52 protein-coding genes, 1 pseudogene and 1 riboswitch (2 of these 54 cut by a window edge) are annotated in these 57,671 nt (G+C 57.2%); of the genes and pseudogenes, 17 read left to right on the plus strand and 36 right to left on the minus strand.

Going from position 1 to position 57,671, the window contains the following annotated elements; all coding sequences use genetic code 11:
• The 8 genes from BLW66_RS09815 to BLW66_RS09850 all read right to left on the minus strand — a co-directional run.
• Positions 1 to 592, minus strand: partial view of an ABC transporter permease gene (locus tag BLW66_RS09815; protein WP_089946968.1) — the 5' portion only. The gene continues 668 nt to the left of window position 1, outside the view; the window shows 592 of its 1,260 coding nt (coding positions 1-592); its start codon is at positions 590 to 592; its stop codon lies off the left edge, out of view.
• Positions 589 to 1,518, minus strand: a complete 930-nt coding sequence (locus BLW66_RS09820; protein WP_244508609.1) for an ABC transporter permease — start codon at positions 1,516 to 1,518, stop codon at positions 589 to 591. Before BLW66_RS09820 ends, BLW66_RS09815 begins: the two co-directional genes overlap by 4 nt.
• Before the next feature lie 4 nt (positions 1,519 to 1,522).
• Positions 1,523 to 2,635 carry an ABC transporter ATP-binding protein gene (locus tag BLW66_RS09825; RefSeq protein ID WP_089946969.1) on the minus strand — a complete coding sequence of 371 codons (1,113 nt, stop codon included), beginning with the start codon at positions 2,633 to 2,635 and terminating at the stop codon, positions 1,523 to 1,525.
• 93 nt (positions 2,636 to 2,728) lie between these two features.
• On the minus strand, positions 2,729 to 3,871 hold the full coding sequence (locus BLW66_RS09830; protein WP_089946970.1) for an extracellular solute-binding protein: 1,143 nt from the start codon (positions 3,869 to 3,871) through the stop codon (positions 2,729 to 2,731).
• Between the two features lie 301 nt (positions 3,872 to 4,172).
• Positions 4,173 to 4,955 carry an FAD binding domain-containing protein gene (locus tag BLW66_RS09835; protein WP_089946971.1) on the minus strand — a complete coding sequence of 261 codons (783 nt, stop codon included), beginning with the start codon at positions 4,953 to 4,955 and terminating at the stop codon, positions 4,173 to 4,175.
• Positions 4,956 to 4,968: 13 nt separating this feature from the next.
• Positions 4,969 to 7,338, minus strand: coding sequence for a xanthine dehydrogenase family protein molybdopterin-binding subunit (locus tag BLW66_RS09840; protein ID WP_089946972.1), 2,370 nt, complete (start codon positions 7,336 to 7,338; stop codon positions 4,969 to 4,971).
• A 24-nt stretch (positions 7,339 to 7,362) separates the two neighbouring features.
• Positions 7,363 to 7,848: a (2Fe-2S)-binding protein gene (locus BLW66_RS09845; protein ID WP_089946973.1), complete on the minus strand. Its 486-nt coding sequence runs from the start codon at positions 7,846 to 7,848 to the stop codon at positions 7,363 to 7,365.
• 43 nt (positions 7,849 to 7,891) lie between these two features.
• Positions 7,892 to 8,413, minus strand: a complete 522-nt coding sequence (locus BLW66_RS09850; RefSeq protein ID WP_089946974.1) for an SRPBCC family protein — start codon at positions 8,411 to 8,413, stop codon at positions 7,892 to 7,894.
• Positions 8,414 to 8,653: 240 nt separating this feature from the next.
• Here BLW66_RS09850 and BLW66_RS09855 point away from each other — a divergent pair, with 240 nt between their 5' ends.
• Genes BLW66_RS09855 through BLW66_RS09865 form a run of 3 tightly spaced genes read left to right on the plus strand, consistent with a single transcriptional unit; the run spans position 8,654 to position 12,799 of the window.
• Positions 8,654 to 9,346: a response regulator gene (locus tag BLW66_RS09855; protein WP_089946975.1), complete on the plus strand. Its 693-nt coding sequence runs from the start codon at positions 8,654 to 8,656 to the stop codon at positions 9,344 to 9,346.
• Between the two features lie 36 nt (positions 9,347 to 9,382).
• Complete coding sequence (locus BLW66_RS09860; protein ID WP_089946976.1) at positions 9,383 to 10,570, plus strand: FIST N-terminal domain-containing protein; 1,188 nt, start codon at positions 9,383 to 9,385, stop codon at positions 10,568 to 10,570.
• 9 nt (positions 10,571 to 10,579) lie between these two features.
• Positions 10,580 to 12,799 (plus strand): hybrid sensor histidine kinase/response regulator, encoded by a 2,220-nt coding sequence (locus BLW66_RS09865; protein ID WP_089946977.1) that lies wholly within the window; start codon positions 10,580 to 10,582, stop codon positions 12,797 to 12,799.
• Here BLW66_RS09865 and BLW66_RS09870 read toward each other — a convergent pair.
• The 4 genes from BLW66_RS09870 to BLW66_RS09885 form a co-directional block, all read right to left on the minus strand.
• Entirely contained in the window at positions 12,796 to 15,849 is a 3,054-nt protein-coding gene (locus BLW66_RS09870) for an efflux RND transporter permease subunit (RefSeq protein WP_089946978.1), read from the minus strand. The two genes, BLW66_RS09865 and BLW66_RS09870, sit on opposite strands and share 4 nt — an antisense overlap.
• The gene (locus tag BLW66_RS09875) at positions 15,846 to 16,907 is read right to left on the minus strand and encodes an efflux RND transporter periplasmic adaptor subunit (protein ID WP_089946979.1); all 1,062 of its coding nucleotides are present in this window, start codon (positions 16,905 to 16,907) and stop codon (positions 15,846 to 15,848) included. Before BLW66_RS09875 ends, BLW66_RS09870 begins: the two co-directional genes overlap by 4 nt.
• Positions 16,904 to 18,007 (minus strand): efflux RND transporter periplasmic adaptor subunit, encoded by a 1,104-nt coding sequence (locus BLW66_RS09880; RefSeq protein ID WP_089946980.1) that lies wholly within the window; start codon positions 18,005 to 18,007, stop codon positions 16,904 to 16,906. The genes BLW66_RS09875 and BLW66_RS09880 overlap by 4 nt, the downstream gene beginning before the upstream one ends.
• A 123-nt stretch (positions 18,008 to 18,130) precedes the next feature.
• Positions 18,131 to 18,850 (minus strand): DUF4123 domain-containing protein, encoded by a 720-nt coding sequence (locus tag BLW66_RS09885; protein WP_089946981.1) that lies wholly within the window; start codon positions 18,848 to 18,850, stop codon positions 18,131 to 18,133.
• 329 nt (positions 18,851 to 19,179) lie between these two features.
• Between BLW66_RS09885 and BLW66_RS09890 the strand changes: the two genes are divergently transcribed.
• The 8 genes from BLW66_RS09890 to BLW66_RS09925 all read left to right on the plus strand — a co-directional run bounded on the left by BLW66_RS09890 (position 19,180) and on the right by BLW66_RS09925 (position 25,748).
• Positions 19,180 to 19,827, plus strand: a complete 648-nt coding sequence (locus BLW66_RS09890; RefSeq protein WP_139254557.1) for a hypothetical protein — start codon at positions 19,180 to 19,182, stop codon at positions 19,825 to 19,827.
• On the plus strand, positions 19,818 to 20,711 hold the full coding sequence (locus tag BLW66_RS09895) for a hypothetical protein (protein WP_089946983.1): 894 nt from the start codon (positions 19,818 to 19,820) through the stop codon (positions 20,709 to 20,711). Before BLW66_RS09890 ends, BLW66_RS09895 begins: the two co-directional genes overlap by 10 nt.
• A gap of 12 nt (positions 20,712 to 20,723) precedes the next feature.
• Positions 20,724 to 21,416 (plus strand): hypothetical protein, encoded by a 693-nt coding sequence (locus tag BLW66_RS09900; protein WP_089946984.1) that lies wholly within the window; start codon positions 20,724 to 20,726, stop codon positions 21,414 to 21,416.
• A 72-nt stretch (positions 21,417 to 21,488) separates the two neighbouring features.
• Positions 21,489 to 22,124, plus strand: coding sequence for a paraquat-inducible protein A (locus BLW66_RS09905; RefSeq protein ID WP_089946985.1), 636 nt, complete (start codon positions 21,489 to 21,491; stop codon positions 22,122 to 22,124).
• Positions 22,082 to 22,741, plus strand: coding sequence for a paraquat-inducible protein A (locus BLW66_RS09910; protein WP_425283331.1), 660 nt, complete (start codon positions 22,082 to 22,084; stop codon positions 22,739 to 22,741). Before BLW66_RS09905 ends, BLW66_RS09910 begins: the two co-directional genes overlap by 43 nt.
• Complete coding sequence (locus tag BLW66_RS09915) at positions 22,734 to 24,818, plus strand: PqiB family protein (RefSeq protein ID WP_089946987.1); 2,085 nt, start codon at positions 22,734 to 22,736, stop codon at positions 24,816 to 24,818. The genes BLW66_RS09910 and BLW66_RS09915 overlap by 8 nt, the downstream gene beginning before the upstream one ends.
• 2 nt (positions 24,819 to 24,820) lie before the next feature.
• Positions 24,821 to 25,384, plus strand: a complete 564-nt coding sequence (locus BLW66_RS09920) for a PqiC family protein (protein ID WP_089946988.1) — start codon at positions 24,821 to 24,823, stop codon at positions 25,382 to 25,384.
• Positions 25,385 to 25,388: 4 nt separating this feature from the next.
• Positions 25,389 to 25,748, plus strand: coding sequence for a hypothetical protein (locus tag BLW66_RS09925; RefSeq protein ID WP_244508610.1), 360 nt, complete (start codon positions 25,389 to 25,391; stop codon positions 25,746 to 25,748).
• Here the strand turns inward: BLW66_RS09925 and BLW66_RS09930 are convergent.
• The 12 genes from BLW66_RS09930 to BLW66_RS09985 all read right to left on the minus strand — a co-directional run bounded on the left by BLW66_RS09930 (position 25,745) and on the right by BLW66_RS09985 (position 40,669).
• Complete coding sequence (locus tag BLW66_RS09930) at positions 25,745 to 26,023, minus strand: hypothetical protein (protein WP_089946990.1); 279 nt, start codon at positions 26,021 to 26,023, stop codon at positions 25,745 to 25,747. The two genes, BLW66_RS09925 and BLW66_RS09930, sit on opposite strands and share 4 nt — an antisense overlap.
• Before the next feature lie 57 nt (positions 26,024 to 26,080).
• The gene (locus BLW66_RS09935) at positions 26,081 to 28,183 is read right to left on the minus strand and encodes an ATP-binding protein (RefSeq protein WP_170833448.1); all 2,103 of its coding nucleotides are present in this window, start codon (positions 28,181 to 28,183) and stop codon (positions 26,081 to 26,083) included.
• A gap of 173 nt (positions 28,184 to 28,356) precedes the next feature.
• Positions 28,357 to 29,352 (minus strand): HesA/MoeB/ThiF family protein, encoded by a 996-nt coding sequence (locus BLW66_RS09940; protein ID WP_089946992.1) that lies wholly within the window; start codon positions 29,350 to 29,352, stop codon positions 28,357 to 28,359.
• On the minus strand, positions 29,331 to 29,927 hold the full coding sequence (locus BLW66_RS09945; RefSeq protein ID WP_089946993.1) for a thiamine phosphate synthase: 597 nt from the start codon (positions 29,925 to 29,927) through the stop codon (positions 29,331 to 29,333). Before BLW66_RS09945 ends, BLW66_RS09940 begins: the two co-directional genes overlap by 22 nt.
• Positions 29,924 to 30,697 (minus strand): thiazole synthase, encoded by a 774-nt coding sequence (locus BLW66_RS09950; protein WP_089946994.1) that lies wholly within the window; start codon positions 30,695 to 30,697, stop codon positions 29,924 to 29,926. Before BLW66_RS09950 ends, BLW66_RS09945 begins: the two co-directional genes overlap by 4 nt.
• Before the next feature lie 3 nt (positions 30,698 to 30,700).
• Positions 30,701 to 30,898: a sulfur carrier protein ThiS gene (gene thiS / locus BLW66_RS09955; RefSeq protein ID WP_089946995.1), complete on the minus strand. Its 198-nt coding sequence runs from the start codon at positions 30,896 to 30,898 to the stop codon at positions 30,701 to 30,703.
• Positions 30,882 to 31,877, minus strand: a complete 996-nt coding sequence (locus BLW66_RS09960; RefSeq protein ID WP_089946996.1) for an FAD-dependent oxidoreductase — start codon at positions 31,875 to 31,877, stop codon at positions 30,882 to 30,884. Before BLW66_RS09960 ends, thiS begins: the two co-directional genes overlap by 17 nt.
• Complete coding sequence (thiD, locus tag BLW66_RS09965; protein WP_089946997.1) at positions 31,874 to 32,683, minus strand: bifunctional hydroxymethylpyrimidine kinase/phosphomethylpyrimidine kinase; 810 nt, start codon at positions 32,681 to 32,683, stop codon at positions 31,874 to 31,876. The genes BLW66_RS09960 and thiD overlap by 4 nt, the downstream gene beginning before the upstream one ends.
• A 58-nt stretch (positions 32,684 to 32,741) precedes the next feature.
• Positions 32,742 to 32,843, minus strand: a riboswitch (TPP riboswitch).
• Positions 32,844 to 32,952: 109 nt separating this feature from the next.
• Positions 32,953 to 35,466: a cation:proton antiporter gene (locus BLW66_RS09970; protein WP_089946998.1), complete on the minus strand. Its 2,514-nt coding sequence runs from the start codon at positions 35,464 to 35,466 to the stop codon at positions 32,953 to 32,955.
• Positions 35,467 to 35,881: 415 nt separating this feature from the next.
• Positions 35,882 to 37,591: a hydantoinase B/oxoprolinase family protein gene (locus BLW66_RS09975; RefSeq protein ID WP_089946999.1), complete on the minus strand. Its 1,710-nt coding sequence runs from the start codon at positions 37,589 to 37,591 to the stop codon at positions 35,882 to 35,884.
• A 4-nt stretch (positions 37,592 to 37,595) separates the two neighbouring features.
• Complete coding sequence (locus tag BLW66_RS09980; RefSeq protein WP_089947000.1) at positions 37,596 to 39,674, minus strand: hydantoinase/oxoprolinase family protein; 2,079 nt, start codon at positions 39,672 to 39,674, stop codon at positions 37,596 to 37,598.
• Between the two features lie 95 nt (positions 39,675 to 39,769).
• Positions 39,770 to 40,669, minus strand: coding sequence for a LysR family transcriptional regulator (locus tag BLW66_RS09985; RefSeq protein ID WP_089947001.1), 900 nt, complete (start codon positions 40,667 to 40,669; stop codon positions 39,770 to 39,772).
• 490 nt (positions 40,670 to 41,159) lie between these two features.
• Here BLW66_RS09985 and BLW66_RS09990 point away from each other — a divergent pair, with 490 nt between their 5' ends.
• Both BLW66_RS09990 and BLW66_RS18110 read left to right on the plus strand, forming a co-directional pair.
• Positions 41,160 to 42,026, plus strand: coding sequence for a recombinase family protein (locus BLW66_RS09990; protein WP_244508611.1), 867 nt, complete (start codon positions 41,160 to 41,162; stop codon positions 42,024 to 42,026).
• The gene (locus BLW66_RS18110) at positions 42,023 to 42,370 is read left to right on the plus strand and encodes a hypothetical protein (RefSeq protein WP_244508612.1); all 348 of its coding nucleotides are present in this window, start codon (positions 42,023 to 42,025) and stop codon (positions 42,368 to 42,370) included. The genes BLW66_RS09990 and BLW66_RS18110 overlap by 4 nt, the downstream gene beginning before the upstream one ends.
• Here the strand turns inward: BLW66_RS18110 and BLW66_RS09995 are convergent.
• From BLW66_RS09995 to BLW66_RS18120, 6 genes are all read right to left on the minus strand, one after another.
• On the minus strand, positions 42,286 to 42,492 hold the full coding sequence (locus BLW66_RS09995) for a helix-turn-helix transcriptional regulator (protein WP_089947002.1): 207 nt from the start codon (positions 42,490 to 42,492) through the stop codon (positions 42,286 to 42,288). The genes BLW66_RS18110 and BLW66_RS09995 overlap by 85 nt on opposite strands.
• A gap of 102 nt (positions 42,493 to 42,594) precedes the next feature.
• Positions 42,595 to 42,738 carry a hypothetical protein gene (locus BLW66_RS17910; protein ID WP_170833450.1) on the minus strand — a complete coding sequence of 48 codons (144 nt, stop codon included), beginning with the start codon at positions 42,736 to 42,738 and terminating at the stop codon, positions 42,595 to 42,597.
• Between the two features lie 38 nt (positions 42,739 to 42,776).
• On the minus strand, positions 42,777 to 43,133 hold the full coding sequence (locus BLW66_RS10000) for a hypothetical protein (protein WP_089947003.1): 357 nt from the start codon (positions 43,131 to 43,133) through the stop codon (positions 42,777 to 42,779).
• A gap of 41 nt (positions 43,134 to 43,174) precedes the next feature.
• The gene (locus BLW66_RS10005; RefSeq protein ID WP_089947004.1) at positions 43,175 to 43,528 is read right to left on the minus strand and encodes a hypothetical protein; all 354 of its coding nucleotides are present in this window, start codon (positions 43,526 to 43,528) and stop codon (positions 43,175 to 43,177) included.
• A gap of 19 nt (positions 43,529 to 43,547) precedes the next feature.
• Positions 43,548 to 44,093 carry a tyrosine-type recombinase/integrase gene (locus tag BLW66_RS18115; RefSeq protein WP_244508613.1) on the minus strand — a complete coding sequence of 182 codons (546 nt, stop codon included), beginning with the start codon at positions 44,091 to 44,093 and terminating at the stop codon, positions 43,548 to 43,550.
• The gene (locus tag BLW66_RS18120) at positions 44,002 to 44,751 is read right to left on the minus strand and encodes a tyrosine-type recombinase/integrase (protein WP_244508614.1); all 750 of its coding nucleotides are present in this window, start codon (positions 44,749 to 44,751) and stop codon (positions 44,002 to 44,004) included. Before BLW66_RS18120 ends, BLW66_RS18115 begins: the two co-directional genes overlap by 92 nt.
• 369 nt (positions 44,752 to 45,120) lie before the next feature.
• On the opposite strand from BLW66_RS18120, the gene BLW66_RS10015 reads away from it, so the two are divergent.
• Positions 45,121 to 46,296 carry a site-specific integrase gene (locus tag BLW66_RS10015; RefSeq protein ID WP_089947005.1) on the plus strand — a complete coding sequence of 392 codons (1,176 nt, stop codon included), beginning with the start codon at positions 45,121 to 45,123 and terminating at the stop codon, positions 46,294 to 46,296.
• 203 nt (positions 46,297 to 46,499) lie between these two features.
• Here the strand turns inward: BLW66_RS10015 and BLW66_RS10020 are convergent, their stop codons facing one another.
• On the minus strand, positions 46,500 to 47,783 hold the full coding sequence (locus BLW66_RS10020; RefSeq protein ID WP_089947006.1) for a hypothetical protein: 1,284 nt from the start codon (positions 47,781 to 47,783) through the stop codon (positions 46,500 to 46,502).
• 333 nt (positions 47,784 to 48,116) lie between these two features.
• The gene (locus tag BLW66_RS17915; RefSeq protein WP_170833451.1) at positions 48,117 to 48,293 is read right to left on the minus strand and encodes a hypothetical protein; all 177 of its coding nucleotides are present in this window, start codon (positions 48,291 to 48,293) and stop codon (positions 48,117 to 48,119) included.
• Between the two features lie 147 nt (positions 48,294 to 48,440).
• On the opposite strand from BLW66_RS17915, the gene BLW66_RS10025 reads away from it, so the two are divergent.
• A complete protein-coding gene (locus tag BLW66_RS10025; RefSeq protein WP_089947007.1) occupies positions 48,441 to 52,535 on the plus strand; it encodes a helix-turn-helix transcriptional regulator in 4,095 nt (1,364 codons plus the stop codon).
• Positions 52,536 to 52,544: 9 nt separating this feature from the next.
• Here the strand turns inward: BLW66_RS10025 and BLW66_RS10030 are convergent.
• A pseudogene (locus tag BLW66_RS10030) lies at positions 52,545 to 52,814 on the minus strand (transposase); the annotation flags it as partial.
• 397 nt (positions 52,815 to 53,211) lie between these two features.
• Between BLW66_RS10030 and BLW66_RS18205 the strand changes: the two are divergent.
• Positions 53,212 to 53,334: a hypothetical protein gene (locus BLW66_RS18205; RefSeq protein WP_280140677.1), complete on the plus strand. Its 123-nt coding sequence runs from the start codon at positions 53,212 to 53,214 to the stop codon at positions 53,332 to 53,334.
• 118 nt (positions 53,335 to 53,452) lie between these two features.
• Here the strand turns inward: BLW66_RS18205 and BLW66_RS10035 are convergent, their stop codons facing one another.
• From BLW66_RS10035 to BLW66_RS10045, 3 genes are all read right to left on the minus strand, one after another.
• The gene (locus BLW66_RS10035; protein WP_139254558.1) at positions 53,453 to 54,319 is read right to left on the minus strand and encodes a hypothetical protein; all 867 of its coding nucleotides are present in this window, start codon (positions 54,317 to 54,319) and stop codon (positions 53,453 to 53,455) included.
• A 786-nt stretch (positions 54,320 to 55,105) separates the two neighbouring features.
• Complete coding sequence (locus BLW66_RS10040) at positions 55,106 to 56,260, minus strand: hypothetical protein (protein ID WP_089947010.1); 1,155 nt, start codon at positions 56,258 to 56,260, stop codon at positions 55,106 to 55,108.
• A gap of 200 nt (positions 56,261 to 56,460) precedes the next feature.
• Entirely contained in the window at positions 56,461 to 56,754 is a 294-nt protein-coding gene (locus BLW66_RS10045) for a helix-turn-helix domain-containing protein (protein WP_089947011.1), read from the minus strand.
• A 314-nt stretch (positions 56,755 to 57,068) separates the two neighbouring features.
• Between BLW66_RS10045 and BLW66_RS10050 the strand changes: the two genes are divergently transcribed.
• On the plus strand, positions 57,069 to 57,671 hold the 5' portion of the coding sequence (locus BLW66_RS10050) for a hypothetical protein (RefSeq protein WP_089947012.1). Its footprint extends 33 nt past the window's final position; the window shows 603 of its 636 coding nt (coding positions 1-603); its start codon is at positions 57,069 to 57,071; its stop codon lies beyond the right edge, outside the window.

Consider the following 57,671-nt stretch of genomic DNA (forward strand, 5'->3'; position numbering starts at 1 on the left):
GCAACACCTTACGGAACGCTTGCGTGTGCGTAGCGCCCAAATCCAATGCCGCCTCTGTCAGGTCCGTGTCAAAGCGTTGTAGCCGTGCGACGAAAACCAACATGGTGTAGGATGCGATGAACGTCGATTGCCCAAGGATCGTCAGGAAAATCCCGTTGTGAAACAGCCCGTGCAGCAAAGAGCCGTCGCTGACCCCCAGAAACGCCCCAACCCTGTCCCAAAACACCAATGTGGAGATGCCGAGCACCACGCCCGGAATTAAGATCGGCGCGATGATCATCGTGTAATAGGTAGACCGCAGCTTGGGCCACACCTGCGTCAGCACGATTGACGCCGCCAGCCCCATCGACACCGACAAGATCACCGTCCCGATCCCGATAACGACGCTGTAGTAGATGCCGTCGCGGATGTGCTTATCGTTGAACAGCACCTCGAACCATTCGTAGGAGAAGCACGCCCAAGGGGACACCGCCGGAAAGCTGGCAGAGTTGAACGCGGTGAGGCTCATCACAACCAACGGGCCGAGCAGGTAGCTAAAAAAGATCAGCAGGTAAGCGCCAAGTGCGACACGGATCAAGTTGGCGGAGCTCATTTGCCGATGTCCCCCATGTTGACCTTGAACACCCGCATCACGGTCAGCACGATCACAATGGTAGAGACCAGCAGAACAATCGCGTAGGCCGCCCCCTGCTGCCAATTTAACGAGTCGTTAAACCATTGGTACACCAGCTGCGTGAACCAAAGGCTGCTTGGTCCACCCAGAATTTGTGGGGCCGCCAACGCGCCAGCGGACAGCATAAACACCATCGTCGCGCCGCTCACGATGCCCGGTTTGGCGTACGGGATCACGATGCGGCGGTGAATGTGAAGCCAACTGGCCCCCATGTCGCGCGCCGCCTCGATCTGGTTGCGGTCCAGACTTTCGATCACGTTATACATAGGGAACAGCATCAGCAGAATGTAGGCATACCCTAGCCCCGCGTAGAGCGCGATATCTTGGCGGATGAAGTCAATCGGCGCGCTGGTTAGATGCAGGAACATCAGCGCCTCGTTCAGCAATCCGCTGTCGCCGAAAATAATGCGAAGCGCGAAGGCGCGTAAGATTTCGTTGATCCAATACGGAATGATAAGCAGCACCACCAACAACCGCACAAAGCCGGAGCCTTTGGACTGCCCCAGAAAATACGCCAGCGGGTAACACAGGAAAATGTTGAAGATAGTGACCAGCATGGCGGCCAAAATAGTGCGCATGAAAACCTTGAGGTCGACGGTGTTGTAGGTTTGGTGCGAGCTGTCGGAGCCGTAAATCAGATGCTCGTAGTTGCTCAGGGTATAAACGTCTTTCGGGCCACCCACCTCGGCAGGCGGCAGGTTGTAGCGGAACGAATAGTCCAGCATCGACAGTTGCGGCAGGATGATCAGAAAGATCAGCCAAAACGCGACCAAGCCGATCAATGCGCTGCCCATCACGGCGCCGTTGTTCTTGAAAAACTGCGAGAAGATCATCGGTTTCTTCATCCCATTACTCCGACGCCAGTTCGCCCGCAGGCATCGCAACGGCATTCGAAGCGTCGTAGCGCAGCGACAAATTTTCACCCCGCGCGGAAATATGGTCCTGCCCCAGATTTGGCACAGACATCTTGATCATCTTGCCGCCGTCGCCCTCCAAGAAGACGCTGAATGAATTGCCCTCAAATTCCTCGTTCATCACGTTGGCGGTGATTGTCGTCTCACTGGCGGCATCGGTCGGGGCAAGTTCCAGCGCTTCGGGGCGAATGAACATCATCGCGTCATCCCCCACCTGCATTTTACCGACCTGCGCCGGAGTTATCCGCGACAGAAGATCACCGGATCGGTTGGTGCTGATGACCGCATTCGCGCCGTTAATGGATTTAACTTTACCACGGAACACGTTGTTTTCACCAACAAAAGATGCCACGAAAGGCGTCGACGGATCGTCGTATATGTGATGGCCCGTGTCTATTTGCTCAATCACGCCAGCCTTCATGACGGCGACATTGTCAGACATCGTCAGGGCCTCCCCCTGATCGTGGGTGATGTAGATAAAGGTGATGCCGACGCGTTTTTGTATCTCACGAAGCTCCGTCCGCATGTGTTGGCGCAGCTTCAAGTCAAGCGCCGAGAGCGGCTCGTCCAGCAGCAAAACATCAGGGTTCGCGCAGAGAGCGCGGGCGATGGCGACACGTTGCTTTTGCCCACCGGACAACTCGCTTGGAAGTTTGTCCCCCTGCCCGCCAAGAGCAATCATATCAAGCAACTCGTCGGCGCGTTTTCGCCGTTCGCCCGCGCTGGCACCTGCAACCTCCATGGAGAAAGCAATGTTCTCCCAGACCTTCATAAGCGGAAACAGTGCAAGGTTCTGGAAGATCAGCGCAGTGGGGCGTTTGTTCGGGCCGATGCCCGCCATATCCTTACCGCCGATGAGCACGCGACCCTCGCTTGGGTCCAGAAAGCCGGACACCGCGCGCAGGATCGTTGTCTTTCCGCAGCCTGACGGACCCAAGAAGGAAAAGAAGTCGCCGCCGTTGATATTTACATTGGCGTCTTTGACCGCCGTGAAGTCACCGAACCTGATCGTGATGTTCTCAAGATCAACCGCTACACCAGAACTCATGTAGTCATCCCTGTCTTTTATATGTCGCGGACCCTGTGCCGAGCCCTTGCGTGTCCGGCCACGCCTGATGTGGCCGGACAATGGTGCAACCGCTTAGGCGCTTTGGAATTTGTTCACAAATTCAGTGCGCACGTCAGCGTACCACGGGGCTTCTGCGGGCCACGCGTTGAGGTTGGCCAAGGCGTCGCCTGGATACGCTTCGGAGAAGTTCTTGGCGTAAGCCTCGCCCGCCAGCTTGTCCGCACCAAGGATTGGCGAGTTGTAGCCGTGCTTGTCGATCGCGGGGCCTGCGTTTTTCGGGTCGAACGCGTATTTAATCAGCTCGTAGGCTTGGTCGACGTTTTTGGCGCCCTTCGGCATTGCCAAGCCATCCACCCACGCCATCGCGCCCTCTTTCGGGGCTTGGTAGGTCACGGGCTCGCCCGCGGTTTTCAGCGCCAATGGTGGGCCGTCCCATGTTTGACCGACGACCACGCCGTCGTTCAACAACCCGTTCTTTTGGGTATCGGCGTCGTTCCAGATCAGCTTGAGGTTCTTTTTGCGCGCGATGCACCAGTCGGCGATCATACCCCACGTCTTGCGCATGTTTTCCTCGGACTCGTATGCCGCCCAGACAGACCCCGGGTCCATCGCGCCGGATGCTTCCATGTAAAGCCCCGCACAGAGCATGCCCGAATGGGCACGGATCATGGTTTTTCCTGCGTTTTCCTCGGACCAGATTTCGCCGTAGCTTGGCACGCCGGACCCGTCTGCCGGTGACCATTTGTCGATCCGCCACGACATGCCTTCCGTGCCCCAGATGTGCGGGATCCATGTGTTGCCAGCGCCGCCGAAGTCCCACGCATCAGGGCCGATCTTGGCCATCGCGGGGTTCGCCGCGTCGATAGGGATACGTGTCATGTCAAATGGTTGCAGCAGTTCCAGCGGCCCCCATTGAAGCGAACGGTTGTTGGTTGGTCCGATCAGGTCGGCGCCCGACCCTTGGGAGGCTTTCATCTTATTGATCAGCTCCTCATTGGAGCCAATGCCGATGTAATTCACCTTGATACCCGTATCAGCGGTGAAGTTGGCCAACATGTCTTCGGGCCAGTAGTCGGACCAATCCATCAACGTCATCTCGCCAGAGCTGGCGAAGGCCTTGGACACAAGTGCTGGGGACGCCAGTGCCGCAACACCCGCGACCGCACCTGACTTCAACATCGCACGGCGGCTAAGGTTGTGTTTGCTGTGTTTCATAATAGTTCCCTCTTGGAAATTTGTCCGCGCAACGTGAAGCTACGCCTTCTACAAAAGTCGCCCTCTTATGATCGGGGCTTTCTATGTCAGTTTTACGAGCGCGCGCAAAACTGGCGCGCGTATACCGCACGGCTTATCCTCGGATGATCATCCGCATCCATTTCACAGTCAACAAACCATTGAGGCCGCTACACCATCTGCCAGAAAATCAGGCGGAAACATTTGAAAACGTTTATGTTTTGACAAACGAAAAAAGGCCCCGCCGGTGTGGCAGGGCCTTCACAACAAGTCTGTAGGCCTTTTAGGCGGCGGCTTCGACGGCCCGTTTGGTCATAACCGCGACCAGATGCGCACGGTATTCGGCGGAGCCATGCAAGTCCGCGATCAGATCATCGGCGCTGACGCTCAACCCGTCCAATGCTTTGGCGGAGAAGTCTTTCGACAGCGCCTCCTCCGCAGCACTCCAGCGGTGAACGCCCTCATTTGACGCGCCCGTAACCGCCACGCGCACACCGTCCGCAGTCTTGGCCACAAACACCCCTACAAGCGCGAAGCGCGAGGCGGGTTGCACGAACTTTTGGTAGTTGGCCTTCTCGGGGATCGGGAACTTTACGGCCGTGACGATCTCCCCCTCGTCCAGCGCGGTCTCGAACATGCCGACGAAAAAATCATCCGCTGCAATCTCGCGGGCGTTGGTCACGATTGTCGCGCCCGATGCCAATGCAGCGGCAGGATAGCAGGCCGACGGGTCGTTGTTGGCCACGGAGCCACCGATGGTGCCGCGATTGCGCACCGCCGGATCACCGATGTTTGACGCCAAATCAGAGAGCGCCTTATAGCTGCCGTCACTCGCCACCTCGCCGTGGGTCACCCCACCGCCGATGGTCAGCACGCCCCCAGAGGAGGAAATGCCTTTCATTTCTGCCACTCCGGTCAAGGAGATCAGCTTCTCAGGGCTAGCCAAACGTTGCTTCAGCGTCGGGATCAGGGTTTGCCCGCCCCCCAGCGCTTGGGCGTCTTCATTGCTGAGTGCTGCAACGGCCTCGGCCAGTGTTGCAGGGCGCTCTATGTCAAATGCATACATGTGCGTTCTCCTCTCAAACGTTCTGCATGGCCGACCACACACGGTGTGGGGTCATTGGCATGTCGATATGGGTGACGTTTTTGCCGCCCGATTGCAACGCATCAATCACAGCGTTTACGACCGTGGGTGGTGACCCGATTGCACCTGCCTCACCGCAGCCTTTCACGCCTAGCGGGTTGTGCGTACAGGCCGTACCCTTGGAGTGATCGACCCCGTAGAACGGAACGTCATCCGCGCGCGGCATCACGTAATCCATGTAGGACGCGCTGAGCAATTGGCCGTTCTCGTCGTAGGTGGTGTTCTCCAGCAGCGCCTGACCGATACCTTGGCCCAAACCGCCATGCACCTGCCCTGTCACGATCATTGGGTTGATCACGTTGCCGAAGTCATCCACGGCTGTCATGCTTTCCACCGTAACCTTACCCGTGTCTGGGTCCACTTCGACCTCGCAGCAATACGCGCCCGATGGGTAGGTGAAGTTCGCCGGATCGTAGAACGCGGTCTCCTCCAAGCCCGGCTCGATGTCTTCCAGCGGGAACTCGTGCGGGATGTAGGCTTTCAGCGCCACCTCCCCGAAGGTCACCGATTTATCCGTGCCAGCAACCGAGAACACACCGTCCTTCAACTCGATGTCGCCGTCGGATGCCTCCAGCATGTGGGCCGCGATTTTCTTGGCTTTGTTGATGATCTTCTCCGTGGCGCGTACCACGGCGGAGCCGCAAACTGCCAAAGAGCGAGAGCCATATGTCCCCATCCCGAACGGGATCTTGGACGTATCGCCATGCACGATGTCGATGCTTTGCGGATCAATGCCCAGCATTTCTGCCACGACTTGCGGGAATGCGGTCTCGTGGCCCTGGCCATGAGAATGCGCCCCCACCATAACAGAGAGGTTCCCCGTCGCGTTCACTCGGACAGTTGCGGCGTCATAGAGACCGACCCGAGAGCCAAGCACACCTACAAGGTTCGACGGCGCAATGCCGCAAGCCTCAATATAGGCGTTCACCCCGAAACCGCGCAGTTTGCCCTTCTTCTCGCTTTCCTTGCGACGGGCCTCAAACCCAGCGACATCCGCGACCTTTTCCATCTGGTCCATCAGCGCGTCGTAGTTGCCGCTGTCGTATTCCAGCCCCGCAGCACTCGCGAAGGGGTATTGATCGGGCTTGATGAAGTTCTTGCGGCGCAGCGCAATAGGATCCATGCCGATTTCACGGGCGGCTTTGTCGATGACACGCTCCAACGAGAACGTAGCTTCCGGACGCCCTGCGCCCCGATAAGCATCCACGGGCGCGGTGTTGGTGAAGACCGCCTTCACGTTCACATAGACATTGGGAACAGTGTAGTTCCCCGCCATCAATGTGCCGTGCAGGAATGTCGGTGTCGCGGTTGCGAAGTTCGACAGGTAAGCGCCGACGTTGGCCAAAGTCTCTGTGCGGAAGGCCAGAAAATTGCCCTCCTCATCGAGTGCCAGTTCGATCTTGGTGACGTGGTCACGCCCGTGCGCATCGGTCAGGAAAGCCTCAGTGCGGTCGGCGGTCCATTTCACAGGACGCCCCAGCTTCTTGGCCGCAGCAAGCACCAATGCCTCCTCACCGTAGTGATAGATCTTGGAGCCGAAGCCGCCGCCCACATCTGGGGCGATCACGGTCAGCTTGTTCTCTGGAATGCCCAGCACGAAAGCCGAAATCAATAGCCGCGTCAGGTGCGGGTTCTGCGATGTTGTGTGCAGGGTGTATTCGTCATTGGCGCGGTTGTATTGCGCCATGGAGCAACGCGGCTCCATCGCGTTTGGCACCAGACGGTTGTTCACCAGCTCCAGCGTTGTGACATGATGCGCGCCCTTGATGGCGGCGTCAGTCGCGGCGCGGTTGTCTTCAATCCAACCCCAGTCAAAACACTGGTTGGTGCCGATTTCATCATGCACGTAATTGGTAGAAGACAACGCGTCCTTCATGTTGACGATGGCGGGCAGCTCTTCGATGTCGACCTCGATGGCTTCAACCGCGTCCTTCGCCTGCTCCACTGTTTCCGCAATGACGGCTGCGTAAGCGTCACCGACGTGGCGCACCTTGCCATGTGCCAGCACGGGGCGTTTGGGTTCCTTCATCGGCTCCCCATCGCGCGAGTTGATGAGCCAGCCAGCAGGGTTGCCGCCGACGTCAACAAAATCCTCACCTGTAAAGATCGCCAAGACACCGGGCATAGCGGCGGCGGCCGTTGTGTCGATGCTTTTGATCACACCGTTGGCCACAGTCGAGCGCGCAAACACCGCTGCCGTTTGGCCGAACATATTCATATCGTCGCAGTACTGACCGGTTCCTGTCAGGAAGCGGACGTCCTCGCGGCGGCGCGTTGGTGCGCCAATTCCACCGTCTTTGGGCATGAAAATTCCTCCCTTAATCTATTATTATTCGGCAGCGATGGCGCTGACGTCCTGTCCGGACGCCGCCATGATCGCCTTAACGATGTTGTGGTATCCCGTGCAGCGACAGATGTTACCCTCAAGATACTCGCGGACCTCGCTCACGCTTGGCTTCGGGTTGTCCTTCAGCAGCGCCGCAGCCGACATCACCATCCCGGGGGTGCAGAAGCCGCATTGCAGGCCGTGGTGCTCTTGAAACGCCGCTTGGATTACGTTGAGCGAACCATCTTCGTTGGCCTGCCCCTCAATGGTGGCCACTGTCGCGCCATTCGCCTCCGCGGCGAACATGGTGCAGGATTTCACCGCTTTGCCGTCCACATGAACCACACAAGCACCGCACTGCGAGGTGTCGCAGCCGATGTGCGTGCCCGTCAGGTGCAAGTCTTCGCGCAGGAAGGAGGACAGCAGCGTGCGCCCCTCCACCTCGCCCGAGACGGCTTTGCCGTTGATGGTCATCGTTACTTTGGTCATCCTATCCTCCCTTGGATATCTTTGTCTTGGGTGGGTGTGCTCGTCAGCTTACCAGCCGTTTGAACCAACCCTTTTTCTTGGTGTCGTCATTACCACCGGCCACGGCATCTTCCTCATCCGCGGTGGGGGCGCCGACGGCGTCCTGAAAGTTGTTGAAGAACTGATCGGCCATTTTCTTGGCAAACCCGTCGATAATGCGCGATCCCAGCTGCGCCAGTTTGCCGCCGACTTTGGCCTCCACATCGTAATGCAAAACCGTCATGTCGCCTTGGGCCTCCAAGCGCACATCCGCGCCGCCCTTGGCAAAGCCAGCAGCGCCGCCCTTGCCCTCACCGGAGATGGTCATGCTGGTCGGCGCAACCACATCCGTCATCTGAACCGCGCCCTTAAAGGTCGCCTTCACAGGCCCAACTTTCTGGACGACAGTGGCCTCGAATCCCTCCTCCGGCGAGCCCGCCATTTCCTGGCATCCCGGCACGCAGGCTTTCAATACTTCTGGGTCCAGCAAGGCGGCCCAGACAGTGGCTACATCGGCGTTGATTTCCCGGCTGTCACTCAAATTCATCGTAGATTCCGTTTCGTTGTTTTCACTAGCCTACGGTCGCGCCCTCCGTTTCGCTATGAGACTAAAGGCATAGACGCGGGCGCGGCATTCGCTGGGCGTGACGTCTTATGCAGACCGCCCTGACCAATTGATGGCGTCATCCCCGCATCATGGCAAGGGTGTAACCCCGTGTAGCACCTTTGGCGGCCTAAGACCTTTTGACAGGTGACCAACCACCCCGACCCGCGCTAGGGTCGTTTCATGAACGCACCTAGATCAGCCCCCCCTCCTCCAAGATTGCCGCAAGGTTGGGCTTTGATCATCGACGACCACCCCCTGTTTTGCGACGCGCTGGAGCTAACGTTGAAGTCCGTCGCCGACTTCAAAGAGGTCGCGACCACCGATTGCTTGGAAAGCGCATTGGCGCGGCTGGAAGGGCACCCGCCACCTGCGCTGATCCTGCTAGATCTGAACCTGCCCGATGTAAGCGGCTTGGACGGCCTCATGCGCTTGAAACGCCGCGCGGAGAAGTCGCCTATCGTTATCGTGTCATCTATGACCGACAATTCAATCATCAACGGCGCCATCGTTGCAGGTGCGTCCGGCTTCGTGCCTAAGCACAGCCGCCGTTCGGTATTTCGGGACGCGATTACCCACATAGCTGCGGGCGGGGTCTACAAACCGTCAGGATATGTGGAAGGCGCGGCATCCGATCAATCTGACGAAACGCTGTCGCGCTTGTCGTCTTTGACCAACCAGCAAGCTCGCATTCTGGAGCTGATCTGTGAGGGCAAGCTTAACAAACAAATCGCCTATGACCTGACGATCGCGGAAACCACCGTGAAGGCACATGTCACCGCGATCATGCGCAAGCTCGGCGTGCAAAGCCGGACGCAGGCCGTGCTCGTGGCGCAAGACGCCAAGTTCGCAAGTGTCTTGCCAAGCTCCGACTGAGCGCCCTATCCTCGCGCCTAGGGAGAACAATCTGACATGTTGGCTGACGCTGGGACAGAGTACGCACGCGCACGCAATGGGCACGCCCAATGCGAGATACTGCGCACGGCGCAGGTGCCATGGACCAACACTGCGCCCGCACGTCACCTGAAATCGGAACTGGGCTCGACGCCGTTCAGCTTGGTTGCACTATTCGTGACCCCGAATGCAGATTTCGCCAAGGTTGTCGCGGAGGCAGAGCAGTGCTTTCCGGATACCGACGTGGTGGCCTGCACCACCGCCGGTGAAATCGGAAACAGCGGCTACGACGACGGGTTGATCGTGGCTATTGGCTTCCCCGACACGGGGTTTTCGACCACGCCAGTGTTGATTGAGGACATTCAGCAGTTGCATGCCCAGCCCGTCATAGACCGCATCGCATTGGAGCGTTTGGCCCTGCAAGAGGGCAACCCCGACATGGCGCATGGCTTCGCTTTCTTGGTTGTCGACGGCTTGTCACTGAGCGAGGACACCTTGGCTGCCACCATCTCCCCCGCGCTGCGCGACATGCCTATATTTGGCGGCTCCGCCGGAGACGGCATTGATTTCAGCGAAACGCTGGTGGCACTGAACGGCAAGATCGCCCGCAACGCGGCTGTGCTGACGCTGATGCGCAGCAAGCACCGCGCGCAGGTGTTCAGCTTGGATCACCTTGTACCGACGGAGCAGCAAATGGTCGTGACCGAAGCCGACCCAGACCGGCGCATCGTAAAGTCCATAAACGCAGAACCAGCCGCCCGCGAATATGCGCGCATCGTCGGCAAGGATCCCGAGCAACTGGACCGCTTCACCTTCGCGTCGCACCCCGTTGTGGTCCGCATCGGCGGGTCACACCACGTGCGCGCGATCCAGCAGGTCAACGACGCGGGCGAGTTAGTGTTCTTCTCTGCCATTGATGAGGGCATGGTGCTGACCGTGGCGACACCGTCCAACATGGTCGAGCATCTCAGACGCAAAATGGAAGAGTTATCGCAAGACGGCGCGCCTGCGAATATTATCGGGTGTGATTGCATCCTGCGCCGGATCGAGGCGGAGCAGACCCAGATGAGCCGCGAATTGTCCGACATCCTGTCGACGCACCGCGTCACCGGATTTTCAACCTACGGGGAGCAAATCGGCCCCCTTCACGTCAACCACACCATGAGCGGCGTGGCCTTCTATCATGCCGACCCCACGCAGAAGTAGCCGCCTCAGATGTCCCTGATTAACCCCGCTGATACGCTGGAGCGCCAGAACGAAAAACTGCTGCAAATCGCGCAGTCGCTGATGCGCCGCGTGGAGCAAAAGAACGAACAGTCCGGCCTAGCCTACCAACAGTTCGAGCGGGCCGCGTTGCTGGAAACCCAAGTGCGCGAACGCACCCGCGATCTGGAACTCACGCTAGACCTGCTGCAAGATTCCAACGCACGGCTGGAAGTTGCAAACACAGAGACCGAAACTGCACGCGCCAACCTGACGGAAGCTATCGAGACCATCAACGAGGGCTTTGCCCTCTTCGACACCAACGACCGCCTGGTGCTGTCGAACAGCCGCTTTTGCCGCGATTTTCTGGACATCGAAGAACGTCTGGTCGCGGGCTTACCGTTTCATGACTACGTTTCCCTGATTTCCGGCAGCCGCTTCCTTGCCCTGCCCGATGGCACCACCGCGCCGGGATGGGCCACCCAGCGGATGCAGCGGCACGGTGACGAGCATGTGGTGTTCAACGTGCAACTGCTTTGGGACCGTTGGCTGCAAGTGAGTGAGCACCGCACGACCCGTGGCGGCACCGTGATTTTGCAAACCGACGTGACCGATATTATCCGCATGGAGCGCCAAGAGCGCGACAAGATGCGGGACCAGCAGGCCAAGATGTTGCAGGCGACACTGGATCACTTGAACCAAGGCGTGTGCATCTTCGACCACAATCAAACGCTTGTCGGCTGGAACAAGAAGATGGACGGGATGTTTGCACCGACGCGACGCCGCGCCGCCATCGGTATGGAATTTGCAACGTTACTGGACCGGCTCCGCGATGACCTTCAGTTTCATGATGGGTTTGACGCGGAACACCTGAGCAAATGGGCTGACCACTCGATCAGACGCCGCCCGATGGCCTTCGAAGTCAGCCGAAGCGACGGGCAGGTTTTCAATGTCTTTGCACAAGAAATGCCCGATGGGGGCTTCGTGATCAGCTTCACCGACGTCACGGCGGAGCGCGAGGCCGCGCGGGCGCTTTACGAGATGAACGAATTTCTCGAACGTCGCGTGAAGGACCGTACGCAGGAATTGGGCGTGGCCTTGGCAGAAGCGGAACGCGCCAACGCCTCCAAAAGTCGCTTCGTGGCCGCCGCAAGCCATGACCTGCTGCAACCGTTGTCTGCGGCCAAATTGTTTATGTCGTCCCTGCCCGACACCGTCGACAACCCTGACGCGCTACACATCATCGCCAAGACCGAAACTGCCCTGCAAAGCGCGGAGCAGATCATCGAGGCCCTGCTCGACATTTCCAAACTGGACGCGGGCAAGGCGGTGTTCAAAGAGCAGACATTCGGGCTATCGAAAATTTTCGACCCGCTGCGCGACGAGCTGTCCCCGCTCGCTGCGGCTAAAGGGATCCAGTTGCGGATCGTTGACAGCAACCTGACAGTCAAAAGCGACCCCGGCTATCTGCGGCGCATCGTGCAGAACCTTGTGTCGAACGCTATCCGCTATACGACGCATGGCCGCGTTTTACTGGGCGTCCGGCGGTGCGGGACGCATTTAAAGATCGAGACGTGGGACACGGGGCGCGGCATCGCGGAAAGCCAGCAGCGCACTATCTTTGAGGAATTTCAGCGGCTGGACGTGAACACCTCTGAGGCAGGTTTGGGCCTTGGGCTCGCCATTGTGGAGCGGGCGTGCAAGGGTTTGGGTCACGAGTTGAGCCTGTGGTCCGAACCCGATGTCGGCTCCTGCTTTTCAGTGACGGTTCCGATTGACGGCAGCACCCGGAAAACCGTGAGTGCGGGCGCTACAGACGCCCCTGCCAACCCCACAGATTTGACGGGGCTCTTGCTGATGTTGGTGGAAAATGACCCCCAATTGGCCAAAGCCATGTCGATGATGATCGAGCGGATGGGCGCGTCTGTAATCCACGCCTACAGCGCAGAAGAGGCCTTGAGCCTCTTGCACGAGATCGAGCTCATCCCCGACGCCATGCTTCTGGACTACCACCTTGGGTCGGGCCAAACGGGCACCCGTTTCTATGAGGAGGTGTCGAAGATACATCCTCATGTGCCCACCGCAATCGTCTCCGCCAACCGCTCTAGGGAGCTGAAGGACACCTGCAAACGCCTTTCGCTGCGGTTGATAGAGAAACCCATCAACCACGAACATTTGCGCGGTTTTTTGGATGAAATCCCCAAAGCCCGCTACAGCCAGCCGCAGCGCTAGGCGTTGGCTTCGCCCTCTTCACGCTTTACTTTGAACACCGCGAGGTAGAGCGCCGGCACAAAGACCAACGTGATCACGGTGCCCACGATAATTCCGCCCATCATGGCGAAGGCCATCGGCCCCCAGAATATTTGACGCGAGATCGGGATCAACGCGAGGCTGGCAGCCGCAGCGGTCAACAAGATCGGCCGCGCGCGGCTGTCACTGGCCTCAAACACCGCGTCCCATGCGCTGCGGCCCCTGCTGCGCAGCACCTCGATCTCGGACACCAAGATGATCGAATTGCGGATCAGGATGCCCATTAACGCAAGCACGCCCAAAATTGCCACGAAGCCAAGCGGCGCGCCGGATAGCCCCAATGCCACGACCACGCCGATAAGCCCCAAGGGGGCGACGCAGAGCACGACGAATGCCAACCGGAAGCTTTGCATCTGGATCATCACCAAGGTCACCATCACCAGCAGCATCATCGGCACCACTGCCGCGATGGGGGCTTGGCTTTCCTCACTGGATTCCACCGCACCACCGACCTCAACCTTGTAGCCCAGAGGCAAAGCGTCGCTGAATTCGGCGATCTGGTCCGTCAGGCCGGTGACAACCGTCGCGGGCTGGTCCTTGGTGGAAATACTCGCTTTCACTGTGATCGTTGGCATCCGCGTGCGTTGGTGAATGATCGGCTGCTCTGTCCCATACTCAAACGTCGCGACCGAGCGCAGCGGAATGGTTTTCCCGCTGGAAAGCGCCAACTGCAATCCGGCCAGTGCTTCCACCGAATGGCGCGAGGCCTCGTCGCCGCGTGCGATGATGTCGACCAGATAAGCCTCGTCGCGCAGCTGTGTCAGCTTCGTCCCGTCGTAGATTGCGTTCAGCCCCGCCGCGATATCACGCTGCGACACCCCTAGTTGGCGAGCCTTGTCCTGCAGGATGTTCACACGAACCACCCGTGCTGGTTCGTTCCAATCCATAACAGTGTTTGCCGTGCGGGCATCCGACGACACCAAAGCCGCGAGCTCACGCGCATGATCCCGTAGTATCCCGATATCCGGCCCGCTGATGCGGTACTGCACGGGGCGGCCAACAGGCGGGCCAACTTCCAATAGCTTCACGAAAACATCCGTCCCCGGAAACTTGTTTTCCGCGATGCCGGTGATCTGCGCACGCAGGGCGTCGCGATCCTTAACGGAGGGCGTTTGAATCACGATCTGCCCCAGATTTGGCGCAGATGTCAGCGTGTCAAACGTAAGGATAAAGCGCGGCGCCACGCGGCCCACGTAGGACGTGTAGAACTTGACATGATCGCTGCCGTCCAGATGCTGCTCCATCTGGGCCACCTGCGCCTGCGTTTCCGCGATGGAGGCGTTTTGGGGCAGGTTCAAGTCTACAACCAGTTCAGGACGGTCAGAGTTCGGGAAGAATTGCTGCTCCACAAAGCGCATGCCCCAGATAGACAGGGCGAAGGCCGCAACCGTCAGCCCGATGGTCAGCCAGCGAAAGCGCATGGCCCCGCGCAACACCTTGTGAAAAGCCCGCGTGGGGCGGCTGGGGCCTTTGTCCTCATGCTTCCATTTGGCGGGTAGCAAGGTCACGCCAAGCAGCGGCGCAAACAGAACCGCGACGACCCAGCTAACCAGCAAGGACACGCCAATCACCACGAACAGGGAAAACGTGTATTCCCCCGCAGAGGAGGTGTTCAGGCCAATCGGGATAAACCCTGCGACGGTCACCAAAGTCCCCGACAGCATCGGGAACGCGATAGATGTCCACGCGTAGGAGGCCGCTTTCGTCAGGCTTTCGCCGCGTTCCAATCGGGTGATCATGGTTTCGATCGCGATCATCGCGTCGTCTACCAGCAAGCCCAAGGCAATGATCAGCGCCCCAAGCGAGATACGTTGCAGCGTCACGCCCGTGTAGTCCATCACCACGAAGGTCACAGCCAACACCAGCGGGATGGTCAGCGCCACCACAAGCCCCGCCCGCATGCCGAGACTTACAAAACTCACGGCCAGAACGATTAGCACGGCCTCAACCAATGCTTGGATGAAATGCCCCACGGACTCGTCCACCACATGCGGCTGGTCAGCCACTTGGTAAATGTCCACGCCGATGGGCAGCGCATCTTGCGCCTGCGCCATGACGTCCGCCAGATCAGCGCCAAACGTCAGGATATTCGCCCCTTGGCGCATCCCGACGGCCAGCCCGATGGCCTCTTGACCGTTGTAGCGAAACAGCTCTGACGGCGGGTCTTGGTATCCGCGCCGGATATCTGCCACATCCGTCAGCCGGAAGAAGCGGCCGTCCACGCGCAGATTGATATCCGCAAGGCTATCGGCATCAGTAAACTGCCCGCCAATCCGGACCAAAACCCGCTCCGCCCCCGCGTCGATCACGCCCGACGGCAAGATCGCGTTCTGTGCGGCCAATGTCGCTTGCACCGCCTGTTGGTTCAGCCCAAGCGCCGCAAGGCGCTCCGTCGAAAACTCGAGATAGATCGCCTCGTCGCGGGTGCCGAATATCTCGATCTTGCCAGCATCGTCCAAGGCCTGAATATCACGCCGGATGTTTTCGACATAATCGCGCACTTCGCGTGGGGAGTAGCCATCTGACGTGAACGCATAAAGGTTGCCGAACACATCGCCGAAGTTGTCGTTAAAGGTGAAGCCCGCGAATTCTTCCGGCAGTTCCCCGCGAATATCGCCCATCATATTGCGCACGCGCTGCCAGATACGCGGCAATTCAGGCGCCTTGGTGGATGCCAACAGGTTCACATAAACAACGACCTGTCCGGGCTTGGTTTCAGACCGTGTGTAGTCCAGCTCCGGCAAGTCTTCCAACTTCTTCTCAATCCGGTCAGTGACTTGCGTACTGGTTTCCCGCACATCTGCACCGGGCAAAGCGGCGGCGATGACCATCGTTTTAATGGCAAAATTCGGGTCTTCCTCGCGGCCGATGTTCATATAGGACAACGCACCTGCGATGACCGAAACGATCATCAAGAACCACACGAAGGACCGATGGTTGAGCGCCCAATCGGACAGGTTGAACGACTTCATTGCGTCACGCGTGGGCCAACGATTTGCCCATCCTCTAGTGAATTTATGCCCTTGGTGATCACCTCGTCACCGGCTTTGAGCCCGTCTGTGATCTGAACCCGCGAGCCTATGGATGTCCCTAAAGCAACAGGCACGCGGCGCACGGCGTTGGTGGTGCGATCGACGACCCAGACGAAAGGTGATGTGTCAAAATCGCGGATCGCCGAACGGGCAAGGCTCACCCCAAGCTGCGCATTTGCCGACGGCACCACGCGCACCAATGCGCCCAGCCGGAACCCTGTGGGGGGCTCCGTGAGTGTCAGATGAACCTGCCGCGTGCGTGTGGAGGCTGCGGCGACCGGATCAATCCGCGTCAGGGTGGCTTTCGCTGTGATATCCGCGTTGGCGGTCAGGCTGGCATCAAAGACTGTGCCGACGGTTAATCCTGCAACGTCTTGCTCTGTCAGGTCGATTGTAATCTCGCGCCCCTCAGCGCCTGCAAGGCGCAGGACGGACTGCCCAGCCACCAAAGAGGCCCCTGCCTCCTCATAGACCAGCGTGATGACGCCATCCTGAGGTGCCGTCATCGTGGCGAAGCTGCGCATGTCGTTGGCTTGCTCCAAAGTGGCCTGCGCTTGCTCGAACCGTGCCTCGGCTGCCGTTAGCGCGCGTTGCGCGTCCTCGAGGCTGGTTTCGCTATCAACCCCGCGCCCGAGCAGTGCGCGCGCACGGGTGGCGGCATCTTGCGCGGAGCGCAGCTGCGCGCGGACAACCGTGACGCCCGCTTGCGCCGTTCTCACGTCGGCATCTAGGTCTTCAGGGTCAAGCTGGGCGAGGATGTGACCCTTTTTGACCAAATCGCCGACGCCCACGGGGCGCTCAACGATGGTCCCGCTGAGCGGAAACCCTAAATCAATCTCCGCCTTCGCCGAGACAACACCCACGAAGCTGGATTTGAGCCCCGCCCGCATATCCACCAGTTCCGACACCACCGGACGCGCGGCAGACGCGCGCGTGTTGTCTGATTGGTCCGCAAAAGCGGGAAGCGCCATCAGGCACAGGGCCAGAGCAAATCTCATTGCGTGATCTCCGCTTGGCGCACGATGCGCCCAGAATACAAAAGCTGCGCGCCGCGCGCGACGACCAGTGTGCCGTCCTCCAGCCCATCCGCGACAATGATGCGGCCCGTCTCGAAGCGGTCGATGGTGATCTGCCTGACGGACACTGCCATCGTGTCAGGATCGACAACCCAGACGGCTGGGCCATCCGCAGTTGCCGACATCGCGGTGTGGGGCAGCGTTATATGCGGGGGGCCTTCCGTCGTTGCCGTGCCCAGTACCGCGTCGCCGTAGTTAACGCTGCTTGGCGGATCAATGATCGACACGGTTATGGCGACGGTGCCCTTCGTCGGATCGACCAAGGGCGAGATTTCACGGGTACGCCCCTCAAATGTCGGGCCAGTGCTGTCGATCAGCTCCAGACTAACAGTCTCGATAGGATACCCTTGCGTCATCAATACTTCGGGGACATCAAAAATGGCGTCGATCCCCTCCCCCAACGCCAGCTCCAACACCGGTTGTGCGGAGCCCACGACTTGCCCCGGCTCTACCGCGCGCTTGATAACGGTAGCGGCCATCGGTGCCAGCAGCACCGTTTCACTCAGCGCTTTCTCGGCACGCTCCAAGTCGGAGCGTGCTTGTGCCAAAGTTGCCTCCGCAATTCGCAAAGCGTCTTGCGCGCTATCGCGCCGGATGCGCGTGGTGGCCCCGCGCTCCAGCAGCGCCGTTTGGCGGTCTAGGTCTTCTATAGCTTGGGCGTGGTCGGCTTTGGCCGTCGACAAGCCCGCCTCCGCGGCGCGCAACGCCTGCTGCTGCTGCACGGCTTCCATGCGCACCAACGGGGCGCCTTTGTCCACCACATCGCCCTCTTCCACCAACACCTGCGAGATACGACCACCTTGAGGGAAAGACGCATTCAACTGATCGCGCGCTACTATTTCGCCGGTCAAGGTCTGGCTTCGGGTGTCAGCGACAGTGGCGGTTGTGACAATTTCCACCGCCAGCGGCGCGTCTGCAGCCACAGGCGCGGTGCAAAGGGTCAAAGCAAGAAGCGCGCGAAACAACATAGGCATGGCCACCTGATCCTGTGAAAACCTGTCGGTCACTGTCGCATATCGCATGCGGCAGAGTCCTGCGAAAATAGAGAATTCACGTCTATACGCACCGTTTACACGGGCGCAAGCAAATAAGTGTACCGATCAGTTTAGTTGCGTGGGGCGTATTAGCCGCTAGCTTTGTGCTGCTTACGCCTCTTCCAGCGAATAGACTTCGGCCTTCCAAGCCGCCGCACCGCGGTAAACTGCGACGATGCTGGCGATACCGCGGAAGAACTGGGTAAGCTGGTTTTGTGACATAGCCTCCAGCACACCCGATAGGTTGCGCCCTTCCCAGAAACGGAAATAGTACCACTTCCCAGCGTCGTCGCTGACGCGGGTATATTTACGCAAGTGGCCCCAAAGCGTGTCCATATCCGCGCGGGAGCGAATGAATATCCCCGGCTCCTTGTGGCAAAGGTGCATGGTCGCCATCTCCTGCGCTACGTCAGGCAGGTGGGTTAATAGCACCCGCGTGAACCGCGCGTCTTGATCCAACTCGACCAGATACGGCAGCACGTCGCCCAACTCCTCCGCGACCTCCCCCTTTAAAAGGCACCGCCACGGCAGGTCACATGCCTCCACCACGCTGCGCCCCTGCACCAGCTTTGCCGTGTCTATAACGACATAGGTTTTCATCGGTGGCACGGCGATCTTGTCGCCGTATTCCGCGATCTCTGCCGCCGTCGGCTCTGGCTGAGCGAACAGCGCGTCTAGCAAAGTGTCAGGCACCGTTTTCAGCGGCCAAATCCCCGTCTGGCTGTCCAGTGGCACGACATCGGGAATTGGGGTCTGCTGAAGGCAAACGGCAGTGGGGATAACGGGCGTGATCCCTGCGACAACGGTGGTTTGTCCTGCGGCTGGGGGCATCTGGCAACTCCTTGGTGACCGCTGCACGCGCAGCGTCTTGGTCGTTCGGGTATGGCTATTGTGCACGGTCACGCGCCGTATGGCTATCGTGTTCACGCTTATCTCACAGGGTATGTTCGTTGATTTTTGCGTCCTGTTCCGGTAGGGTTTAGGGACAGATTTTAGTTTTCGTTCTTGAATATCTTTTTTGACATAGCGGCGTTTGAAGTCGCGCCTTGGGATTTATCATGCGTATATCCGAAGACCAATTTGCAAGCCTCCAGACATTTTCTAGGGAGCGCTTTGAAACAGAACTTGCTGACTGGTTGCGCGTAAATCGGGCGGCCTACGTGGATGATTTGACCCCGTCGCAGCTGAACCGCGTCGCCAAGGCCGTATGCGCGCGCTGCGACGCGTTGGAGCTGTTCGGCGAAGACGCCACCCGCGCCTTTGGCTCTGCAGCAACGGTATACGGCGTCTACTCAGAAACGGATCCGCTGTTCGAAGACATTTACTACGCCACACTACCGCGCGCAGGTGCGCGTATCCCGCATAAGGCGGCGGGTATCTGGGACGGGTTGGTCAAAGTGCTGGACGCGGAGTTCTCAACACGCAGCGGCATAGAGTTGATGAACTCCCTTGAGCAGGCGTTTTGCGGGGACAGCTACCCCGACCTGCCCGCAATGGAAGTGTTGCAGACCTATTTCCCCGAGCGTTTCGCCCGACTGACGCCCTCCCAGATCAAGGCGCATCTGGCGCACTCCGACTATCAAGCCAAACGGCTGGGGTTGGAGCAGCCGATGGCGCTGCGCTTTCACCGCGATGTGGGGCTCTTACTGGGGGCTTATTTCTCGATCGACCCGCTTTACCCGTGGGCACAAAAAGCCTTTGCCCACGCAGGCGACGACATGGCGAAGATATCGCGCCTACGTGCGGCGCTCACGCACATCGTTCGCCAAACCCAAACACCCAGCGCAGGAGAGCCATCATGTGCCTAGCAGGCTGCACCTCAGACAGCGGTAACGAGACAGCGTCCCAAAGCGCGCCGCCCGAAACAACAACGCCTCCGTCAGCGGGCACCGGCACGTCCAACGGCGGCGCCACCGCCACCTGTGAGCCGTTCGTGATCACGTCCGAGACCGTCGCCACAACGCCCGGTGCGCGGACGCGAACACGGATCGGCATTGGCGAGGAGGTCGACTTGGCCACAGATCCCGTCACCACCGTGACTTGGACCATCGTGTCCGACAACGGCCAGAAAGGCACGCTCAGCACCGCGTCGGGCAGCACGTCGCAATATACAGCCTGTGACCGCGCGAAGTCCGTCACCATCAAGGCAGAAAGCGCGTGCGGACGGACAGACACCCAAACGTTTACGGTAGTCGAGCCATCCGACGGGCGGTTCACTGCGGAAACTGACGTCTCAGCCATTACGCCGCCAACAATCAAAGTCGGTTTCCAGGCTGCCCCTGGAATAATGCCTAATGACGTGTCCTTTTATAACTGCGATCTGCGCGAGGGCGTTTGTGCGGCGATCACCTCAGGTGTGTTTCTCAGAACACCGCCGCCGAACCACGCCGACACAGGACAATGGCTTCCCCTCACATCAACAGTTGGACCAGATGGCACCGAGTTTTCCGGACATGATACAGTCACCGGCACACGCCTCCTCTCTCAGTTTCCACAGAACGGCACAACGGACGGTCTGTTTCACTGGCCAATTCCGTGGCGATTACAGGTACGTGGCGGGGGCACCAACGGTGGGCTTGTGTTCGACACCGTAGACCATGAACTTACTTATACCGCCTCAACGCGGTTAATGAAGATGCAAAAGGCCAATCGCAGCGCTCAACTAACAGTTCCACAACCAACAGTTCCATAGGAAAGCACGCATATGACCTACTACGCCGATTTGACCCGCGAAATCGCGATGATTTGTCTGAGCATGTCCCTAGGAAACGCCGAGGGGTTTGTGCAAGACGTGGAGATCAGCAAGCTCTCAAAGACGGAGTACATCGCCGTGCTCGCCGCGTCGGCGGTGCGCATCGGGGGCTGCGCGAACTACGACCCCGCGTCCGCCTTCGCTGCCGCCTCGCGGGTGACGGAGCGCGCGTTGGCCACCTACGACCCCGCCAGTGGCGACCAAACGCTGGACCTCATGGGGTTGATGACCAAATACATGCGCTATCCCGACAGCAGCTTTCAGCAAGACCACGCGGCGCAGCTTGAGGTGTTCGAAGTCTGGATCGACACATGGGCGAAGGCCGAGGCACATATCGACCCCAGTTGGTCACCCAGCGACAGCTTTCCACCTTTCGAGCATCCCGATGTCATCGACGGTCAGGGCGCCGATGACATCCAGAACGCCGACTTGAAAAGCGCCTATGAGACACATCTGGCGAACAAGCAAACGTTTCTGACGCGCCACCGCAATCAGTCGCTCCTGCGCCGCGCGTTGGACCAGCATGGCGATGCCTTCGTGCGCTACGCCGAAGACCTTGGAAAACTGCCGGAGCTCTCGGACCGCTTGAAGGCCTTGGCCGACCGCGTGAACGCGCCAATGTTGGTGGCTGCCCTTACCAAGTAATCCGTATGCCATGCCCTCGCGTCACTGCGCTAAAACAGGTGTGGTCTTGGCGAAAAGCGGATACTTTGATGAATGGTCCAAGCGTCACCGATTCCCCTCGATAACCTGATCGTCTGCACGCACTGCGATGCGGCCTTCACGCTACAACGCCCCGAGGTGGGGCAAAGGGCGCGGTGTACGCGGTGTGGCACCGTTTTAATCACGCCGCGCCGTAAGGCAGGTTTGCAGATCATTGCCGTGTCGGTCGCCATCACGATCTTGATTATCGGCGCCACGATCTTCCCGTTTCTGTCGATCTCTGCGGCTGGGAAAACCAACTCCGTCTCCATTCTGGATGCGGCACTTGCGTTCAGCGACGGCCCGCTGGTGGCGCTGACGCTGACAACCGCTGCCCTCATCATTTTCGTGCCGCTCGCACGTGTGTTGCTTACCATATACGTGCTGGTCCCCATCGTGTTGGACCGCCCGCCGGCCCGTGGGGCCACGCAAGCCTTCCGCCTGTCTGAAGCGCTGCGTCCGTGGTCAATGGCCGAAATTTTCGCCCTCGGCTGTGCGGTAGCGCTGATCAAAATCAGCGATCTGGCCGACGTGGGCTTCGGCCCCGCGTTCTGGATGTTTTGCACATTGGTGGTGCTCGTTGTTGTTCAAGATAGTTTTCTGTGTAGATGGTCGGTATGGAAGTCGCTGGACAATACTCAAACATCATAAGCGCCCGCGAATTGGGCGTGGTTGCCTGCACGCGCTGCACACAGGTTTGGCCTGCAGGCACAGCGGTATGCAGCCGGTGCGGCAGCACCATCGTTGCGCGCGATGCCAAGAGCCTGCAACGGGTCTGGGCGCTGTGGATCGTGGGGCTGATGTGCTACGTGCCCGCCAACCTCTACCCGATGCTGCGCACCCGCACCCTGCTTAGCGTTCAGGAGGACACGATTGTCGGCGGCGCGGTGGAGCTTATGCACCATGGGGCCATTGGCATCGCGCTCATCATCCTCATCGCCAGCGTCGTTATTCCGCTCGGAAAATTCATGGCCATTGCGTTCTTGGCGATCTCCGTGACACGGCCATCCAGCGTCTCCAACCACCACCGCCAAATCCTGTATGAGGTCGTGGAATACATCGGGCGCTGGTCAATGATCGACATCTTTGTGGTTGCGATCATGTCATCGCTCGTACAGTTAAATACACTGGCTGCGGTCAATCCGGGGCGGGCTAGCCTGTTTTTCGCGCTTTCCGTGATATTTACCATGCTATCGGCGCAAGCATATGACAGTCGCATGATTTGGGACGTCCAAGCCAAGCAAGAAGGAACGACCACGGATGAGTGACACCCCCGAGCCTGTGACCATAGAAACGGCGCGCAAGTCTTTTGCCTCAAGCGCGTCCTTCGTCTGGATCATTCCCATATTGGCGCTGACCATCGCGTTGGCCGTTGCGTGGCAGTCTTACAACGACCGTGGCCCGCTGATCCGGATTGAGTTTGAGAACGGCGCAGGCATTGCCAAGCGCGAAACCGAGCTTCGCTTTCGTGATGTTGCGGTGGGCGTGGTTGAGGACGTCAAGTTCACGTCCAACCTCAAAGGCGTCGTGGCCTACGTGCGCTTGGACAAGGACGTCGCGCCTTATGTCGATATCGGATCAAGCTTTTGGGTCGTTCAGCCGGAGCTGAGCGCCCAAGGCGTCAGCGGTTTGGAAACGGTCCTGTCAGGCGTCTACATTGAGGGCACATGGGACGGCGACGTCGGCCCCGCACAATCCGAATTCAAAGGCCTGAGCGACACGCCCCTATACCGCTACGGCAAAGAGGGTTTGGAAATTACGCTGCGCACCACGGCGGGCGGCAGCCTAACCGACGACAGCCCGATCACATTTCGCGGCATCGAAGTCGGTCGCGTGGGCAAGGCGTATATCTCGCAGCAAGGCAGCTTCGCGGTTGCCGAAGCCATCATCTACCACCCCCACAGCCGCTTGATCTCCGAGACAACGCGGTTCTGGGACACATCCGGCTTCACCTTCTCCGTAGGTCCGGGGGGCGCGGAAATCGACTTTTCCTCATTCGCGACTCTGGTCAGCGGCGGCCTGACGTTCGAGACATTCGTTTCCAGTTCCAAACGCGTCAGCGACGGCAAATCCTTCGAGGTGTTCGCGGATGAGGACACCGCGCGCGACAGCGTCTTCAATGCCTCTCAGGCGGAGCCGTTGCAGATGCGTGTGGTCTTTGACGAAAGCATCTCCGGCCTCGCCGTCGATGCACCGGTCGAGTTGAGCGGCTTTCCCATTGGCCGCGTTACAGGTGTGTCTGGGGTCATCGACGCGGACGCCTTTGGCGATGAACGGGTGCGGCTGAATGCGCTGATCGACATCCAACCCGCGCGATTGGGGTTGACGGAGGACGTCTCCCCAGAAGCTGCATTACAATTCCTGAGCCGCCGCATCGAAGACGGCCTGCGCGCGCGTTTGGCATCGGCCAGCCTGCTGGCTGGCGGGTTGAAGATCCAACTGGTCGAAGAAGACAACCCCGCGCCCTACACCGTGCAAACGGGCGACGGCATCATCCCGATCATCCCCAGCACGGATAACGACATCTCTGACGTGACCGCCACGGTCGCGGGGGTGGTGTCGCGCATCAACAATCTGCCCATTGAGGAATTGTTGGACAGCGCCATCCAGTTCCTGAACAGCGCCGACACGTTGATCAGCAACGAAGACCTGCGCGAGACACCCAAAGCCGTGCGCGCCCTGCTGGGCGATGTCAGCGACATTGTCAGCTCTGACGATATGCAGGCGATCCCCGTCAAATTGAACACCGCGCTTGGCCGGTTTGAGACTCTGCTGGCGCAGCTTGAGAAAGACCAGTTCAGCACGCAGCTTGTGGCCGCAGTCAACGCCGCCGCGGCGGCCGCCAACGGGGTGAACGCTTCTGTCGAGGGGGTGCCTGATCTGGTAAAGCTGCTGCAAGCCGTGGCCGCCAAGGCCGAAACCCTGCCGCTGGAGGAGCTGACAACGCAGCTCACCTCTCTCACCACATCCGCCGACGCCATCTTGGGCACGGAAGCCGCGAAGCAACTGCCAGCGGACCTTGGCGCTGCGTTGACGGAAATCAACGCCACCCTGCGCGAGTTGCGCGAAGGCGGTGCGGTCACCAATATCAACGCAACCCTGTCCTCGGCCCGCAAGGCCGCGGACTCTGTCGCTACCTCCACGCAAGACCTGCCAGCGCTTGTGACCCGCGTGCAGGCCGTGTTGAACCAAGCCAACCAAACCATCGCCGGTTATAACAAAGGCGAAGCGCTGAGCCGCGAGGCGCAAAGCGCCCTGCGCGATATCTCCAAGGCGGCGGAGGCCATGACCTCCCTCGCCCGCATGCTGGAACGCAACCCCGGCTCCCTAATTCGAGGACGATGACCATGAACTTTCTGAAACCGATCCTGTTCGGGGCCGCTTTCGCCCTGTCGTCCTGTGGCGGCACACCAGACCTCTACCCTGTTACCCCGCTCAAGGCGGTGGAAACCCAGCGCATAGCCTTTCGTGCCGTAGAAGTGCGCGACGTGTCCTTGCCCACCTACGCAAGCGCCAATGAAATTGCGGTCGAAAACCTCGACGGCAAACTGGTTACGGACGCGGCGGTGCTATGGGCCGACAGCCCGGAGCGGGCCGTGGCACTGGAACTGACCCGCCACCTTGCGCAGATCACAGGCGCCCGCGTCGCGCCGGAGCCATGGCCGTTTGAAGCCTTCCCAGACGCGCGCCTTGATGTGCGGTTTGAAAGCCTGATCGCAAGCGCAGACGGTCAATTGCGTGCCTCTGGGCAATTCTTTGTAAGTGTGGCGGACGGTCGGCGCGAGCGCTCCGGTCTGTTTGACCTGTCCGTGCCTTTTGTTGCGGATGCTGGTCCCAAGGCCATCGCCGCAGCGCGCGGCCAAGTGATCCTTGATCTTGCGGTCTATATCGCGCGCAACGGGTTAAAGTAGATCTGTGCCAACACCTTCGGACAACACCGCGCAGATGCTAGCGGACCGTGTACGCCAGCATCTGCGCACCGTCGCCGGATCAGGAGCGCCGATCCCTTACCAAGCGCTTGCGGAGGCGATGAGCCTTACACCGCCCAATACCATACACCGTATCACCGTAGCTCTTGAGCAGCTCATCGAGGAAGACGCCGTAAACCAGCGACCGCTCATCGCGGCACTGGTTGTCAGCAAGGCACGCGGCGGGTTGCCCGCGCCCGGTTTCTTTGACTGCGCACGGCGCTTCGGGCGTCTCCAAGGCGGGGATGACACAGCAGCCCATGCGTCAGAAGTCAGCATGGCCGCTGCCTATTGGCGCACTGATTAGAGCGCGTCCATATCCGGCACGTCGCCCACGCGCACAAGAAACGTCGGCTCACTAACCTCGCCGGAACCGGCGTCTTCCACCACGTAATAAGCATCAGCGCCTGCGCAGTCCTCCGAGCGGGCCTCGCGCTCCGCACGCTCCTGCGCCTGTGCTGCGGTGGTGTATTGGAACTGCTTTCCGATCTGTAAGCTCACCTGATCCGAGCCCTTAATCGGTTTCGCGACATATGTTTGGCAGATGTAGTGCACCTTCTCGGCGCTATCCTCAGTCGTCACGGCGGCTGTCTCCTTGTCGTACGTGTAGGAGTCGTATCTGCCTGCATCACGTGGCCGTCAATCCCTGACCTCCGCGTCGCTCACTGTATCCGAACATGCGCTAGCAGACGGCAAGGTGAGCACAAAGCAGCTCCCCTCTCCCAGCGTACTGGTGACCGTCAAACTGCCGCCTTGCAGCTTCGCAAGGTCGCGAGAAATCGCCAACCCCATGCCAGTCCCACCAGCACGGCGCGTCTCTGTCGAGTCGACCTGATAGAAGACCTCAAAAATGCTCTCGAGTTCAGCCTCCGCGATGCCGGGGCCAGTGTCTTTAACCTCAAACAACACGGTGTCTTCTTTCACTTGGACGGAAAGCCTAACCTGCCCTTGTTCGGTAAACTTGATGGCATTGCCCAACAGGTTCATCAATATTTGCCGCGCCCGAACCACGTCGGCCCATACGGCCCCCTGTTCTTGGCTCACCACAAGGTCCAGCCCCTTGTCCCGTGACAGTGTCATCAACTGTTGCGTCACCGGTGTTACGATGTCGTCGATATCGCAAATCGCACGGTCAACGGTTAGGCTCCCCGCCTCGATCTTGGCGACGTCCAGCATTTCGGTGATCAAATGTAGCAAGTGGTCGCCCGAATGGATCAGGCGGCCCATCATCCCCGACAACTGATCAAACATCCCGTCCAGCAGGGCCTTGGTCTCTTCAGGCGAAATGTCATCACGTTCGACCGCGTTAAGCACCGCCTTCGACGTCCCCAAAAGACGCGCGTTATTGGTCAAGCGGGCCACGCCCAAAATCACGGTGAGCGGCGTACGCAGTTCGTGGCTGAGCACCCCCATGAAATCGGTCTTTGCCTTACTCGCGGCCTCCGCCGCCGCCTTTGCATTGCTCAACTCGGTGATGTCGACCCGCAAGCCAACGTAGCTACCGTCACGCATACGACGGTCTGACACTCTGATCACCCTGCCGTCCGCGAGGTGCTGTTCGTGATCAAGGGATTTACCATCCAAGCGCGATTGTCTCCGGATCTCTAGCCAGCTTTTCCGATCCTCAGGCTTCAGGAAAAAGTCCGAGCCAAGGGCGCCAGTGTGCACATAGTCCTGAAATGGTGTGCCATGCCGCAAGGCTTCTTTCGGGAACCCGTATATATCCTTGTACTTGGTGTTGTTGACGATCAAACGGTCGTCTGCGTCAAACATGACAAACCCGTCGGCCAGCGCTTCGATCCCGTTTACAAGCAGGACTTCCGCCCGTTTCCGACTGTCCGCGAGCCATATGATGTAGATCAGCAGTAGAAGCAGCGCCAACGCCACGAGCGCCATAAACAGACGCTCTTGCCATTGGTTTGGGGACGTTTGTGGCCACCCTCCCTTAGTCACAGCGTGCAGCTTCCAGTCTTCAAACTCGAAATCGAAATTCAACGTCACAGGGTCGCGGTCTTTCAGCGCCATATCGCCATAGAAAAACGCACCTTCGGTATCTGCCGAGTGGCTCACGACTTCGATCAACAGGTCGTAATCGTCCGATGCGGCCAATATCCCCGCTTTGCCAAGGAATTGCTCGTAGTCCAACACCAACGACACAATGCCCCAAGCGCCCCCGTCAATACCGTCACCTACTGCCGGTGTTTCGGGCGTGGCAACATACACTGGGGCACGCAGGATCAATCCCAGCCCGCCTTGCGCTAGATTAACCGGGCCTGTGACCATCTCGCCGCCATTCTTCAGCAACTCCTGGACGACCGGAAACTGTTCTGCATTGGTCCGGTAATCGAGCCCTAGCGCCCCTTCGTTTCCCTCAACGGGGTGGATCAATGTGATCACCAAGTTTGGCGCAGCCGCCATGCTGACGGTCGAGACGTCGGTGCCACGAATACTTTGCACCCTGCGGGAGAATTCCTCTTGGGTCATGTCAGGGTTTTCACTGATAAACGTCGCAAGCTCGCGCAGAACCAGTGACTGGGAATGCACAAGACTTTCAAAGCTCTCGCGCACCTCCAAGAGTTCGAAGAACGTCGCTTCGCGGACTTTTTGGATATAGTTCGCATAGGACAACCGGTCCAACCGGTTGGCTGCAATCGCCATCAGGGACACGGCAACAGCGAGAATGGCCCATATCCATATGCTGCTAAACAGCGTGCGGTAGCGAAAAGTCGTGTCCATGGTCATACTGCGTACTCCTGCGCTCGGATCAGGCACATCTGCGAAAGCGACAGCCCCGAGCGCCCGCGAGGTGATTCCCCCGTACCACATCGCCCTGTCCAGGCTACATCGTAGCGCAAAATGATCGCGAAGACCTGATGCAAGGCGGCCACTTATGGGTGACGCCACGGCAAGTCTGCTTAGTCGGCCTCACCGCCCATGGCCGCAAGCGCAATGTCCCCATCCCAATAGGCGCGCATATGCGTGGCGGCCTGCCACGCGCGCAGGCCAGACCGACAGGCAAGCACCGTGCGTTGCCCAGCCGCTGGCTGCGGTCTTAAGTCGGCCACCTCGGGAACGCTCAACCGCCGCGCGGTGTCAGTCACGGGTTTCGCCGCCTCTTCAGCACCGCGCAGTTCAATCACGAAATCATCGGATGATATCTGGGACGCCGCAATAAACGCCAAATCAGGCGCGGGGTCGGGCGCGGTGTCGAAGCGGAACCCACCGGTGCGAAATCCAAGCATGTCAAAGCTGATCAACTGACCCAACGGCGACGGGCTTTGCCCGATCAGACACCCCAAAGCCATTTGCGCCTGCGCCGCCCCGATCATGCCCACAACAGGGCCCATAACGCCCGCTGTAGCGCAGGTCGCCGCGCGGTCTGGCAAGTCTGGAAACACCGCCCGCAACGATGGTGCCGATCCGCAAAAGCCCCCAACGTAACCGCCGAAACCCAAGACCGACGCGCTGATCAACGGCACACCAGCCGCCCGACAGGCATCGGACAGGACATAGCTGACCGCGAAACTGTCCGCACAGTCGAGTACCAATGTACTACCCGCCACAAACCCAGCCGCGTTTGCCGGATCAAGGTGGACAACATGCGCCTCCAACTCACACTCGGCATTCAGCGCACGCAGTTTTTCTGCTGCCACAAGCGCCTTGGCGCGCCCTACATCAGCCTCCTGAAACAACGTCTGCCTGTGCAAGTTCGTCATTGAGACCACGTCGGCATCCACCAGCGTTAAGCGGCCAACGCCCGCCCCCACCAGATATTGCAACACCGGCGCACCCAACCCGCCGGCCCCAATGACCAGCACACGCGCGGCACGGATCGCGGCTTGTCCTGCCGCGCCGACCTCGGGCAAACATTGCTGACGTGCGTACCGTGTCATCGCGTCGCCGCGAGCCATGCCCGCACACGCTCCTCGGGACTGGCGTGCAAGGTGATATCGGTGACCGCTGCCACCACATCTGCCCCCGCATCGAACGCACCTTCAGCGCGGGCAACGGACATGCCCCCGATGGCGACCAAAGGCGTGTCCCCGATCAGGTCGCGCCACGTCGTCAGACGCGCCACGCCTTGCTCGTGCCACTTCATCTTTTTCAAGATCGTCGGATAGACCGGACCAAGCGCTATGTAGTCGGGCGACAGGTCCATAGCGCGGGCGAGTTCGGTTTTATCATGGGTACTAACCCCCAACCGCAAGCCAGCCATACGAATGGCGGAAATATCTGCGTCATCAAGGTCTTCTTGGCCAAGATGAATGTAGTCGCACCCCTCATCAATGGCGGCCTGCCAATGGTCATTGATAACCAACGTGCAGCCGTGGACTGCGCAGGTCTCCTTGGCGCGGCGGATATGGGCGCGAGCAACATCGACGGTTACATCCTTGATGCGCAGTTGCACCAGCTTGATCCCCAGCGGCACAAGTCGGTCAAGCCAGTCGGCACTGTCAAAAATCGGGTAGAAACGATCCAGCGTCATTCCAGAAACGCCTTTCCTATAACGGGGGTTGAGGGGGCGGCCATGTCACGTGGCTCCATCGGGTCGGCGGCATGGGCCATCTGCCCTGCGCTGATCGCCGTCGCGAACGCCTGCGCCATCAATGCAGGATCACCCGCCTTCGCAACGGCCGTGTTCAGAAGGATCGCGTCAAACCCTAGCTCCATCGCCGCCGCCGCCTGTGACGGCAATCCCAGCCCCGCGTCGATCACCAATGGCACGTCTGGGAAATGGGCACGCATCGCACGTAGGCCGAAAATGTTGTTGAGCCCCAGCCCAGAGCCAATCGGCGCGCCCCACGGCATCAAAACCTCACACCCCGCCTGCAAGAGCTTGTCGGCAACTACGAGATCCTCGGTTGTGTAGGGAAACACCTGAAACCCGTCCTCGGTCAGAATTCGGGCCGCTTCAACCAATCCGAACACGTCCGGTTGCAGCGTGTCCTCCTCCCCGATGACCTCCAGCTTGATCCACTTCGTCGCGAACACCTCGCGTGCCATATGGGCCGTGCTCACCGCCTCTTTCACGCTATGACATCCGGCCGTGTTTGGCAGGACATGCACGCCCAAATCGCGGATGAGTTGCCAAAAGTCCTGCCCTGCGCGGTCCTGCCCGCTCTCGCGACGCAAGGAAACCGTAGCGACGCTCGCGCCGCTGCGCTTGAAGGCATCTGCAAGCACCGCGGGGGACGGATACTGCGCGGTGCCCAGCATTAGACCGTTGGACAGTTCTGTGCCGTAAAAATCACGCATTACCTAGCCTCCTTGCATCGGGGCAAGCACTTCAACGCTGTCGCCGTCTGAAAGCTGTTGTCCCGCGCGGGCGGTGGCGGGCACAAATGCGCCATTCACAGCCGTTGCGACCTTGGCCCCGCCAAACCCTTCGGCATCTAGCAAATCCGCTAACGTCGTAACCTGCACCTCAATTGGTGCGCCATTAAGTTGCAGTTTCATCCATGACCTCCGGTCGTTTGTTGTCAAATATCAGGTCCGCAACCATTCGGCCCACCGCTGGTGCCAGCAAGAACCCGTGCCGATAGAGGCCGTTCACGCGGATCAGGTTCCCGTCGCGCCTTATGCGCGGCAGGTTGTCGGCAAAGGCCGGACGGCTGTCGACGCCGATCTCAAGCACCTCTGCCTCGCCGAACGCAGGGTTGAGCGCGTAGGCCGCACTTAGCAACTCAAGCAACGCGCGGGCGGTGACGTGCTTGCCCGCGCGACCCTCAACCATTGTGGCGCCCAGCATGAACACACCGTCACCGCGCGGCACGATATAAAGCGGCACTCGTGGGTGCAGCATGCGGACAGGCCGCGACAGGGTCACTTCGGGGCAGGACAAAACCAGCATCTCGCCCTTCACGCCGCGCAGGTCGTTGATCTGGCGCTTGGCTTGATACCCACGACAATCGATTGTCAGACCGTGTTGCGCATAAATATCAGGGTTAGCGTCCTCTTGGATGAACGCGGCACCGTCCGATGCCAAGCCCTCCCGCAACCGCGCGAGCGCCGTGCGCGGGGCCAGGTGGGCCTCATCTTCGAAGAACAACCCCTTCGCGAACCGGGTGCCAAGGTCGGGCTCCATCGCTGTGATCTCGTCGACCGTGACCTCGCGGTGGCCACGCGTGCGGCGTGCGAACCTCGCTAAATCCGCCCTATCGCGCGTTGGCGACACCACGAGCGAGCCGCAACGCTCCACCGCTTGCGTTTTTGCCGCCCACCAATCCGCAGCCTCCTGCCCAAGGCGCACCACGGGTTCCTCCGCGCTCTCGCCTTCGCAAAACGGGGCGAGCATACCACCGGCCCACCATGAGCACGCATGCGGGCCAGCGCCCTCAAAGCGGTCCACCACCGTGACCTTGGCCCCGCGATCCATCAGGTTCCGAGCAACGCAAAGCCCCGCGACCCCTGCCCCGATGATGATGATCTCATTCATGTCCAACGACCGTGGAAGTGATGCACAGGCCCATGGCCCTGCCCGACCTGCAATTGGTCGGCCGCCGCTATTGCGGCCTGAAGGTAGGCATGGGCGGCGGTCACCGCGTCCGCCAAAGAGAGCCCGTGCGCAAGCTGCGCAGCGATGGCGGCAGAGTATGTGCAGCCTGTTCCGTGGGTGTTGTGCGTCTCGACGCGAGGTGCGGTAAGCGTCGCGACAACGCCGCTTGCATCGACCAGCACGTCAGTACAGTCCGCGCCAGTTGCGTGCCCCCCCTTCATCAAAACCGCCGCCGGCCCCATCGCCAACAGGCGCTGGCCTTGCGCGGCCATATCGGCGGGGCTGGTGGCCTCGGCCTCCCCCAACAGGCGGGCAGCTTCCGGCAGGTTCGGGGTCAGCAGGGTCGCGTGCGGCAGTACCTGCGCGATCAGTGCGGCCACTGCCGCATCCTGCAACAAGGCGTCGCCCGACTTCGCGATCATCACCGGATCGACCACGACCGGACCACCGTACGCTGCCAACCGCGACGCCGTTGCGCCGATGATGAGGGGTGAAAACAACATGCCAAGCTTGATCGCTTTCACGTCGAGGTCGGACAAAACCGCGTCGATCTGCGCCCCCACAACATCGGCGGGCACCTCATGAACGGCGGTCACGGCGGTTGTGTTTTGCGCCGTCACAGCAGTTATCACACTCGCCGCATAGGCCCCGCTGGCGGAGATCGCTTTCACGTCGGCTTGGATACCCGCGCCGCCGCCGCTGTCAGAGCCCGCAATCGTCAGGGCTATCGGAAATTCAGAACTCACGAGCACGCCTCCAGTTTGACGGGCGAGCCTGCGCGAGAAAGGGAAACCTGTGCGGTCGTTGCACATTGTACCCGTTCCCTACGCCGGCATAACCCGGATCAGGTTCGACGGGTCGGTGCACGCACCTCTCAGCCCAAGTTGGACCCCCCGACGGATAATGTCATATTCAGTGCGCCCCACCTATGTCGGCCGCAAGATGTCTTGGCTCAGTTGATAGGATAGCTTCCCCAAGGTCGCAACGCTAAAACCATGCAATCAGATGCGCGCGCTCAGACCTCGCTGCGCACATCCCCCAGCAGGACGTCGGGATCAATCCCGCGCTTCTCCCCGCTTTCGCGGACTGCATTTTGCAACGCCGCACTTTTGCGCAACAATCGGTGGAAGCGGTCGATATCAAGCACGAGCAAAGTCGTCGGGGCAATCGCGCGCACGGCCGCAAGTCGCGCATTTTTCATCAAGATTGCGACCTGCCCGAACATCTCTCCCCGACCCAGCCGCCAAGTCTGGCCCGCGCTTTCGAGTTCCACCGCGCCGGAGGCAATGAAGAACACGTTCTTCACGGGATTTTCCTTGCGGACCACCACGTCGTCGGGGCTGACATACCGGAACGTCAGTGCACGATCGAGCCGTCGCACCGCCTTGTCGTCAAGGTCCGCGAAAAGCGGGAACTGCCGGATCAGCTCCAACCGCTTCAGCCTGATATCAAGCGACGGTCGGCTCTCCGCCGCGGCGCGCCGTTTGCTCAGATCTTGCATCAGTGTGGTGAAAACCTCCGCCCCGATTAGCCCGTCTTCACGCATGGAGACATATTCGCGCTCCTCCAACCGCAGGGCGGTGCGGCGAATAAAGCGGCGCTCCAATTCCTCCGCATAGCCGGGGTACTGCAATCGCAACCCTTCGAGCCCGGTTTCGACCATTTCGATCCGGCGGTTAAGTAACCCTTGCAGCAAATCGGTGACCCGCCGCCCGTGGATACGCCGGATACGGCCGTCAATGAACACGCCCAGATCCCGCAGGATCAGCCGTTGGGACAGCAAGAGCTCAAACCGGTCCGCCGTTCTGCGGGCCAAAGCAAAGGACACCCCAAACCGCGCATGCAACGCCCCTGCAATGCGCATACTGCGCCCATAGGCCACGGAGCGCCGCGCCGCTTTCTGGTAGCCCCCGCGCCCTGCCACGCGGGCGCCTTCAATCAAGCGGTCCGCGTCCAGCAACGTCTGCTCGGCCATACGCGCCGCAAGCGACCCTTCGCGCAGACGCTGCAAGATGGTGTCCCGCTCAAACCCTGCCAGCGCGATCAAACCCAAGGTGATCCGGTCTTTATCAAGTATTTCGTCGCTGTCCTCGGCAGTCTTCACGGCAGCGTCCAGTCGTTCGCCAAAGGCCTTCGCCTCGGCCCTGACCACATCGCGGCTCAGCGCGTAATCCTCTGTCGTGCGCGCCACATCTTCGCGCACGGTTTGCAGCGCAACGGCAACCACCTGACGTGACATCGCCTGATCAATGGGGGACAGGCGATCCAACCCCAACCACGCAATCACGAAGCGCAAGGTGGAACCCTGCACCAGCAGCGTAAACAAGGTGAAGCCCGTCGCCAGAATACCTACCAGCCGCTTCACCTCCAGCGGCACCCGAATGCTTTCCGTGACAGCCAACGCCAGCGCCAGCGTCACGGCCCCGCGCAATCCGCCCCACAAGATCGCTGTCCGGTACGGGCGCTCCACCACGGGCGACACGCGTAGTAGGGTGAGCAGCGGAAGAAGCGCAAACAAGATCAAAGCGCGGGCGGCAATTGCTGCAACCACTACCGTACCAATCAAGGCAAAATCGCTAATCCGGACATCGCCGAGCAAACGCGGGATTAACAAAGCGGCAAGAATAAAAATCAGGGCGCCGGACCAATGCGCCAACAGCCCCCAGACCTCGCGCAGGTTAATCCACGCCTGCGGCGACAACCGCCCAGGGCCTGCCAAGTTCAGCGTCAGTCCCGCCGCCACAACGGCAATGACGCCTGACGCACCGACCATCTGCTCCGCCCCGATATAGGCCAGATACGGTAACGCCACAGAAACGGAAATCAGCGCCAGCTCATGCGCACCAAACAGGCCCATCAGCCAGATTGCGACACGCGCGACCAACCACCCCGTCAATGCGCCACCCCCGATAAGGACAGGAAACTGCGCAAGCGCTTGGCCCAACGACGGGTCCGGCACACCGATCATGACATAACCCATGAACAACCCGAACAGCGCAATCGCCGCCGCATCGTTCAACAGGCTTTCGCCCTCAATAATGCGCGATAGTCGGCGCGGCGCGGAGATAGAGCGAAAGATCGACACAACCGCCGACGGATCCGTGGTCGACACAATCGCCCCGATCAACAAGCACGCCGCCAAGGGCAAGCCACTGGTCCAAGACAGCGCGTATCCCACGCCCAGCGTTGCAACAACGACGGCGACCACCGCCAGCACCACAATCGGAACCCAGTCATCCAGCATCCGGCGCAAATTCATGCCCAATGTGGCTTGGAACAAGAGCGTCGGCAAAAACACATACAAAAACACGTTGGAGCGGATTGGCAGGCCCAGAATAGCCTCCGCCACCGGATTCAACGCGTCCGTCAGCTCTGTCTGTAAGAAAAAGATAGCACCAGATCCGATAAGGATCCCGACCGCCGCAAGGATCACCGTGAACGGCAGACGTAACCGCGCCGACAACGGCTCCGCCACGCCGATGATAAGGAACAGCGACGCGATTATTGTGGTGATTAGAACGATGTCCATGGACGGTGGAATTCCCAGTTTTCAGAGCAACAGGACGCCGGATGACTCGCTCATCTATAGCTGGTCTATCGCTAAACGCGATACTACCCGCAAGACCACGGCTTTGTAAAAAGGGTGCGCGCGAGATGCCGCACATTTGAGCATGGGGTATGTGAAGTGCGATCAATCAAAGAGGACGGCGTCTCAACGCGCCATTCTGGGCGAACGCCGCGCTGTCGCTCATACACATGTAGCCGAAGGTTTTACTGACACGAGCACGACCTCCTCCGCATGGTGGGCGTGCTCGCGCAACTTAGGTCGCCGCTCAAAAGACGGTCAGCCCCGCAAATCAGACAGGAACCACGCGGCAGGCGCTCCTATTGTCGCCCGTCGGAAACGGCAACGTGGTGGCCCGTGTTTTCAGACACTTGTGCCGTCACACCGAGCCTCCACATGCGATGACGGCTTCAACCTCGGCAATGTCGTCTGCGGATAGATTGTAAACTGTCGCGGCCGTCTCAGCCGAAATGTACCCATGCGCCAGATCACGTTTGACCAGTTCAATGGATCTTTCAGAGGGATCGCCATACCCAGCCCCACCTGGAAAGGCCATCACGACCCGCCGTCCGTGAGGCACGAACTGTTTACCCTTGCCGTTCATGGCACTGCCGTCGTCTTGGCAGATCGTCGTCGGCGCGCCAGCGCCGCCACCGCGCCTGCCGCGAGCGGGGTGATCGACGCGATCGAACATCGCTTGAATGTCAAACTCATGGCCTTCTTGCGCGCCGACTTCCATGTATTGGCCAAGGCCACCACGGGTTCTGCCAGCGCCGCCACTGTCAGGGCGTAGCTCCTTGCGCCAGATAATCACTGGGCCCGCATGTTCGGTCGCCTCGATCGGCATGGTCATAACGCCCGATGGGAAGGCGGTGGCGTTTAGGCCGTCATGCTCTGGCCGCGCGCCAGAACCGCCTGAGTTGAAGGTCAACACCTCGGACCGCCGCGCGGTTGAAGGTGCAGGCGCATCGGTGCGCGGGCGCAGCGAGACTTGGAAATTACACAAACACCCTGCGCCTTCTGCGGGCACCAGATCCGGCACGATTTTGTCGAATGCATCGTAGACGGCGTCCGGCACGAAGTGTCCCACGATATGGCGCAGCGCTACGGGTGCGGGGTGCAAGGCGTTGACGATGGTGTTCTCTGGCGCTTCGATCTCGAACGGGGCCAGCGACGCCGCATTGTTTGGTATCTCTGGCGCTATAGCGACCTTGAGCGCGTAGCAGGCATAGGCCTTTGCGTAAACGAGCGGGCAGTTGATGCCCTTCTTGTCCACGCCCGAGGAGCCAGTGAAATCGGACACGATCCTGTCGCCCTGAACACTCACCTTCACCTTCAGCGTGATGGGACGGTCAAAACCATCCATTGTCATCTCGCCCGTTGCAGATTTCTGCGGCAAGGCCGCGATCCGCTCGATGGTGGCGCGACGGGAATTGTCTAGGATGAAGCTCGCGATGCCGTTCAGATCATCAAGGTCAAACTCCTCCATCATGTCCACTAGGCGCCGATGACCGATTTCGTTGCAGGTGGCCAAGGCGTAGATATCGCCGATCAGTTGATCCGGCTCACGGACGTTACCGCGGATAATGCGGGTCAGGGTCTCATCGACTTTGCCCTTATCCGCGAACTTCATAATCGGGATATAAAGGCCTTCTTCATAGACGGAATGGGCGTCAGCCCCGAAGCCCCGCCCGCCGATGTCGACGATATGGGCGGTACATGCAAAGAAGCCAACCAGCTTGCCGTTGTGGAAGGACGGCGTGACCATGGTTATATCGTGCAGGTGGCCGGTGCCTTCCCACGGATCATTGGTGATGTAGACATCGCCGTCTTCGATATTGTCCCGACCGATGCGGCGGATGAAATGCGCGACCGCATCAGCCATTGCGTTCACGTGTCCCGGTGTGCCGGTGACCGCTTGCGCCAGCATGTTGCCTTGGACGTCATAAACACCCGCTGACAAATCGCCTGCTTCGCGCACCGATGTCGAAAACGCTGTGCGAACCAAGGCCTGCGCCTGCTCTTCCACAACAGAGATCAGACGGTTCCACATCACTTGATAAGCGACTTTTGAGTGCTCTTGCGCCATTGTTTTATCCCCTCGTCACGATGTCGATGCAGCCGTCTGGCTGGCGGATTGCGTCTCGGCTGGCGGGGACGATGATCGTGGTCTCGTCCTCGACCACAGCCACAGGACCACGCGCCCGTTCACCCGCTTTCATGTCAAACCGGTTGACGACGTCCGCATCTAGGAACTTGCCCGATGCCGCATCAAACAATTTGCGCGCGCCTGCTGGGGTCGCCTTGTCTGCGCCTTCAGTCTCACTCATCCGCGCAACCTGTTCTGGCGGCGTGGTGGCGTTCACCGACCAAACGGTGATTTCAATATCCATACCCTCAACTGGGCGGCCAAACAGTTTGGTATAGTCTTCAATGAACCGCGCCTCAAAGGTGCCGACATCGGGGTTCATTGCCTGCGCTTCAGTCAGCTCAATCGGGATTTCCCACCCCTGCCCTGTGTAGCGCATGTAGACTTTAAACTCCGACAGGATCGGGCTGACCTCATCGCAGGTACGGACAAATCCGGTGGCCTCAGCCTTCAGGTCGGACAGCAGAGACTTGATCCGCTCACCATCAAAATCCGACAGCTTCATATAGACAGAACGGTTCGCCTCAAAGCTGAAGGGCGCCCGCAAGAACCCGATCGCGGAGCCAACACCAGCCCCTGGTGGCACCAGCAGTCGCTCAACGCCCAGCTTTTCAGCCAAACGCCCAGCATGCAGCGGGGCCGCGCCGCCGAACGCGATCATAGTGTATTCAGAAAGGTCCTCGCCATTTTCCACGGCATGCACGCGGGCGGCGTTAGCCATGTTCTCGTCAACCACCTCAGCGACGCCAAACGCTGCCTCCACCGCGTCCATGTCCAGCGTTTCGCCCACGTGGGTTAGCAACGCCGACTTGGATTGGTCGGGTTCCAGCTTGATCGACCCACCAGCAAAATTGTCAGGATCAAGCTTGCCCAGAACAAGGTCAGCATCCGTCACAGCGGGACGCGCGCCGCCGCGGCCATAACACGCCGGACCGGGTTCGGACCCTGCACTTTCAGGGCCAACGCGTATCTGGCGCAAGGCGTCGACATGGGCCAGTGATCCGCCCCCCGCACCGATCTCGACCATGTCGATCACGGGGATGGAGATCGGCATGCCAGACCCCTTCTTGAATCGGTATGTGCGCGCAACTTCAAACACACGGCTGGTCTTCGGCGTCTGGTTTTTAATCAAACATATCTTCGCCGTTGTCCCGCCCATGTCGAAGGACAAAACTTTGTCCAACCCGTAACGCGCGGCAATGTGGGCCGCAAAAACGGCACCGCCCGCAGGACCTGATTCGACCAAACGCACCGGAAAATCGGCGGCATTCTGAATAGAAATGATCCCGCCGCCCGAGTGCATCAGGAAGATGCGGCACGACACACCTTCGTTCTGTAAACGACTTTCCAGACGGCCTAGGTAAGACGCCATCAGAGGCTTGATGTAGGCGTTGGCGACCACCGTGTTGAAGCGCTCATACTCACGCATCTGAGGGGATACTTCGGAAGAGATAGACACCGCGACGTCGGGCAATTTCTCAGCCAACACATCGCGCACCAGCTCCTCGTGCGAGGGGTTCAGATAGGAATGGATGAGCCCGACGGCGACGCTCTCAAAGCCAGCCTTGGCGATCTGGTCCACCACCGCCTCGACCTCAGCGCGGTCGATATCAACAAGCACCTTTCCGTTCGCATCAACCCGCCCCGCGACAGTGAAGCGCATGTGGCGCGGCAGCAAAGGTTCAGGGAGGTTCAGGTTCAGATCATACTGCTCGAACCGGCTCTCGGTGCGCATCTCAATGACATCACGGAAACCCTCGGTGGTGATCAACGCCGTCTTCGCACCGCGTCGCTCAATCAGCGCATTCGTGGCAAGCGTGGTTCCGTGAATGATCTGATCAATCTGCGACGGGGTTACCCCAGCCTTCGCGCAGACCTGATGCATGCCGTCGATGATCGCATTCTCGGGCGCGGCGTAAGTCGTCAGCACCTTTATGGAGAACGGCACGCCGTCTTTCTCCAAGACGACGTCGGTAAATGTGCCGCCGATATCGACGCCAAGGCGAACGGAAGGTGCTGCCATCTCAAGCTCCTGCTGTGGGTTACACGTGCAGGTGGCCCAAAACGCCACAAACAATCAAATAGATTATACTTCTCACCCCGATCAATTTTAATGATCTAGAGTGATTGCATCGCCCGCTTGGCAATCTGCGCGGCTTTCTCGACATACCGCGCGGTGTGCGCTGGCGCGAAACGCGCGTAAAACGAAAGCGGGTCCGGTAACCAATCCGACTGCACCTGATGCAAATCGCCCGCAGCGACCTCAGCCCTGACAAGCCGCTCCGGCAATAGCGCGACGCCCAACCCCTCAAGCACCATAGGCAGACATGCAGACAGCGCACTGGAATGCACGATCTTTTCGCTAGCCAAACCACGCTCTTTCGCGATGTGATGAAGGGCAGCGCAAGCCTGTGTGTGCTTTGCATGAGTTAGAATTGTCAGGTCGAACAGCTCAGGCAGCGACGGCGCCGCGCTAACCTGCCCGATCAAGTCGGAATTCATGACCCAACAATAACGCTCCTCCCCCAACGCCTCACTTGCAAAGGCCTTCGACTTGAACGGCCCCGTCTGAAGCGCCAAATCAAGCTGCCGTTCCATCAGCCGCGCATCAATCGCAGTCGACAGGTCGACTTCAAGCTGAATACGCAACTTGGGATAGGCGTCTTTCATCATCCGCAAAAAACCTTGCAACCAGGTGCATGCGACCAGTTCCGTCACCCCCAGCTTCAGGGTTTCCTCAATCAACTCCTGACGGCCGGCCTCTTCAATAAGTGCCTCCCCTGCCCACAGCACCTCCCGCGCTTTCCTCAGAAGTTTTTCACCATCGGCCGTCAAACGCAAAGCCCCAGCATCACGTATCAGCAAGGTTACATTCAGCGCGGTCTCAAGCGCATTAATGCGCGCAGAGATATTGGGCTGGGTGGTCCCAAGCGCTGAGGCTGCGGCCCGAAAGGTCCCAGCATCCACAACGAAGGCGAAGGCCTCAAGTTGCTTGAACGTGATGCGACTTTTGATCATTTCATACCCAGTGATAATAATGCGTTATCGCAAGATGACCTACCCCAAATCAGCAAGCAAGGGCATTGCGGCGCGCTAAATGGTCTTCGGCGAAACGGCGAACTTAGTGGTCCGGCCTAGAGACGTCAGGCCCGGGCCTCGGGGTGCGATAGTCCGCCATGGATGCCACCCTGTCCTAACACGAAGGCAGTAAGCGTCCTTTGTCATATTTCTTGGCTCATCTGGTGGGTTGCATTTTGAAGCCCACTGGCGGCAAACCCGCGCCACCCCGTCGGCTCCAGCACGGGCGGCGTCCTCAATTTCGTCGTGCAGGCCTCGGCTATGACAACAAACCTGTTCCGCAAATCTGTGGAGAAGATCAGGAAGCATTGGATCAGGATTCCAATGATTTGGTATCCTTATTGAACAACGAATGGGCGCAGACCCGCGCAGAGGAGGACCAATGGCAGGAGTAATGGCATAACCAAAGAAGGCAGTGATTTATGCGCGCGTGTCTGGAGCCAAGCAGGTTCGCGAGGGCGACGGCCTAGCAAGCCAAGAGAACCGCTGCCGCGAGTATGCGACGTATAAGGACTACGATGTCGTCGAGGTGTTCAAAGACGACATGTCGGGGAAGTTCGAGCGCCGTCCAGCTATGGATCGGATGTTGGCCTTTCTGCGCTTGCACCCCAAGGGTAGCGTGGTGGTGGTCATTGACGACGTCAGCCGCTTTGCGCGTGACGTTCAGGCTCACATCTCTCTGCGTCAAACGCTGAGCGACGCTGGCGGCATCTTGGAAAGCCCGTCGATTGAATTTGGTGAGGATAGCGACTCCCGCCTTGTTGAACACATGCGGGCCTCGGTGGCACAACACCAACGCGAGAAGAACGCAGAGCAAACCTCCAACCGCATGAAGGGGCGAATGATGAATGGCTATTCCGTCTTCTCCGCGCCTGCGGGTTACACGTACAACAAGACCAAGGGCCATGGGAAATTGCTCACGCCAGCTGAACCCGTCGCCTCCATCGTCAAGGAAGCGCTGGAAGGTTATGCTTCGGGCCGTTTCTCTGGACAGGCGGACATCAAGCGCTTCTTGGAAGCTCAGCCAGAGCTTCCGAAAGACCTGCCCAATGGGCAAATCCGCCAGCAAAAGGTGACGGACATGCTCAACCGCGTGATTTATGCGGGCTATATTGAGCATGAAACTTGGGGCATTACGCGTCGCAAAGGCCACCATGAGGCACTTATCTCATTGGAGACTTATCAAACCATCCAAGAGCGTCGGAACACCAAAGGCATCGCCGCCAAACGCCCTGACATCAGCAGGACTTTCCTTTGCGTGGTTCGGTCAATTGTGCCTGCTGCGACAAGCCGATGACTGCCTATTGGTCACGAAGTGCAACGGGGAAGCGTTACCCATACTACAACTGTCAAACCCGTGATTGTTCGGAGTATCGCAAAAGCATCCGCGCGGAAAAGATTGATGGTGGGTTTGAGAATATTCTCCGCTCGATGACGCCAAGCAAAAACATCCTTGATCCAGTTGCGAATGGTCGCCTCAGACTTACCCAGCGCAATGGCAGCTTCGCCAACCTCGTAAGTCAACGACGCCTTTCACAGCCATCGGGTTTGCACGCTTACCCGTTGGCTTCGCCCTCGAACAATGCCCGCACGTCTTCGGCTTTCCATACTGTTGTGCGGGGACCGAGCTTTTGCGGTTGAGGAAAGCGGCCTTCCTTAACGCCCTGCCACCATGTCGACTTCGACACAGGGATTGGGCCAGCAGGCGCGATTATCTGAGACAGGCGGACGAAGCCCGTAGTGGGAAAAGATGCGCTGTCCATCGTGATGTTCCTGAGCGTGATTTCGTTCAGTCACATCCTGAGTGATCCTGTAAATTTAAGGGGGAAAGCCCAGCTTTCCCGGAGGAACGCCCAACTTTCCCTTTAAGCATCGTCGGCCCAATATGCAGGGTCGACCAACGCTGCCGCTTCTTTCAACCACTTACGGATGGTCTTCGCGTCCATCGAGGCACCAATCTGTTCAATATCGTTGCGGATGTTAGATACCGCTGGGCTTCGCTCAGCCAAAGGATTGTAGCCATACTGTTCGCAGGCCATTGCAGCGACTAGTTCAGAAGTGAATCACGTTCCTGCGTTGTGAGAGTTTGTGCGACAGGTTCAGCTTCTTTGACATGCGGAGCGGGCGAACCACTTCGCTTGACCAGCGCTTCCTTGAAGCCGAAATGGACCTCAAGGGAAATGCTATTGAACCAGTCCAGAAGCCAGCCAGGGCGGACCGGGTAGAAACCATCAAGACCACCCCGGAAGGCTCTACGAAACAGTTCTCTCCTTTTGACCAGAAACTCTATCGACGGCAGCGATGTTTTCCGTGTTGCCATTTGGTCTAGGATTTTTCCTGTAATCACTTCGGGATCGATCCCAACCGAAAGCATCAAAGCTTCATGAAGCGAATAACGAGCCATTTTTCCCCAATACTCGATATCCGCCGCGAGATCAGGATGCCCTAGACCGAGCCGCACGCATTAGGCAAATTGCGATGCAATTGTGATATCTCTTCCAGCAAGAAACCTTGCCATTCCTCAGCACTCACGCTGTCATAATCATCGCTTTGCCCAACCACATGCATCATGTCGCGATTAGACATAGAATCCAGCTTTGAGCGGACCAATGCACGTAGCCGGTCACGCTCCGCTTCAAACTTGTCAAACACATCGACGTCAGTCGGGCCGATCGAGTGTAGTAAGGTAGGCTTCTTCCAACTTGAGAGCTGGCCCAATTTGCGCCTCAGCAGCTCCTCAATAATTTTACTACGGACATCGGCGAAAAGCTTCTCTTCTTCAGTCACATCAACACTCATTGGCTAGAATCCTTCGCAACTAACCTGACTGCTGCGCCTCCAAGAAACCAGCCCACCAATCAGCGAGCCGCACACGCTCTTCCCAATGCTCCCCCCGCGCATAAGCCCGTCGCACTTCATTCTTCTCAACATGCGCCAGCGCACGCTCAATCGCGTCGGGGTTCCACAACCCGCTTTCATTTGCCAAGGTCGAGAACGACGCACGGAAACCATGAGCCGTCATTTCATCACCCGCATACCCCATCCGCCTCAAAGCAGCGTTAAGGGTGTTTTCTGACATCGGACGCGTCCATGTGCGCAATGACGGGAACAGGTAATCCCCGCGATTGTTCAGGAACTTCAGTTCTTCGAGCAAGGCAATCGCTTGATCCGGCAACGGCGCGTTGTGATCGCGACGCATTTTCATCTTAGCGGCGGGGATCGACCATACGCGTTCCTCAAGGTCAAACTCGGACCAAACCGCATTCCTGATCTCACCCGGTCGTTGCGCAAGTATCGCCAATAGCTTCAACCCGATCCTCGTCGTCGCCTGCGCCTGCGCCTCGAAACCGTCGATCTCGGTCATTAGACGGCCCAGCGCCTTTGGCGCGATGAACGCGGCTCGGTCGTATCAGCGCGTCGCGTAGCGCGTAGGTAGGATCATTCTGAGCAAGTCCGCTAGCGACGGCGTATCGGAACACAGACCCGATGCGGGCGCGCAGCCGATGCGCAGTCTCATAATTACCTTTAGCCTCGACCTTGCGGAGCGTCTTTAGGATCATCGGCGCGGTGATCTCAGTAATCGGCTTGCGACCAAAATCTTGGTTCGCCAATTTCAGGTGGTATTCCGTCTTTGACAGCGTCGCTGCAGACTTCCCCTCTTCACGCTGTTTCGCCAGAAAGGCCTCGCCGATCTTGGCAAAGATCCGTCCCTTCGCCTCTAGACGAATGCGCTTGTCTTCTTGCTTAGCCTCATTGGGATCAATCCCGTCTGCCAGTTGCGCTTTCGCCATATCACGCGCCTGACGCGCCTTTGCCAAACTCTCAGCCGGGTAATCACCGATTACGAACAACTTCTCTTTGCCATCAATGCGATACTTGAACCACCATGACTTCGATCCGCTAACCTTGACCAGTATGAAAAGCCCCTCAAAGTCGCTCACTTTGTAGGGCTTATCCGTCGATTTCAGATTTCGAATCCTAATGTCGCTCAAAGGCATGGTGGGGGTACGCAGTTTTTCCAATTTTCATCGCACCCCCCAAAATACCCCCAATCTGGGGGTACGCTGTCGGACGTAGCAAAACAGCGCTGGACAAACGATCTCGATACAAACCTTATAAACAAGGCTTATTTGGATGTCATTGGATAAATCTGGATGGAAAAATGGTGCCCCCACACGGACTCGAACCGCGGACCTACTGATTACAAATTTGAATTTCGTGTTCTACTACGCTTTGCCACGCTGCGCCCCAATACACCACAACACACTGAAAACATTGATTTTTAATTGCTGAACGCGTGCATTCTGTTACTTTGCATTGTCACATAACAACACGCACGGTGGTAGCTGGGTGGTTGCTATGGCTCATTTTGCAGATGGAAGAGGCAACCCATGAAACTGACCAAACGACGAATTGACGATGCTGAGCCTGATCCAACTAAGCCTACGTTCATCTGGGACAGCTCTCTAACGGGGTTTGGAGTTAAGGTCCTGCAATCAGGCAAGAAGCGCTACATCTACAAGTATCGGCAACATGGTGGCGGACGACGTGCCTCCACTCGCTGGGTCACAATCGGAAACCATGGCGAGATACCATTGGAAAGCGCCCGAGACATTGCCCGTGAGTTTGCGACTGCGGTAGTCCGTGGCGAAGACCCGCAAGCCGATAAGATGGCGAAGCGCGAGGCCCCCTCCCTCACTGACTTGTGGGAGCGTTTTGATGCTGGCGAAATGAAGCGGCTAAAGTCTGCAACGATACGCGACTACCATTCCTTGTGGCGTAACATTCTTGAGCCGAACCTTGGTAAGCGCCGCGTTGCCGATATCTCTCGTTCAGATGTAGACCGAATGCACAGCGCTATGAGCGCCACTCCTTATCAGGCGAACCGTTCGGTTGCGGTCTTATCAAAGATGATGACCCTCGCGGAGATATGGGAATGGCGGCAACAAGGCACGAACCCTTGCCGCTACGTTCGCCGCCACGCAGAAGGAAAGCGTGAACGATACATGTCGCAGCAAGAACTGGAACGATTGGGCGCGGCTCTGTCCAGCCTTGTAGATGACGGCCTCATATGGCCGGACATGGCGAACCTGTTTCGGTTGCTTCTGTTCGTGGGTGCGCGACGAAGCGAAATCTCAAACTGCGAGTGGGATTGGATTGATTGGGACCGCAGGATTATTGCCCTGCCAGACAGCAAGACGGGCGCAAAGCCGCTGTTTCTCAGCAATGAGGCAATTACTGTGCTTGAAAGCCAAAAGATCACCACGCGACATCAATCTTCCAAGTTTGTGTTCCCCGGCATGAAGGCCAGCCAAAGCATCGTGAATCTAGCGAAGCCGTGGAAGCTTATCTGTGAAGAAGCCAAGCTTGATGACCTGCGGATACACGACCTACGCCACACGGCTGCAAGCGTAGCTGTTGGCCAAGGCGTTGCGCTCCCAATCATCGGGCGCTTGCTAGGACACACGCAAACGCAAACAACAGCACGCTATGCACATGTCGACGCCGACCCTGCGCTTAGGGCGGCAGATACCATAGGGCAAGCAATTGGCGCTGCTATAAAATAATACTCAGGCAGACCAGTATTTGAATGCTATGATCTGATGTTGGGGTTGAAATAGACCTTTTGGGCGGTTTGCGGAAGTCAGCTGCGGCACGTACCGAGATCTGTTCTGCGAAAAGGGCGAAGCGGCTCCCATGAAAGTATTACGGGTTAGGTGCCTTCACTTCCTCAACAGGCAAAACTTTGTAGAAGGGTCTAAATGCGTTCCTACAAGTTAACGGACTCCCGAACTAGCCTAATCAAGTCCCTAAATTCGCTGTCTGGTGTTGCTTGCTTCCAGAAATTGACAAACCGACAAACCAGTTGAACGTTGGATTTTTCGTAGTGGCCGTTACTGTCGATCCGGTCTAGCGATGGCCGCAAATGTTTGTTGTCGCCATCACCCACGAACTCGAAGTTTAAACCTGTTATGGCGCATTGACGGTTTCCCTGTTCAAGGAGTTCTCGAATGTGGACTTCAAGCTCTTGATCAGACATCAAGAGCTCCTTGTTTTTGACAGTCGTCTCCTTGATCTGACCATTCGAATTTTTGACTGTTTCTAGAACGCTGTTCTTTATTTCCCAGATAGATTTTTCGAGACAGCCAAGGACGCGCCCTTCGTTTTTTTGAGGGGGATTGGGCGATGTTCTCTTTTGGGATGGTTCGATTTCGTCGTTGTCAAAATTGGCTCTCCACCAAAGTGAATCTAGCGTCCAGAGACTGATGTTAAGGTTTTGGGCAATGTCTCGAAGCACCTGACAAATGGCGTCATATTTCTCTCCTTTTGTGGCTCCACGATCGAGTTTTGGCCATAAGCCGCTATTCAGCAATGCAGCTTCAGAAACACCGTTCCAAACGCCATAGCGATCGGGATATGCAACAAGGAGAATTGCAGACATTGTGCCTTTCCCTAGGCCCCGCAGTTCAGACGCCTCATCAAAACGATTAGCGATTGGCCGCGTTTCGTCCACAAGTACTGAAAGCGCCTCACGAAGGTCATCCATGTCTTCACAAAGCCGGTTCTTTTGACGCTCGAGTGTCGTCCAGTGTTTATTGTTTTCGAACTTCAAAAAATCGCGAAAGTCGTCTTCGCTTATCGTTCCAATTTCATGCGGATGAAAAATTGGACCGAAGCGACCGATTACTTCAGCTTCATTGCGAATGATCTCTTGAACATCGTTGTCTGATGCGGCTGCTTTTAGTGCAGTTAGGACTTGGTCCGAAAAACTGTATGATGAGGTATTCGATATGACTGGACTCTCGCCCGGCTGAGGCCCAATTGATAATTCAAGGCGCGCGAACCCTTCCTCCTCAGCAATTCGCAATACAGTCGAAGGTGAAAACTGCCTTTCTGGACTGCCTTTAGGGCCTCCACAAAGGTCACGAAACTTACGGTAGGTCTTTCCGTCGCAACTACGAAGCGCTTCAAAACCTGCATAGAGTTTTGTGTTCTCGCGGACAGGAATTTGCATTTCCAAGATCGTGATGAATTGGTCCAGCCTTGCATTCATGATTGAAATATTCCGCTTAGAGTGAGGGGGCAGGTCAGACCGACGGTAAAGTGGCCAGCTATGGTTTCAAATCATGAGACATTTGTGGGGTTAAGAAAAGTACATTACTTCCAACGCTGACCTTCGCTGTGAGTACAGCATGAGACAGACGACCATTTGTGAAGCACTTCAGGTTTGGCCTTGGGAGGCTTGCGTTACTCAACATTAAGGGCGGAAAGCGGACGTTCGCTGCGTAAGCAAGATACTTGCGTGGCGTTCAAGAGAAGCGGAAGTTCGACATTGGACACAAAATTGTAGCTGCTGGGAACAGCGGATGCTCGCAGGGGCTTAATGCTAGCGCTCAATGAATCCCCAAAAGCGCTTCATTATTTGTTTTAAGAATGTGTCGTCCCGCGCTTTACTGATGATCAAGGCGATAAGAACAAGCGCAAGTAGAAATGATCCCAAACCTTGCCCATTGATGAAACCAAAGGATAGCTCCGCTTCAGATATCAGATCTTTCCAGGTCATCGCACCAGCTCCGTTCAGTGTTTCGCGGTCTCTGTCCCCCGAGATAGTCTTCGCTAAGGCGCTTGACGCGCGACCGGACAACAACTAGTGTATCGCGTAACGCTACACAATACAATACACATCGCAGCAACCGGATTATGGTGAGCTATGGCTACTGGACGAGACGGCAAAAACATCGGCGCACATATTCGCGAGCACGTCATCCCAAGCGGAATGAGCGTTACGAAAGCTGCGAAGTTATTGGGGGTCGGTCGACCTGCTTTATCGAACTTGTTAAACGGGAACGCTTCGCTTTCACCAGAAATGGCCCAAAGGATGGAGCGTACGTTCGCAACAAATGCTGAGGGCTTGCTTCAGAGGCAAGCCTCGAGCGAAGCGACGAACGCTGTTGCTCATATTAAGGGCGAGACAATAAAGACATTCGTCCCTACTTTTCTCAACATCACATCACACGACATTGAAGATTGGGGTGCAGATCGTATTGCGCCAAGAAGTCGATTGGCGGTCCTATTAAGGAGGTTGGTGAATACAACAGTTGAAGAGGTCTCCCAGATCGATTTTCCGGCGAATGACGACAGTCAGAGACCTGGTTGGGACGGCTTTGTAGAAGTGTCATCAGGAAACCCTTGGGTTCCGAGTGGCAGATCCGGCTGGGAATTCGGCACTAACAAAGAGCCAAAACCGAAGGCAGACAAAGACTATACCAAGAGCCTCAAACTCCCCGAAGGAGAGCGGTTGCAGACAACCTTCGTTTTCGTCACGACCATGCGTTGGGCCGGGAAAAGTGATTGGGTTGTTCAGCGTCGTGCAGAGAAACAATGGAAAGATGTAAGGGCCTACGACGCAAGCGATCTAGAACAGTGGTTGGAGCAATCCATACCAGGGCAAGTGTGGTTCTCAAATGAAACGCACACGCCATCAAAGGGTACTTTGGCTCTTCGCGCTCATTGGAAGACGTGGTCAGCCGACTGCAAGCCAGCTCTGGTCCATTCGCTGTTTTCGGAAGCTTTCAACGGAGATACACTCGGAAAGATCGCAACGAAACTTGAAGCGACTGACACCGTTACCATTTCAGCGGACTCCCGTGGCGAAGGCTTGGCATTCATTGACGCTGCGTTTTCGTCAAAGGGAGAACTAAAAGAGCTACGCGACCGGATGGTGCTTTTTTCTGAACCTGGGGTATTACCAGCACTTATTGCCCGAAACGTGAAGATCATACCGGTCGTTGCATCTCCATTGATAGAGCGGGAACTCGCTCCTTATAGGGGAAAGATTGCAAGCATCATTGTTCAACCAAAGAACATTAGTAGCCTCGATCCTGACGTTACCATTGGCACTTTGAGCTACGGCGCCTTTAACACTGCCCTTTCTGAAATGGGTTTCAACAACGACGAGATCGACAGGCTCAGTCATGAAACCGGGCGGTCGATTACGGTATTGCGCCGAAGGCTCTCAAGTACGGAAGCAATACGCACTCCGAGTTGGAGCGCAGATTCAAGATTTTCTCGGCTGCTAATCCCAGTGGCTCTTGCAGGGTCGTGGGACTCTCGCTCTCCGTCCGATCAAGACGTCCTACAGCTGATTGGCGGTAAGGATTCATATGACGATGTAGAACAAGGTCAGCTAGAATTGTTGAACTTGGAGGATTCGCCGGTTTGGAGCGTTGGGGCTTACCGAGGAGTCGTCTCAAAAATCGACGCATTGTTCGCAATTGGTCAACAGATGACCACCGCAGATATTGAGCGTTTTTTGGAAATTTCCGAGCTCGTTCTTAGTGAAGATGATCCGGCACTCGACTTGCCAGAGGGGGAACGCTGGATGGCAAACATCCATGGCAAGAAGCGCGATATCTCAGGGCCGTTGCGTGAAGGAATTTCAGAAACTTTGGTTCTAATTGCTGTTTACGGACGTGAACTATTTCAGGATCGGCTTGGCTTTGACCCATCTCACCGGGTCGGAATGCTGGTCCGCAACCTCTTGATGCCGCTCACTGGGCGAACACTTGAAGCTCATTCACACGACCTACCGATGTACGCAGAGGCTGCTCCAGACGAGTTGTTGAGTATTCTAGAAGAAGATCTTGTCATGGAAAACCCAGCTGCGTTTGAGCTGGTTCGGCCCGCTGGAACTGGAATATGGGGTTCAAATCCGAGGACTGGATTGCTCTGGGCGCTTGAAAACATTGCATGGGCACCGGAAAGACTCATCAGGGTCGTTGATGTTCTTGCGAGGCTTTCTGAGAAAAAACTCGATGACAACTGGGTGAACAAGCCAATCAACTCTCTCGGTTCGTTCTTTCGGTGTTGGCTGCCGCAAACCTCGGCTCCGATCGAAGGTCGCATTGCCGCTCTTGAATACCTTGTTAAACGGTATCCGGAGGTTGCATGGAGCATCTGTGTAAATCAATTTGAACCGGGGCATAGTACTGCAAGTCCGAACCACAGACCGAGATGGCGGCCTGACGCACAAGGTTCGGGAAATGGAGTTCCAGGGACTGAACGTTACCAAATGTCGAGAAGGGCTCTTGACGTCGCTTTAAATTGGGCTTCGCACAATGAAGAAACACTTGGGGACCTAGTTCGATGTGTTGGCTCACTGCCTGATGAAGACCAACAAACAGTTTGGAAACTTGTGGACGAGTGGGCCAAGTCGGCATTAGAGGCAGAAAAAGCTAGCCTGCGTGAAACGGTGCGCAGAAATATGATGACCAAGCGCGCCCGTAGGCGCAAAGACCAGACGGAAGAACAACGTCCGAATGTCAGACTGCTCAAAGCCGCCAAACGTGCTTACGACTCGCTGCAACCCACCGACATCGTACAGAGGCATGCCTGGTTGTTTTTGACCAACTGGGTTGAATGGTCTGCTGATGAGCTGCATGGCGATAAGGAGGACCTAGTCGGAGAGGCTCGTGATGCCCACATAAAAGAAGCCCGAAAGAACGCCGTTGAAGAGGTTTATGAAACAGCGGGCTTTTCCGGCCTTCTTCGTCTTTCACGTATTGGTGAAGGTGGATTCCAAGTAGGCTGGTTCGCGTTCGAAGTGCTTTCATCAACAGAGGAGCGCGTGAACTTCGTATCTGAAGTCATCACAAACGACCAAATTGAGCACTCTCACAAGGATCGTGCTATGCTGTCGGGCGTGCTCCATCGATCTCAACAACTCGACCTGATGATTGAGTTGCTTACTGATCTAAAAACAAAGCTCGACCTCGAGCAGTTGGAGCAACTCCCGCCTCTGGCACCATTTGACGGCCAAACATGGGAATTTGTTGACGGCCTCGGTGATGTGAGTAGCACGAACTACTGGCGGAAAGTAAATACAGGCTTCTTTCGCGGGACACCTCAAGACTTGAGTTATGCCGTGGACCACTTGCTGAAAGCGGGCCGGCCACGAGCAACCTTCGACATGATTAGGTTTGAGCTTTCAGCAGTACCTCCAAGAACAATTTATCGGATATTGAGTGACGCCGCAGTCTCATCAGAAGATTTCCGAGCGAGCCAAATGGAAGGCTACGCAGTCAAGGAGGCCTTCAAACACTTGAACGCGACCGGCGAAATCAAAGTCTCGGAGATGGCCACACTAGAATTTCAGTATCTAGCTGTACTGGAGAGGGAAGAAGCGGCCATCCCAAATCTTGAGCATCAAATCAATAAGAACCCTGAACTCTTCGCTCAGGCTGTCGCCTTTGTCTTTAAGCGATCTGATGACCAGGAGGATCCTGCTGAGCTTAAGATCGAGGATCGGGAACTGATGAGGGTGAGAGCGGAGCAAGCCTACCGAATGTTGGATCGCCTGAACAAGATTCCTGGCAGGGATAAAGAAGGCAATATGGACGGGAGTCGTCTGGTAGAATGGATCACGGCGACACGAAATCATCTTAAAGAGTGGGCACGTTTGGACGTGGGCGATAGCCAGATTGGGCAGTTGCTAGCGAAAGCCCCAGTTGGTGCTGACGGTGTGTGGCCATGTGAACCCGTTCGTGATGCTATGGAGGAGACACTTAATCGCAGAATGAGCGAGGGGTTTCGGATGGGGAAGTACAATTCGCGTGGCGCTCACTGGCGCGGAGAGGGCGGCAACCAGGAAAGAGAACTGGCTTCGCAGTACAATGAATGGGCATCTCCAATTGCTTCTACACATCCAAAGGTTGCTAAAGTGCTCCGTGAAATTCGCGATGGATATCTGTCTGACGCAGAACGAGAGGATACTGAGGCCAACATCCGGAAGAGGCTGCGTCACTAGGTTCAGGACTCATAACCAGAACAATACAATTGCAGTGAGTGCTATGGTCGAGAGGAAAAGTTCTGGGCATCCGTCATAGCGGGTTGCGATGCGCCGCCAGTCCTTGAGCTTGCCAAACGTGTTCTCGATTTTGTGGCGTAGTTTGTAACGGGATCTATCGTGCGGAATAGCCACATTACGAGACTTTCGCGATGAAATGCACGGCTCAATGTCCGTAACTTTTAGATCGTTACGGAACCAGTCTGTGTCATAGCCACGATCCGCAAGCAGCCAACAGGCAACTATAAACCGTGTTGGCAGCTTCCAAATGACGTAAAGCGCAGGTGCCAAAGGACCATTTAGTATGAGAATTCGCGCGCCAGGTGCAAATATTTGCAGGAAAGAGGTTGTTCGTCCATCAATGGTCGATTGCGGTCGAGTCTGCGATCAGAAGACGATTTTGTAACCGTAGTAGAACGTCCGCAATGCGGGCTGCAACTGCGGCATTTTAGGCCCACGCTCAAGGTCGGCTTTGGGCCGTGAACGACGTTTCAAAACGGTGGACGGCGGAAGACGCGAGACTGAGAGCAGCGTCTGAAAATATTGCGTCTTTGTAGAATGTCCCCGCACGAGGGGGATATTAGACGGTTTCGTCTTCTAAAGGTTAACTATTGAAACAAAGACAAAAGGAAATCACATGTCGAAAAAGCTCGAAAACGCGCCGTCGAAGAAGCAAGATAAAGAAAGTGGAAATGGACGCGGCAACAACCCGCCCAAGTCAAATTCAGCAATGAAAACTAAGGGTGCCAAAAATGGGTAAGGGACAAGGAAATGGAGGGGGCTGGCCTTCCACGAATGAAAACCCAAGTGGGGGCGGACGCTCCGACAATGGGAAAGGCAAGTAATGCTGTGAGGGGCGTTCGCGCGCCCTTCACTATTCAAGGCTCTACATCCGACTCAGATGAATCCCATTTCGTTTTGATGAATGGTACAACCTCTCTCGTTAGGGCTGGCCACTCTGCCCAAACACTTTCGACCGCTCCTTGGAGGTTGCCCAGCCCTTTATCAGTGATCCCCCGCTCAAAGGTTCTTTCAAGATAGTCTGCAAAGCCAACCACATGCCCATCTAAGTTCAGTGTGGAAAGCCGCTCTTCAAAACGCTTCGCAACATCTTCCGATGAATCCGTCTCTTCATTGAAGAGCATCTCAGTCGAAGCCCTCAAATTACGGTTGGTTTCCTCTACAAACTTGAAGGTCAGCTGCTCCCTCCCGTTCAGGATACGCCCCAGTTTCTCGGCTAATTTGTCCGGACTTCGACCTTTGGAATCGTGTGTGTACAAAAACTCTGCGATATGCCGGATGGTCGATGGCTTGCCACGACCTCTTGGCTTCGGCCATTCACCCAGTTCCGTCAGAGGCCCATCTTCGACAAACACCTTCAACCTCTCAACCCACTGTTGGCTCGCAGTGCAACGCTGGCCGTCCACCGTTTTGGGCAATAACAACGGCCATTCGTCTGGGCGTTTGGGGCATAGGAAAGCCTCAAGCAACGCGAACTTCCATAGGATTCCCGTTAACGCCATTTTAAGCCCCACATGGCTGGCTCTTTCTGCGCTGACTTGGGCCTGCTCGCTTTCTATCGATCTCAGCAGTTCCGAAAGTTCTCTTCCCGCAGACGTCTTGCCAAGCGGGTGGACGTCCAGAAGCAAGCCCACCTCCTCAAAGAGGCCTTCGCGTTTGTTACTCAGCGAACATTCCGCACTCAAAAGCTCCAAGGCCTCAATGTCCGCTAGAGCAAGTTTCATTTGCTTGCGTCCGCGCAGCCAGTCGTCATCCCCCGAATGCCGTGCATTACAATATACAATGAAGCCGCGGAAGTGAGCCGATAGGACCCGCCAACTCGACAGGTCGTCCTCATGATTGCCGCGTCGTCGCCAATAGTAGCCCTCTTCGTCTCCGAGGGTCTCAGCGAACTGCATCATTTCGGCATGCGTCACGAAAGGTGAATCCCGCTTACTGTTCAAGTACGACAAGATTGATCTCGAACTGTATTCTTGAGCCATACCTTTCCAATAGGAGCTGGCAGCTTCGTCGTCAGGCGGGGCTTTCAGGGATCTTTCGACGGCCTTATAAGCGCTGTCTGCTCCGCGACCTTTTCTGGAACCAAGAAACATAGACGGCGTAAGCGGTTTGAGCACGTCGCAGGTAGGTGTCGCACTACGGTAGTTTCCGATAAGTTCATGGAGGTTTGGTAGGGTAAACATTAGCTTCGATCATCAAATTTGAGAATATTTTGAGCGGAACCAATGAATGCAAGGCCTTCCACCTTAGATCAACATACAGAAGTCCACCTTATAAAGAATGCCGTATGCATCACACCATTTACTAAGCAAAGAAGTAAGGCCGTGCTCTCTAATGGACCAAGAACACCACGACCGAACTAGCCAAGTAGGTCAGCATCAGAAAAGCACAGGAGACTTTTGCGAACGGTAGCCATCAGAAACACGACGGTGTTCACTTTCGATGATGCTATTTAAACAGAAAAGGGGGTGCCACTAAGCACCCCTCCCCGATCAAATAACCCCCAAGAACTATTGATCCTTGCGGAACTTCACCTTCAACGGCTTGTAGTTTTTGAGCCGCTTGTTGTTGTCCCTCAACAAACCCTCGAACAAGTCGTCAACACGGTGGCCGAGCTTCACCTCTTCGCCTTTGCGTGTGTCCTGCCAATCGATCATCCGCTTCACGATGCGCTTACGGACTTCAACACCGTCACGTACTCCAAAGATTAGGCTTTCCATGGGAGTTTTGGCGTTGAGTTCGAACAAACGAAGGTCATGATGCTTCTCCATTCGCCTTGCAGGGTAAAGGCAGGCCTGCCCTGCCAACAACTTGTCATGATTGACCTCCTTCCCCTCATAAGGCGGCTTTGCCATGTAACGACCGATGCGCCCAAAACTGCCTTCGAGGTGAACGACCTTGGAAGAAAAGATGGGAAGCTTTGTAATGCTAGATTTGAACCGCCTCGAGTGACGCTTAAGCCCAGCGGTTTGCCCCTTTGGTCCCCAACAAAGCACATGCGCATGAACCGAGAACATCTTTCCCTTTTGACCCTCGGGGTAGTTGATGATCGCTTGGGTTTCGATGATCCCAACAGCGTTGTACTTGGTGTTGTTGCGAATGACATCCTGAACCGCCTTCTTGCATTTGTAGAGCTCAGCATCCCCATCCCGTTCATTGAACATGAACTTGTCCCCGACGAATGTGATCCACTGAAAGTCGAGGTCGGGGTTGTCAGCCCAAAGATTGAAAAGCACCTCCATCTCATCAATCAGAAAGTCACCCATCTTGTGCCTGAGCTTTAGATCGGAGGCAGGCATGTGATCGGCGTAGACGAGGCCCTTCCCCAGCAAAGCTTCAAAATCGGATCTGTCAGTGGATTTGAACTTTCGCTTTGTGAAGGATCGGATCCATCTGGACATATGTTCTTTGCAGATCCCTAAATGGATCCGTTTGCTATGTTCAAAGTCGTCATCGTAGTCAGTGAGGTTTTTGGAGTTGGGGTCGAGAGAAAGTTTCTCAGTTTTGGTATCACAGGGGTCCACATCAGTACTTGGATTACTCTGTTGAGGTGGGGAGCTGGGAGAACTGGTACTCTTACAAGGCCTCGCGCGTTCCTTTTTGGATATGAGCGCTTCTTTGCTGGTCTTCTTTTTTAGATCTTTGAACTTCTTAGGGTTAGCCATGTATTGGCTCCTATATCTGAAATTTGGATCCCACACGGCAAAGAGGTACACCCCTACTCCCGCGCATATTGCGTCAGGCGTGATGCGCTCTTTACCGCGCAGGTCTTCAATGTTGTTGATTTGGGCGTTGTTACCCGCTGGACGCGGAGATCAGTGTGGGTTAATTATGCCCACATCCGATAACTAGACTGTTCGGTCGTTTAGTCGCAGCGTTGACCTTGTCCGCTCAGTGTCGAAGGCTTCTCACCCGTAAAGTTACGAGTGGATTGCTGAACATATCCAAGCAAAGCGTCCTTTGGGTAGCGTACCGAATTACCGAACTTCATCCAAACAGGTCCAGTTCCGAGGTCGCGGCACTTCCTTAGCCAACTCACAGACATGTTGAGATAGCCCGCTGCCTGCTTTTCCGACAGGAAGCTGGTTGGTACGGAACCCTTACGATTACCGATCATAGGTGTGAGGTCATATTCCATTTTGTTGCCTTCTTTCTTCATTTTGTTTCTTTCAACGCCATCCAACGAACCGTCATTGGTTGCTTTCTGTCATGGCGCTACCCCGTGTTATGGAGTGACACCAATATGACCTTAAAAACACAATAAAACCAGATACTTGCAACGATTTCAGATATGGTCAAACCGCTAGACCAGCTATTTCTTAAAAGCTCTTCGAACCCCAACGGGACCCCCTCTCGACACCTCTACGTGCCAATTCTCTTGAAATTCGTATCCCGATAGGGATACAGCAGCGGAAATGGTGAAAAATTATTTTCTGAGCCTTGCGGCAGAAAGCAGACAAAGAGGCCAGCAAAATGCGAATCAAACGGGTCAAACGAACAGAGGAAAATGTTGCCTTGAGCAGGGAGGGCGAAATCCTCCGGGGGTTAGCGAAAACCAAGGGCAAGCTAAGATCGGACTTCCTGTATTTGGAAGACGTAGCTCTCAGGAGATTTCAGCGTATTTTTAAACAATCAAAAGGAGACGAAATTCCCTACAATCGACCAGCCAACGTGTTGAAGCGTTCTGTGTATATCTTGGGTCGACAACTGATCGACTTAGACAAACAACATATCCTTGCCGAATACTTGCAAGAAGTCTCAAAAACCTACAACGAACCGCCCGCAAGCATCGCAACCCCAAACGTTGAGCAGAACCCCTTTCATTGGTTCTACCTTCTACTTCTAGGTGAAAATCGGCTAAGCAAAGGCAAGAAACGCCTCGTGACCAGAGATCAAATATCGAAATCATCGCGACAGTTGGTCTACGCGGAAAAGAACGACGTCCCGCCTGAGTACCTAATCGGCTTCATCTTGCAGATCGGGGGCGACCCAATACTGGAAAAATATAGTAAGAGAAGTTGGGACGGTTGGAAAACGGCGAAGCGCGCTGACAAAACCAAGCCACAGCCGGAAACA

Origin of the sequence: Litoreibacter albidus, from assembly GCF_900107015.1 — a bacterium.
GTDB lineage: Bacteria > Pseudomonadota > Alphaproteobacteria > Rhodobacterales > Rhodobacteraceae > Litoreibacter > Litoreibacter albidus.

Bases quoted from the DNA above. Each gene is read 5' to 3' on its own strand.
- BLW66_RS09875 (WP_089946979.1), bottom strand. From the start codon at position 16,907: ATGAGATTTGCTCTGGCCCTGTGCCTGATGGCGCTTCCCGCTTTTGCG.
- BLW66_RS09825 (WP_089946969.1), bottom strand. From the start codon at position 2,635: ATGAGTTCTGGTGTAGCGGTTGATCTTGAGAACATCACGATCAGGTTC.
- BLW66_RS10045 (WP_089947011.1), bottom strand. From the start codon at position 56,754: ATGAAGAAAGAAGGCAACAAAATGGAATATGACCTCACACCTATGATC.
- BLW66_RS18205 (WP_280140677.1), top strand. From the start codon at position 53,212: ATGTCGAAAAAGCTCGAAAACGCGCCGTCGAAGAAGCAAGATAAAGAA.
- BLW66_RS10005 (WP_089947004.1), bottom strand. From the start codon at position 43,528: ATGAGTGTTGATGTGACTGAAGAAGAGAAGCTTTTCGCCGATGTCCGT.
- BLW66_RS09880 (WP_089946980.1), bottom strand. From the start codon at position 18,007: ATGCGATATGCGACAGTGACCGACAGGTTTTCACAGGATCAGGTGGCC.
- BLW66_RS09940 (WP_089946992.1), bottom strand. From the start codon at position 29,352: ATGGCTCGCGGCGACGCGATGACACGGTACGCACGTCAGCAATGTTTG.
- BLW66_RS09920 (WP_089946988.1), top strand. From the start codon at position 24,821: ATGAACTTTCTGAAACCGATCCTGTTCGGGGCCGCTTTCGCCCTGTCG.
- BLW66_RS09935 (WP_170833448.1), bottom strand. From the start codon at position 28,183: ATGACCATGGACACGACTTTTCGCTACCGCACGCTGTTTAGCAGCATA.
- BLW66_RS09995 (WP_089947002.1), bottom strand. From the start codon at position 42,492: ATGGACAGCGCATCTTTTCCCACTACGGGCTTCGTCCGCCTGTCTCAG.
- BLW66_RS09865 (WP_089946977.1), top strand. From the start codon at position 10,580: ATGTCCCTGATTAACCCCGCTGATACGCTGGAGCGCCAGAACGAAAAA.
- BLW66_RS09840 (WP_089946972.1), bottom strand. From the start codon at position 7,338: ATGCCCAAAGACGGTGGAATTGGCGCACCAACGCGCCGCCGCGAGGAC.
- BLW66_RS09985 (WP_089947001.1), bottom strand. From the start codon at position 40,669: ATGATCAAAAGTCGCATCACGTTCAAGCAACTTGAGGCCTTCGCCTTC.
- BLW66_RS09945 (WP_089946993.1), bottom strand. From the start codon at position 29,927: ATGACGCTGGATCGTTTCTACCCGATTTTTGACAGTGCCGACTGGCTT.
- BLW66_RS09830 (WP_089946970.1), bottom strand. From the start codon at position 3,871: ATGAAACACAGCAAACACAACCTTAGCCGCCGTGCGATGTTGAAGTCA.
- BLW66_RS09855 (WP_089946975.1), top strand. From the start codon at position 8,654: ATGAACGCACCTAGATCAGCCCCCCCTCCTCCAAGATTGCCGCAAGGT.
- BLW66_RS09870 (WP_089946978.1), bottom strand. From the start codon at position 15,849: ATGAAGTCGTTCAACCTGTCCGATTGGGCGCTCAACCATCGGTCCTTC.
- BLW66_RS09950 (WP_089946994.1), bottom strand. From the start codon at position 30,697: ATGCGTGATTTTTACGGCACAGAACTGTCCAACGGTCTAATGCTGGGC.
- thiS (WP_089946995.1), bottom strand. From the start codon at position 30,898: ATGAAACTGCAACTTAATGGCGCACCAATTGAGGTGCAGGTTACGACG.
- BLW66_RS18115 (WP_244508613.1), bottom strand. From the start codon at position 44,093: ATGACCGAGATCGACGGTTTCGAGGCGCAGGCGCAGGCGACGACGAGG.
- BLW66_RS10035 (WP_139254558.1), bottom strand. From the start codon at position 54,319: ATGAAACTTGCTCTAGCGGACATTGAGGCCTTGGAGCTTTTGAGTGCG.
- BLW66_RS09835 (WP_089946971.1), bottom strand. From the start codon at position 4,955: ATGTATGCATTTGACATAGAGCGCCCTGCAACACTGGCCGAGGCCGTT.
- BLW66_RS09845 (WP_089946973.1), bottom strand. From the start codon at position 7,848: ATGACCAAAGTAACGATGACCATCAACGGCAAAGCCGTCTCGGGCGAG.
- BLW66_RS09980 (WP_089947000.1), bottom strand. From the start codon at position 39,674: ATGGCAGCACCTTCCGTTCGCCTTGGCGTCGATATCGGCGGCACATTT.
- BLW66_RS10000 (WP_089947003.1), bottom strand. From the start codon at position 43,133: ATGGCTCGTTATTCGCTTCATGAAGCTTTGATGCTTTCGGTTGGGATC.
- BLW66_RS09960 (WP_089946996.1), bottom strand. From the start codon at position 31,877: ATGAATGAGATCATCATCATCGGGGCAGGGGTCGCGGGGCTTTGCGTT.
- BLW66_RS10040 (WP_089947010.1), bottom strand. From the start codon at position 56,260: ATGGCTAACCCTAAGAAGTTCAAAGATCTAAAAAAGAAGACCAGCAAA.
- BLW66_RS09895 (WP_089946983.1), top strand. From the start codon at position 19,818: ATGTGCCTAGCAGGCTGCACCTCAGACAGCGGTAACGAGACAGCGTCC.
- BLW66_RS10025 (WP_089947007.1), top strand. From the start codon at position 48,441: ATGGCTACTGGACGAGACGGCAAAAACATCGGCGCACATATTCGCGAG.
- BLW66_RS09900 (WP_089946984.1), top strand. From the start codon at position 20,724: ATGACCTACTACGCCGATTTGACCCGCGAAATCGCGATGATTTGTCTG.
- BLW66_RS10015 (WP_089947005.1), top strand. From the start codon at position 45,121: ATGAAACTGACCAAACGACGAATTGACGATGCTGAGCCTGATCCAACT.
- BLW66_RS09860 (WP_089946976.1), top strand. From the start codon at position 9,383: ATGTTGGCTGACGCTGGGACAGAGTACGCACGCGCACGCAATGGGCAC.
- BLW66_RS09915 (WP_089946987.1), top strand. From the start codon at position 22,734: ATGAGTGACACCCCCGAGCCTGTGACCATAGAAACGGCGCGCAAGTCT.
- BLW66_RS18110 (WP_244508612.1), top strand. From the start codon at position 42,023: ATGACTGCCTATTGGTCACGAAGTGCAACGGGGAAGCGTTACCCATAC.
- BLW66_RS09970 (WP_089946998.1), bottom strand. From the start codon at position 35,466: ATGGACATCGTTCTAATCACCACAATAATCGCGTCGCTGTTCCTTATC.
- BLW66_RS09905 (WP_089946985.1), top strand. From the start codon at position 21,489: ATGGTCCAAGCGTCACCGATTCCCCTCGATAACCTGATCGTCTGCACG.
- BLW66_RS09850 (WP_089946974.1), bottom strand. From the start codon at position 8,413: ATGAATTTGAGTGACAGCCGGGAAATCAACGCCGATGTAGCCACTGTC.
- BLW66_RS09910 (WP_425283331.1), top strand. From the start codon at position 22,082: ATGGTCGGTATGGAAGTCGCTGGACAATACTCAAACATCATAAGCGCC.
- BLW66_RS09975 (WP_089946999.1), bottom strand. From the start codon at position 37,591: ATGGCGCAAGAGCACTCAAAAGTCGCTTATCAAGTGATGTGGAACCGT.
- BLW66_RS17915 (WP_170833451.1), bottom strand. From the start codon at position 48,293: ATGACCTGGAAAGATCTGATATCTGAAGCGGAGCTATCCTTTGGTTTC.
- BLW66_RS09885 (WP_089946981.1), bottom strand. From the start codon at position 18,850: ATGCCCCCAGCCGCAGGACAAACCACCGTTGTCGCAGGGATCACGCCC.
- BLW66_RS09820 (WP_244508609.1), bottom strand. From the start codon at position 1,518: ATGAAGAAACCGATGATCTTCTCGCAGTTTTTCAAGAACAACGGCGCC.
- BLW66_RS10020 (WP_089947006.1), bottom strand. From the start codon at position 47,783: ATGAATGCAAGGCTGGACCAATTCATCACGATCTTGGAAATGCAAATT.